Annotated in this window: 54 protein-coding genes, 4 tRNA genes and 3 pseudogenes (2 of these 61 running past the window's edge); 45 read left to right on the top strand and 16 right to left on the bottom strand. The window is 68.8% G+C overall.

The window, feature by feature from the left end:
• Positions 1 to 368 carry the beginning of a sensor histidine kinase gene (locus tag ACIOEW_RS12205; RefSeq protein ID WP_401963494.1) on the bottom strand. The gene continues 835 nt to the left of window position 1, outside the view, so only the first 368 of its 1,203 coding nucleotides appear in the window; its start codon is at positions 366 to 368; its stop codon lies beyond the left edge, outside the window.
• A 180-nt stretch (positions 369 to 548) separates the two neighbouring features.
• Here ACIOEW_RS12205 and ACIOEW_RS12200 point away from each other — a divergent pair, with 180 nt between their 5' ends.
• The 14 genes from ACIOEW_RS12200 (at position 549) to ACIOEW_RS12135 (ending at position 13,043) form a co-directional block, all read left to right on the top strand.
• On the top strand, positions 549 to 950 hold the full coding sequence (locus tag ACIOEW_RS12200) for an NADH-quinone oxidoreductase subunit A (protein WP_401963866.1): 402 nt from the start codon (positions 549 to 551) through the stop codon (positions 948 to 950).
• On the top strand, positions 941 to 1,675 hold the full coding sequence (locus ACIOEW_RS12195) for an NADH-quinone oxidoreductase subunit B (protein ID WP_401963492.1): 735 nt from the start codon (positions 941 to 943) through the stop codon (positions 1,673 to 1,675). The genes ACIOEW_RS12200 and ACIOEW_RS12195 overlap by 10 nt, the downstream gene beginning before the upstream one ends.
• The gene (locus ACIOEW_RS12190) at positions 1,672 to 2,805 is read left to right on the top strand and encodes an NADH-quinone oxidoreductase subunit C (protein WP_401963491.1); all 1,134 of its coding nucleotides are present in this window, start codon (positions 1,672 to 1,674) and stop codon (positions 2,803 to 2,805) included. Before ACIOEW_RS12195 ends, ACIOEW_RS12190 begins: the two co-directional genes overlap by 4 nt.
• The gene (locus ACIOEW_RS12185; protein ID WP_362549975.1) at positions 2,802 to 3,773 is read left to right on the top strand and encodes a complex I subunit 1 family protein; all 972 of its coding nucleotides are present in this window, start codon (positions 2,802 to 2,804) and stop codon (positions 3,771 to 3,773) included. The genes ACIOEW_RS12190 and ACIOEW_RS12185 overlap by 4 nt, the downstream gene beginning before the upstream one ends.
• A 77-nt stretch (positions 3,774 to 3,850) precedes the next feature.
• Positions 3,851 to 4,381, top strand: coding sequence for a 4Fe-4S binding protein (locus ACIOEW_RS12180; protein WP_401963864.1), 531 nt, complete (start codon positions 3,851 to 3,853; stop codon positions 4,379 to 4,381).
• The gene (locus ACIOEW_RS12175; RefSeq protein WP_401963862.1) at positions 4,381 to 5,046 is read left to right on the top strand and encodes an NADH-quinone oxidoreductase subunit J; all 666 of its coding nucleotides are present in this window, start codon (positions 4,381 to 4,383) and stop codon (positions 5,044 to 5,046) included. Before ACIOEW_RS12180 ends, ACIOEW_RS12175 begins: the two co-directional genes overlap by 1 nt.
• Positions 5,046 to 5,471: an NADH-quinone oxidoreductase subunit NuoK gene (nuoK, locus tag ACIOEW_RS12170; protein ID WP_362549972.1), complete on the top strand. Its 426-nt coding sequence runs from the start codon at positions 5,046 to 5,048 to the stop codon at positions 5,469 to 5,471. The genes ACIOEW_RS12175 and nuoK overlap by 1 nt, the downstream gene beginning before the upstream one ends.
• A complete protein-coding gene (locus ACIOEW_RS12165; protein WP_401963489.1) occupies positions 5,468 to 7,468 on the top strand; it encodes an NADH-quinone oxidoreductase subunit L in 2,001 nt (666 codons plus the stop codon). The genes nuoK and ACIOEW_RS12165 overlap by 4 nt, the downstream gene beginning before the upstream one ends.
• Before the next feature lie 27 nt (positions 7,469 to 7,495).
• Positions 7,496 to 9,046: a NuoM family protein gene (locus tag ACIOEW_RS12160; RefSeq protein WP_401963860.1), complete on the top strand. Its 1,551-nt coding sequence runs from the start codon at positions 7,496 to 7,498 to the stop codon at positions 9,044 to 9,046.
• A complete protein-coding gene (locus ACIOEW_RS12155) occupies positions 9,043 to 10,626 on the top strand; it encodes an NADH-quinone oxidoreductase subunit N (RefSeq protein WP_401963487.1) in 1,584 nt (527 codons plus the stop codon). The genes ACIOEW_RS12160 and ACIOEW_RS12155 overlap by 4 nt, the downstream gene beginning before the upstream one ends.
• A 114-nt stretch (positions 10,627 to 10,740) precedes the next feature.
• Entirely contained in the window at positions 10,741 to 11,205 is a 465-nt protein-coding gene (mscL, locus tag ACIOEW_RS12150) for a large conductance mechanosensitive channel protein MscL (RefSeq protein WP_362549963.1), read from the top strand.
• A gap of 195 nt (positions 11,206 to 11,400) precedes the next feature.
• The gene (htpX, locus tag ACIOEW_RS12145) at positions 11,401 to 12,264 is read left to right on the top strand and encodes a zinc metalloprotease HtpX (RefSeq protein WP_401963485.1); all 864 of its coding nucleotides are present in this window, start codon (positions 11,401 to 11,403) and stop codon (positions 12,262 to 12,264) included.
• Positions 12,261 to 12,653 (top strand): YccF domain-containing protein, encoded by a 393-nt coding sequence (locus ACIOEW_RS12140; protein WP_350999256.1) that lies wholly within the window; start codon positions 12,261 to 12,263, stop codon positions 12,651 to 12,653. The genes htpX and ACIOEW_RS12140 overlap by 4 nt, the downstream gene beginning before the upstream one ends.
• 111 nt (positions 12,654 to 12,764) lie before the next feature.
• On the top strand, positions 12,765 to 13,043 hold the full coding sequence (locus tag ACIOEW_RS12135; RefSeq protein ID WP_362549957.1) for a GlsB/YeaQ/YmgE family stress response membrane protein: 279 nt from the start codon (positions 12,765 to 12,767) through the stop codon (positions 13,041 to 13,043).
• On the opposite strand, the gene ACIOEW_RS12130 is transcribed toward ACIOEW_RS12135, so the two are convergent.
• The 3 genes from ACIOEW_RS12130 to ACIOEW_RS12120 form a co-directional block, all read right to left on the bottom strand.
• Complete coding sequence (locus ACIOEW_RS12130; RefSeq protein ID WP_401963483.1) at positions 13,004 to 13,717, bottom strand: alpha-ketoglutarate-dependent dioxygenase AlkB family protein; 714 nt, start codon at positions 13,715 to 13,717, stop codon at positions 13,004 to 13,006. The genes ACIOEW_RS12135 and ACIOEW_RS12130 overlap by 40 nt on opposite strands.
• On the bottom strand, positions 13,717 to 14,235 hold the full coding sequence (locus ACIOEW_RS12125; RefSeq protein ID WP_401963481.1) for a methylated-DNA--[protein]-cysteine S-methyltransferase: 519 nt from the start codon (positions 14,233 to 14,235) through the stop codon (positions 13,717 to 13,719). The genes ACIOEW_RS12130 and ACIOEW_RS12125 overlap by 1 nt, the downstream gene beginning before the upstream one ends.
• A 150-nt stretch (positions 14,236 to 14,385) precedes the next feature.
• Entirely contained in the window at positions 14,386 to 14,874 is a 489-nt protein-coding gene (locus ACIOEW_RS12120; protein ID WP_359078262.1) for a YajQ family cyclic di-GMP-binding protein, read from the bottom strand.
• A 213-nt stretch (positions 14,875 to 15,087) separates the two neighbouring features.
• On the opposite strand from ACIOEW_RS12120, the gene ACIOEW_RS12115 reads away from it, so the two are divergent.
• Both ACIOEW_RS12115 and ACIOEW_RS12110 read left to right on the top strand, forming a co-directional pair.
• A tRNA-Tyr gene (locus ACIOEW_RS12115) sits at positions 15,088 to 15,169 on the top strand.
• 65 nt (positions 15,170 to 15,234) lie between these two features.
• Positions 15,235 to 15,684 (top strand): DUF523 domain-containing protein, encoded by a 450-nt coding sequence (locus ACIOEW_RS12110; RefSeq protein WP_401963479.1) that lies wholly within the window; start codon positions 15,235 to 15,237, stop codon positions 15,682 to 15,684.
• Between the two features lie 79 nt (positions 15,685 to 15,763).
• Here the strand turns inward: ACIOEW_RS12110 and ACIOEW_RS12105 are convergent, their stop codons facing one another.
• Together ACIOEW_RS12105 and ACIOEW_RS12100 are read right to left on the bottom strand one after the other, a co-directional pair.
• On the bottom strand, positions 15,764 to 16,420 hold the full coding sequence (locus ACIOEW_RS12105) for an SDR family oxidoreductase (RefSeq protein ID WP_401963477.1): 657 nt from the start codon (positions 16,418 to 16,420) through the stop codon (positions 15,764 to 15,766).
• A gap of 34 nt (positions 16,421 to 16,454) precedes the next feature.
• Positions 16,455 to 17,732, bottom strand: coding sequence for an amidohydrolase family protein (locus tag ACIOEW_RS12100; RefSeq protein WP_401963475.1), 1,278 nt, complete (start codon positions 17,730 to 17,732; stop codon positions 16,455 to 16,457).
• Between the two features lie 279 nt (positions 17,733 to 18,011).
• Between ACIOEW_RS12100 and ACIOEW_RS12095 the strand changes: the two genes are divergently transcribed.
• From ACIOEW_RS12095 to ACIOEW_RS12060, 8 genes are all read left to right on the top strand, one after another.
• A tRNA-Thr gene (locus ACIOEW_RS12095) sits at positions 18,012 to 18,084 on the top strand.
• Between the two features lie 46 nt (positions 18,085 to 18,130).
• A tRNA-Met gene (locus tag ACIOEW_RS12090) sits at positions 18,131 to 18,203 on the top strand.
• Between the two features lie 89 nt (positions 18,204 to 18,292).
• Positions 18,293 to 18,457: a 50S ribosomal protein L33 gene (rpmG, locus tag ACIOEW_RS12085; protein ID WP_003956487.1), complete on the top strand. Its 165-nt coding sequence runs from the start codon at positions 18,293 to 18,295 to the stop codon at positions 18,455 to 18,457.
• Positions 18,458 to 18,559: 102 nt separating this feature from the next.
• Positions 18,560 to 19,012 (top strand): MaoC family dehydratase N-terminal domain-containing protein, encoded by a 453-nt coding sequence (locus tag ACIOEW_RS12080; RefSeq protein WP_350999276.1) that lies wholly within the window; start codon positions 18,560 to 18,562, stop codon positions 19,010 to 19,012.
• The gene (locus ACIOEW_RS12075; RefSeq protein ID WP_401963473.1) at positions 19,012 to 19,440 is read left to right on the top strand and encodes a MaoC family dehydratase; all 429 of its coding nucleotides are present in this window, start codon (positions 19,012 to 19,014) and stop codon (positions 19,438 to 19,440) included. The genes ACIOEW_RS12080 and ACIOEW_RS12075 overlap by 1 nt, the downstream gene beginning before the upstream one ends.
• A 143-nt stretch (positions 19,441 to 19,583) precedes the next feature.
• Positions 19,584 to 20,132, top strand: coding sequence for a helix-turn-helix domain-containing protein (locus ACIOEW_RS12070; RefSeq protein ID WP_362549934.1), 549 nt, complete (start codon positions 19,584 to 19,586; stop codon positions 20,130 to 20,132).
• A 147-nt stretch (positions 20,133 to 20,279) separates the two neighbouring features.
• On the top strand, positions 20,280 to 21,710 hold the full coding sequence (locus ACIOEW_RS12065; RefSeq protein ID WP_401963472.1) for an MFS transporter: 1,431 nt from the start codon (positions 20,280 to 20,282) through the stop codon (positions 21,708 to 21,710).
• 70 nt (positions 21,711 to 21,780) lie between these two features.
• Positions 21,781 to 22,836 (top strand): UDP-N-acetylmuramate dehydrogenase, encoded by a 1,056-nt coding sequence (locus ACIOEW_RS12060; protein ID WP_362549928.1) that lies wholly within the window; start codon positions 21,781 to 21,783, stop codon positions 22,834 to 22,836.
• Between the two features lie 13 nt (positions 22,837 to 22,849).
• Here the strand turns inward: ACIOEW_RS12060 and ACIOEW_RS12055 are convergent, their stop codons facing one another.
• Positions 22,850 to 23,485 (bottom strand): NAD(P)-dependent oxidoreductase, encoded by a 636-nt coding sequence (locus ACIOEW_RS12055; protein WP_401963470.1) that lies wholly within the window; start codon positions 23,483 to 23,485, stop codon positions 22,850 to 22,852.
• An 87-nt stretch (positions 23,486 to 23,572) separates the two neighbouring features.
• Between ACIOEW_RS12055 and ACIOEW_RS12050 the strand changes: the two genes are divergently transcribed.
• Complete coding sequence (locus ACIOEW_RS12050) at positions 23,573 to 24,178, top strand: TetR/AcrR family transcriptional regulator (RefSeq protein ID WP_401963468.1); 606 nt, start codon at positions 23,573 to 23,575, stop codon at positions 24,176 to 24,178.
• 30 nt (positions 24,179 to 24,208) lie between these two features.
• On the opposite strand, the gene ACIOEW_RS12045 is transcribed toward ACIOEW_RS12050, so the two are convergent.
• Both ACIOEW_RS12045 and ACIOEW_RS12040 read right to left on the bottom strand, forming a co-directional pair.
• Positions 24,209 to 25,231, bottom strand: a complete 1,023-nt coding sequence (locus ACIOEW_RS12045) for an adenosine deaminase (protein WP_401963466.1) — start codon at positions 25,229 to 25,231, stop codon at positions 24,209 to 24,211.
• A 132-nt stretch (positions 25,232 to 25,363) separates the two neighbouring features.
• Positions 25,364 to 26,590 carry a pyridoxal phosphate-dependent aminotransferase gene (locus tag ACIOEW_RS12040; RefSeq protein ID WP_362549916.1) on the bottom strand — a complete coding sequence of 409 codons (1,227 nt, stop codon included), beginning with the start codon at positions 26,588 to 26,590 and terminating at the stop codon, positions 25,364 to 25,366.
• A 235-nt stretch (positions 26,591 to 26,825) separates the two neighbouring features.
• Here ACIOEW_RS12040 and ACIOEW_RS12035 point away from each other — a divergent pair.
• The 14 genes from ACIOEW_RS12035 (at position 26,826) to tuf (ending at position 45,022) form a co-directional block, all read left to right on the top strand.
• Positions 26,826 to 26,898, top strand: a tRNA-Trp gene (locus ACIOEW_RS12035).
• A gap of 106 nt (positions 26,899 to 27,004) precedes the next feature.
• Entirely contained in the window at positions 27,005 to 27,292 is a 288-nt protein-coding gene (secE, locus tag ACIOEW_RS12030) for a preprotein translocase subunit SecE (RefSeq protein ID WP_073732696.1), read from the top strand.
• Between the two features lie 73 nt (positions 27,293 to 27,365).
• The gene (nusG, locus tag ACIOEW_RS12025) at positions 27,366 to 28,301 is read left to right on the top strand and encodes a transcription termination/antitermination protein NusG (RefSeq protein ID WP_401963464.1); all 936 of its coding nucleotides are present in this window, start codon (positions 27,366 to 27,368) and stop codon (positions 28,299 to 28,301) included.
• A gap of 176 nt (positions 28,302 to 28,477) precedes the next feature.
• The gene (rplK, locus tag ACIOEW_RS12020; RefSeq protein ID WP_024494105.1) at positions 28,478 to 28,912 is read left to right on the top strand and encodes a 50S ribosomal protein L11; all 435 of its coding nucleotides are present in this window, start codon (positions 28,478 to 28,480) and stop codon (positions 28,910 to 28,912) included.
• A gap of 79 nt (positions 28,913 to 28,991) precedes the next feature.
• Positions 28,992 to 29,714, top strand: a complete 723-nt coding sequence (gene rplA / locus ACIOEW_RS12015; protein WP_123461041.1) for a 50S ribosomal protein L1 — start codon at positions 28,992 to 28,994, stop codon at positions 29,712 to 29,714.
• Between the two features lie 160 nt (positions 29,715 to 29,874).
• Positions 29,875 to 30,795 carry a hypothetical protein gene (locus ACIOEW_RS12010; RefSeq protein ID WP_362549909.1) on the top strand — a complete coding sequence of 307 codons (921 nt, stop codon included), beginning with the start codon at positions 29,875 to 29,877 and terminating at the stop codon, positions 30,793 to 30,795.
• A gap of 287 nt (positions 30,796 to 31,082) precedes the next feature.
• Positions 31,083 to 31,613, top strand: a complete 531-nt coding sequence (gene rplJ / locus ACIOEW_RS12005) for a 50S ribosomal protein L10 (protein WP_350999312.1) — start codon at positions 31,083 to 31,085, stop codon at positions 31,611 to 31,613.
• A gap of 113 nt (positions 31,614 to 31,726) precedes the next feature.
• Complete coding sequence (rplL, locus tag ACIOEW_RS12000) at positions 31,727 to 32,110, top strand: 50S ribosomal protein L7/L12 (protein ID WP_350999315.1); 384 nt, start codon at positions 31,727 to 31,729, stop codon at positions 32,108 to 32,110.
• 595 nt (positions 32,111 to 32,705) lie between these two features.
• The gene (rpoB, locus tag ACIOEW_RS11995; protein WP_362549905.1) at positions 32,706 to 36,191 is read left to right on the top strand and encodes a DNA-directed RNA polymerase subunit beta; all 3,486 of its coding nucleotides are present in this window, start codon (positions 32,706 to 32,708) and stop codon (positions 36,189 to 36,191) included.
• A 129-nt stretch (positions 36,192 to 36,320) separates the two neighbouring features.
• Entirely contained in the window at positions 36,321 to 40,220 is a 3,900-nt protein-coding gene (locus ACIOEW_RS11990) for a DNA-directed RNA polymerase subunit beta' (RefSeq protein WP_362549902.1), read from the top strand.
• A gap of 436 nt (positions 40,221 to 40,656) precedes the next feature.
• The gene (gene rpsL, locus ACIOEW_RS11985) at positions 40,657 to 41,028 is read left to right on the top strand and encodes a 30S ribosomal protein S12 (RefSeq protein WP_003948652.1); all 372 of its coding nucleotides are present in this window, start codon (positions 40,657 to 40,659) and stop codon (positions 41,026 to 41,028) included.
• A 2-nt stretch (positions 41,029 to 41,030) separates the two neighbouring features.
• Positions 41,031 to 41,501 (top strand): 30S ribosomal protein S7, encoded by a 471-nt coding sequence (rpsG, locus tag ACIOEW_RS11980; protein WP_014154599.1) that lies wholly within the window; start codon positions 41,031 to 41,033, stop codon positions 41,499 to 41,501.
• A gap of 38 nt (positions 41,502 to 41,539) precedes the next feature.
• The gene (gene fusA, locus ACIOEW_RS11975; RefSeq protein WP_362549899.1) at positions 41,540 to 43,669 is read left to right on the top strand and encodes an elongation factor G; all 2,130 of its coding nucleotides are present in this window, start codon (positions 41,540 to 41,542) and stop codon (positions 43,667 to 43,669) included.
• A 159-nt stretch (positions 43,670 to 43,828) separates the two neighbouring features.
• Positions 43,829 to 45,022 (top strand): elongation factor Tu, encoded by a 1,194-nt coding sequence (tuf, locus tag ACIOEW_RS11970; RefSeq protein ID WP_362549896.1) that lies wholly within the window; start codon positions 43,829 to 43,831, stop codon positions 45,020 to 45,022.
• 95 nt (positions 45,023 to 45,117) lie between these two features.
• Here the strand turns inward: tuf and ACIOEW_RS11965 are convergent, their stop codons facing one another.
• The gene (locus tag ACIOEW_RS11965) at positions 45,118 to 45,585 is read right to left on the bottom strand and encodes a GNAT family N-acetyltransferase (protein ID WP_401963459.1); all 468 of its coding nucleotides are present in this window, start codon (positions 45,583 to 45,585) and stop codon (positions 45,118 to 45,120) included.
• A gap of 179 nt (positions 45,586 to 45,764) precedes the next feature.
• On the opposite strand from ACIOEW_RS11965, the gene ACIOEW_RS11960 reads away from it, so the two are divergent.
• Complete coding sequence (locus ACIOEW_RS11960; RefSeq protein WP_362549890.1) at positions 45,765 to 46,205, top strand: hypothetical protein; 441 nt, start codon at positions 45,765 to 45,767, stop codon at positions 46,203 to 46,205.
• Positions 46,206 to 46,402: 197 nt separating this feature from the next.
• Here ACIOEW_RS11960 and ACIOEW_RS11955 read toward each other — a convergent pair.
• The 4 genes and pseudogenes from ACIOEW_RS11955 to ACIOEW_RS11940 form a co-directional block, all read right to left on the bottom strand.
• Positions 46,403 to 46,762 (bottom strand): annotated as a pseudogene (locus ACIOEW_RS11955) (hypothetical protein); the annotation flags it as partial.
• A gap of 184 nt (positions 46,763 to 46,946) precedes the next feature.
• Complete coding sequence (locus ACIOEW_RS11950; RefSeq protein WP_401963457.1) at positions 46,947 to 47,834, bottom strand: hypothetical protein; 888 nt, start codon at positions 47,832 to 47,834, stop codon at positions 46,947 to 46,949.
• Between the two features lie 29 nt (positions 47,835 to 47,863).
• A complete protein-coding gene (locus ACIOEW_RS11945; protein WP_401963455.1) occupies positions 47,864 to 48,895 on the bottom strand; it encodes a helix-turn-helix domain-containing protein in 1,032 nt (343 codons plus the stop codon).
• A gap of 299 nt (positions 48,896 to 49,194) precedes the next feature.
• Positions 49,195 to 49,320: pseudogene (locus ACIOEW_RS11940) on the bottom strand (ATP-binding protein); the annotation flags it as partial.
• Positions 49,321 to 49,378: 58 nt separating this feature from the next.
• On the opposite strand from ACIOEW_RS11940, the pseudogene ACIOEW_RS11935 reads away from it, so the two are divergent.
• Positions 49,379 to 49,474: pseudogene (locus tag ACIOEW_RS11935) on the top strand (DUF397 domain-containing protein); the annotation flags it as partial.
• A 4-nt stretch (positions 49,475 to 49,478) separates the two neighbouring features.
• On the opposite strand, the gene ACIOEW_RS11930 reads toward ACIOEW_RS11935, so the two are convergent.
• The gene (locus ACIOEW_RS11930; protein WP_401963453.1) at positions 49,479 to 51,698 is read right to left on the bottom strand and encodes an RNA repair domain-containing protein; all 2,220 of its coding nucleotides are present in this window, start codon (positions 51,696 to 51,698) and stop codon (positions 49,479 to 49,481) included.
• Positions 51,698 to 53,368, bottom strand: coding sequence for an RNA ligase family protein (locus tag ACIOEW_RS11925; RefSeq protein ID WP_401963451.1), 1,671 nt, complete (start codon positions 53,366 to 53,368; stop codon positions 51,698 to 51,700). The genes ACIOEW_RS11930 and ACIOEW_RS11925 overlap by 1 nt, the downstream gene beginning before the upstream one ends.
• Positions 53,369 to 54,034: 666 nt before the next feature.
• Between ACIOEW_RS11925 and rpsJ the strand changes: the two genes are divergently transcribed.
• The 4 genes in view from rpsJ to rplW are tightly spaced (at most 14 nt apart) and all read left to right on the top strand, a layout consistent with a single transcriptional unit that may run on beyond the window.
• The gene (gene rpsJ / locus ACIOEW_RS11920; RefSeq protein ID WP_003948644.1) at positions 54,035 to 54,343 is read left to right on the top strand and encodes a 30S ribosomal protein S10; all 309 of its coding nucleotides are present in this window, start codon (positions 54,035 to 54,037) and stop codon (positions 54,341 to 54,343) included.
• 14 nt (positions 54,344 to 54,357) lie between these two features.
• Complete coding sequence (gene rplC, locus ACIOEW_RS11915) at positions 54,358 to 55,002, top strand: 50S ribosomal protein L3 (protein WP_136328436.1); 645 nt, start codon at positions 54,358 to 54,360, stop codon at positions 55,000 to 55,002.
• Positions 55,003 to 55,006: 4 nt separating this feature from the next.
• Complete coding sequence (gene rplD, locus ACIOEW_RS11910) at positions 55,007 to 55,657, top strand: 50S ribosomal protein L4 (RefSeq protein ID WP_362549875.1); 651 nt, start codon at positions 55,007 to 55,009, stop codon at positions 55,655 to 55,657.
• Positions 55,657 to 55,851: the 5' portion of a 50S ribosomal protein L23 gene (rplW, locus tag ACIOEW_RS11905; RefSeq protein ID WP_362549872.1), read on the top strand. The gene runs 144 nt beyond the window's last position; the window shows 195 of its 339 coding nt (coding positions 1–195); its start codon is at positions 55,657 to 55,659; the stop codon falls past the right edge of the window. Before rplD ends, rplW begins: the two co-directional genes overlap by 1 nt.

Raw genomic sequence — 55,851 nt, 5'->3', positions numbered from 1 at the left:
ACCGCACGCCAGCCGACCGGGTCCTTGAGGCTCGACCACAGCCACGTGAAGAACCCGTCCTCCCGGGTGACCCGGGATATCGGACTCGGCTCGTCGATCCGCAGCCCGAGCAGCCCCCGCGCCCGGCCCCGCTCGGCCCGCCCCAGCAGCCGGGCACCCTGGAGTCCCAGCGCCAGCAGCGGCAGACCGATCACCGTGACCGCCAGCCCCACACCGATGGCGACCATCAGCACGGTGTAGACGAATCCGGCGATTGCCATCGGGAGATTGGAGAGGAGATGGGCGATCTCCTTCCACGTCCACCGGTCGTAGGCGAAGCGGACAGGAGGCGGCCCGTCGTGGTCGGGTACCTGGGGGCTCATGGTCATACGTCCAGCCTGCCGGGCCCGGCCCCACGACGCCATGGGGCTCGTGGGTGGGGGCGAAGTAGGGATATCCCTACCAGTTGCCCGACGCAACTGCTTACCGTCCCTTTACAGGGCCTAGACTCCCGTGCGTACAGATCGTCGGACAGGTTTCGAGGGAGCGAGGGGGCGGACGTGACGGACGTGACGGACCTGCCGGGATCGACCGTTCTCGCGTCGGACTACTTCCGCGGCTACTCGGTGGTCGGACTGCTCGCGGTGATCGGCGTGCTGTTCGTCGCCGTCGCCTTCGGAGCCGGCCGGCTGCTGCGTCCCGTGGTGCCGACGCCGGAGAAGCTCCTCACCTACGAATGCGGCGTGGACCCCGTGGGAGAGGGCTGGGCACACACCCAGGTCCGCTACTACGTCTACGCCTTCCTGTACGTGATCTTCGCCGTCGACTCGATCTTCCTGTTCCCGTGGGCGACCGTCTTCGCCGCGCCCGGATACGGCGCGACGACGCTGGTGGAAATGTTCATCTTCCTCGGTTTCCTGGCCGTGGGACTGCTCTACGCATGGAAGAAGGGCGTCCTCGAATGGACGTGACGAGCCCGTCGTCCTCCGGCCACCCGCACCCCGGCCCGGAGGCGGACGCCGAACCCGTACCCACGTTCCTCCCGGAGCCGAAGCGCCTGGGCGTGCTGTCCCGGCTCGCGCCCGAGCCGATGAAGGTGGTCCTCAACTGGGGCCGCCGCTACAGCCTCTGGGTCTTCAACTTCGGACTCGCCTGCTGCGCCATCGAATTCATCGCCGCCTCCATGGCGCGCCACGACTTCATCCGGCTCGGCGTGATCCCCTTCGCCCCGGGCCCCCGCCAGGCCGACCTCATGATCGTCTCCGGCACGGTGACGGACAAGATGGCGCCCGCGGTGAAGCGGCTGTACGAGCAGATGCCCGAGCCGAAGTACGTCATCTCCTTCGGCGCCTGCTCCAACTGCGGTGGCCCGTACTGGGACTCGTACTCCGTGACGAAGGGCGTCGACCAGATCATCCCGGTCGACGTCTACGTGCCCGGCTGCCCGCCCCGGCCGGAGGCCCTGCTCCAGGGCATTCTCAAACTTCAGGAGAAGATCGCGCGCGAGTCGCTGGGCGAGCGCTACGCGACCGGCGGCGGCAGCCGCCCCTCCACCGCCGCACTGCGCAGCGGACTGGTCGCCGCACCGCCCGTGCCGGGTTCGTCGCCCGCACCGTCCGCACCGCCTACCCCGCCTGCCCCGCCCGCGCCGTCCGCCCCGGGTTCGTCGGGTTCGTCGGGGGAGGAGGGGAAGTGACCGCCGCCGAGAAGTACGACCAGCTGCCGGACGCCGTCACCGAGCTCTTCGGCGAGGACGCCACGGCGGAGCAGGCGTACGAACTGCTGACCGTCGACGTGCCCGCCGCCTCCTGGATCGCCGCCCTCGAAACGGCGCGCGGCGAGCTCGGCTGCACCTACTTCGACTGGCTGAGCGCCGTGGACGAACCGGGCACCGGCTTCCGGGTCTGCGCCCATGTCGCCGCGCTGCCGGCCGCGGGCGGCAGTGTCCGGCGGCTACTGGTCCGCACGACCGTGCCGCACGAGGCGGCCGTACTGCCCACCGCGATCGACGTGTACGCGGGCGCCGCCTGGCACGAGCGCGAGACCCACGAGATGTTCGGCATCGCTTTCGAGGGCCACCCGCACCTGGTCCCGCTGCTGCTGCCCGAGGGCTTCGAGGGCCACCCCCTGCGCAAGGACTTCGTCCTCGCGGCGCGCGTGGCGAAGGCCTGGCCGGGTGCCAAGGAGCCGGGCGAGTCGGAGCACGGCGGCCCGAAGCGCCGCACGATGCTGCCGCCCGGTGTGCCCGACCCGAACGAGTGGGGCCCCCTGAAGGGCCAGCTCCCGCCGGCCCCCGCCCGCCCGGCGCGCGCGGCCAGGCCCGCGGGCGACCGCCCGGCCCGCCGCACCCGCAGCGCGAGCGAAGGCTCGGCGGCCCAGCAGCCGCCGGCGGCACCGACCGAGGCCACGGACACCGAGCCGGCACCCCGGACGGCGCCCGCACGCCGCACCCGCACCGCGTCCCAGGGCTCGACCAGCCAGCAGACGCCGGTGCCCCCGACGCCCGCGGTGTCCCCAACGCCCCCCACGCCCTCGGGCGAGGAGCCGAAGGACTCCCAGGCGGCGGCCCCGTCCGCGCCGAGGACCCCGGAAGCGCCGTGGCACGACGCCCGCCCGGCATTCGACGACGCCCCGTCCGACGACGCCCCGACCGGCAACGCGCCTGACCCGGAACCCGCGCCGACGCCTGACCCGGAACCCGCGCCGACGCCTGACCCGGAACCCGCGCCGACGCCTGAGCCTCCCACCGAGCAGCCACCCAGGCCCCCCGAGCCACCCATGCCCCCCGAGCGCCCCGAGCCCCCGACCGGAGGCGATTCCGAGTGAACGACGTACTGGACGTCGCCCTTCGCCTCGTCATCGTCTTCGCCGTGTTCATGGTCGTCCCGCTCGTCGTGGGCCAGGCCGAGCACAAGGTGATGGCCCACATGCAGGGCCGCCTCGGCCCCATGTACGCAGGCGGCTTCCACGGCTGGGCCCAGCTCGTCGCGGACGGCGTGAAGTTCGCGCAGAAGGAAGACATCGTCCCGGCCGAGGCCGACCGCCGGGTCTTCCAGATCGCGCCCGCCGTCGCGCTGCTTCCGTACCTCCTCGTTCTCGTCGCGATCCCGATCGGGCCCGGTGAGGGGGCGGTCGGCCAGGTCGTCGACGCGGGCATCTTCTTCGTGCTCGCCGTGATGGGCGTCGGCGTGCTCGGCTCCCTCATGGCGGGCTGGGCATCCGCCAACAAGTTCTCGCTGCTCGGCGGCCTCCGTACCGCCGCGCAACTGCTCGCGTACGAGCTGCCCATGCTGCTCGCCGCCGCCTCCGTGGCGATGGCGGCCGGCACCGTCTCCCTCCCCGGCATCCTCAACGCCTTCGAGTGGTGGTGGCTGCCCTGGCAGATCGTCGGTGCCCTGGTCTTCTTCGTGGCCGGACTCGCCGAACTCCAGCGCCCGCCCTTCGACATGCCGGTCGCCGACTCGGAGATCATCTTCGGCGCGTACACCGAGTACACCGGACTCCGCTTCGCGCTCTTCCTGCTCGCCGAGTACGCGGGCATCGTCGTGCTGTGCGGACTCACCACCGTCCTCTTCCTGGGCGGCTGGCACGGACCGCTGGGCGCCGACGGACTCGGCTGGGTCTGGACGCTCCTGAAGACCGGCATCCTCGCCTTCGTCGTCATATGGCTGCGTGTCAGCTATCCGCGACTGCGCGAGGACCAGCTCCAGAAGCTCGCCTGGACCACACTCATCCCGCTCGCTCTCGCGCAGATCGCGCTCACCGGCATCGTGAAGGTGGCGATCAACCAGTGACCGCATCACCCCCGCCCTCCCGGCCCCGCATCCCCGGCGCAGGCCTGGCCAAGGGCCTCGCCGTCACCCTGCGGACGATGACGAAGAAGACCGTCACCGCCCAGTACCCGGACGTGCAGCCCGAACTCCCGCCCCGCTCCCGTGGCGTCATCGCGTTGTTCGAGGAGAACTGCACCGTCTGCATGCTCTGCGCACGCGAGTGCCCGGACTGGTGCATCTACATCGACTCCCACAAGGAGACCGTGCCCGCTGCGGTCCAGGGAGGCCGCGAGCGCAGCCGCAACGTGCTGGACCGCTTCGCGATCGACTTCTCCCTCTGTATGTACTGCGGTATCTGCATCGAGGTGTGCCCGTTCGACGCGCTGTTCTGGTCGCCGGAGTTCGAGTACGCGGAGACGGACATCCTCGAACTCACCCATGAGCGCGACAAACTGCGCGACTGGATGTGGACGGTTCCGGAGCCGCCGGCCCTCGACCCGGCTGCCGAGGAGCCGAAGGAGATCGCCGCCGCCCGCAAGGCGGCGGACAAGCTCCGTACCCAGCGCGAACAGGAAGCAGCGGCCGAGGCCGCCCCGCCCGCCCCGACGGACCAGGAAGGACAGGCGTGATCACCGCCGCCGGCACCGCACTCGGCGCCACCTCCGGCCCCGTCCTCGCCGCCGCGAGCCACCCCGGCTTCCTCTCCCCGACCGGGGTCGAGATCGCCTTCGTCCTCGTCGGCATCGCCACCCTCGGCGCAGCCCTCGTGACGGTCACGACCAGGCAGCTGGTGCATGCCGCCCTCTGGCTGATCGTGGCGCTCGGCGGTCTCGCCGTCGAGTACCTCCTGCTCACCGCGGAGTTCATCGCCTGGGTGCAGGTACTGATCTACGTCGGCTCCGTGGTCGTCCTCCTTCTGTTCGGCCTGATGCTCACCCGGGCCCCCATCGGCCGCTCCCCGGACGCCGATTCGGAGAACCGGTGGGCCGCCCTGGCGGTCGCCGCAGCCGCGGCCGGAACTCTCGTCTGGGTCGTCGTGGACGCCTTCCGGACCACCTGGATCGAGCTTGACGGGCCGGCCCAGGGCTCCACCGAGGCCACCGGCTCCTTCCTCTTCCGGCACTGGGTGCTCCCCTTCGAAGCCCTCTCCGTTCTCCTGCTCGCCGCACTCGTCGGCGCGATCGTCCTGTCCCGCAAGGGCCGGGAGCAGGCGAGCCCGGAGAACGCGGGCCGGAAGAAGGCGAGCCCGGAGAGCGCGGGCCGGAAGAACATGAGCCGAGAGGACAAGAGCTGATGCACCTCGCCTATCCCGCCGTGCTCGCCGCCCTCCTCTTCTGCACCGGGCTGTACGGAGTGCTCGCCCGCCGCAACGCGATCCTCGTCCTGATGTCCGTCGAGCTGATGCTCAACGCCGTCAACCTCAACCTCGTCGCCTTCGACGTCTGGCTCCGCGACGCCCTGCACTCCGGCCAGGCCCTCACCCTGTTCACCATCGCCATCGCGGCGGCGGAGATCGGCATCGGCCTGGCGATCGTCCTCGCCGTGTACCGCAACCGCGGCAGCTCCGACATCGACCGCCTCCGCGACACCGCCGAGACCGACGACGCCGAGACGGTCCCGGACGGCGACAGTGACGACCACACAGGCACCGGCAACGGCACCGAAGACCAGGCCACTGCTCCGGCAGGGAAGGCAAAGAAGGCAGAGGCCACCGCGTGACCACCACGACCCTCGCCGCCCTCGTCCCCCTTCTCCCGTTCCTGGGCGCGGCGGCCGGCCTCCTCCTCGGCCGCACCGCACCGGGCTTCGTCCGCCCGCTCGCCGTGCTGCCCTCCTTCGCCTCCCTCGTCGTCGCCGCAGTCGTCGCCGCACGCCAGGGCGGCGGGCCGGCCATCGACGCCTCGACCCAGCTCACCCCCACCGGATCGGTCCCGATCGACCTCGCGCTGCACCTCGACGGCTTCGCCGTCCTGGTCGCCGTCCTGGTCACCCTCGTCGCGAGCTGCGTGCAGATCTACTCGACCGCGTATCTGCGCGACGACCCCCGCTATCCCTCGTACGCGGCCCTCGTCTCCCTCTTCACCTCCGCGATGCTGCTCGTCGTCTACTCCGGCGACCTGATGGTGCTCCTGGTCGGCTGGGAGATCATGGGCATCTGCTCGTACTTCCTGGTCGGCCACTACTGGGAGACGCCCGAGGCACGCGCCGCCTCCCTCAAGGCCTTCCTGGTCACCAAGCTCGGCGACGTCCCCTTCCTCATCGGCCTGTTCGCCCTCGCCGCCGACACCGGCACCTTCCGCATCACCGGCATCCTGGGTGCCGTCGCCCACGGCGGACTCGATCACCCCACCCTGATCGCCCTGCTCCTCCTCGCCGGTGTCGCCGGCAAGTCCGCGCAGTTCCCGCTCCACACCTGGCTGCCCGACGCCATGGCCGGCCCCACCCCCGTCTCCGCGCTGATCCACGCGGCGACGATGGTCGCCGCCGGTATCTACTTCGTGGCCCGGCTCCTCCCCGTCTTCGCCGAGTCCGGTGCCGCCCTCGTCGTCCTCGCCGTGATGGCAGCCGTCACGATGATCGGCTCCGGACTCGCCGCCCTCGCCCAGGACGACATCAAACGCGTCCTCGCGTACTCGACCATCGGCCAGCTCGGCTACATGTCCGGAGCCCTGGCCGTCGGGGACCGCGGCGCCGCCGTCTTCCACCTCATCTCGCACGGTGCGTTCAAGGCGGTCCTCTTCCTCGCAGCGGGCGTCGTCATCCACGCCGCCGGCACCAACTCACTGGCCGCCATGTCCCGCATGGGCGGCCTGGCCAAGCGCATCCCCGACGCCTACTGGACGATGACGGTCGCCCTCCTCGCGCTGGCCGCCATCCCGCCGTTCGCCGGCTTCTTCTCCAAGGAAGCCGTCCTCGTCGCCGCCGAGCACACCGCACTCGGTGACCGGCACGTCGCCCCGGCCGCCGCCGGCTGGACCGTTCTCGTCGCCGGCCTCCTGGCCGCCGTGCTCACCGCCGCGTACGCCACCCGTCTGTGGCTCCTCGCCTTCCGCGGCCGCGGTGCCGAAGCCCCCGACCACGGCAGGCAGCCCGTCGCCATGACCTCGGTCCTGTGGGTACTGGCCGTCCCCACCATGGCCTTCGGCCTGACCGTCGGCGTGATCACCGACTGGTTCGACGGCCACAGCCTCACCCCGTCGCTGACCACCGCCGTACTGTCCACCGGCGTCGGACTCGTCGGCGGCCTCGTCACCTACGGAGCCTGGCGCCACACCACAGCACTTGCCGCCCGCACCCCCATGGGCTCGGTCGTCGCGCACCCCGACGCGGAACCCGCCCTCGTCGAGGTCGAAGCCATGGAGAGCCACACCGCCGCCTACGGAACCGCCGGTGACGCCCCCGACCCGGCCGACCCCGGCCGCCTGCTGCTCGGCCCGCTCCACCGCCACGCGGCCACCGGCTTCCATCTGGACGCCCTGTACGCGGCCCTGTTCGTCCGCCCCGTTCAGGCCGCGGCGAGCCTCGTCCGCTTCCTGGACCGCGAGGTCGTCGAGACCTACGTACGCGGCTCCGCCACCGGCGCACGCTGGCTCGGCACCGCCGTCCGCCGCGCGCAGACCGGCAACGTGCAGACCTACCTCAGCGCGCTGCTCGCCGGTTCGCTGGTCCTGGCGGTCGCCGCCGTCGTCTTCGCCAACGTCAACGCCGGGTCGTGAGCCGTGATCGATATCAGCGCATCCGTGATGCAGTTCCTTCTGGCGTTCATCGTCGTCGCCCCGCTCCTCGGAGCCGTCGCCGCTCTGCTCCCGGCCCCGCCCGGGCTGAAGGGCAGGAACCCGGACCAGGCCGTGCTCCGCCACGGCGTGACCGTCACCGGCGTGATCCTTATCGCGGCGATCGTGCTGGCCGCCGGCTTCGACCACGACCACCCGTCGAAGATGCAGGCCACCACCGACATCAGCTGGATCCCGGCGCTCGACGTCCGCATCCATCTGGGCATCGACGGCATCTCGCTCCCCCTCCTCGTACTGACCGCGCTGCTGACCTTCCTCTGCGCGCTCTACAGCTACTTCAAGCTGCCGGAAGGCCCCTCCCCGAAGGCCTTCGTCGCCCTCATCCTCGTCCTGGAGTCCGGCACCCTCGCTACCTTCGCCGTCCTCGATCTGCTGCTGTTCTTCCTGGCGTTCGAGATGGTGCTCATCCCGATGTACTTCCTCATCGCCCGCTGGGGCGGTGCGCAGAAGCAGGCAGCCGCCTGGAAGTTCATCCTCTACACACTGCTCGGCTCGGTCGTCATGCTGCTGGGCCTGCTCCTCATCGGACTGAAGAGCGGCACCTTCGACATGGTGGCACTCGCCACTGACAACGGCCGCGGCCTCACCTCGTCCGTGCAGGTCATCGCCGTTCTCGCGATCGGCATCGGGCTCGCGGTCAAGACGCCGATGTGGCCGCTGCACAGCTGGCTCCCCGACGCCCACACCGCCGCCCCGACCGTCGGGTCCGTCCTCCTCGCGGGCGTCATGCTGAAGATGGGCACGTACGGATTCGTCCGGATCCTGCTCCCGATCGCCCCCGACGGCATGCACACCTTCGCGCCCTACCTCGCGGCGTTCGCGGTCGTCGGCATCATCTACGGATCGCTCGCCTGCCTGGCCCTCGCCCGGCCCGGCGCCAAAGGCGACCTGAAGCGGCTGATCGCGTACTCCTCCGTCGGCCACATGGGCTTCGTCCTGCTCGGCATCGCGAGCATGACCCCCACCGGCGTCAACGGCGCGCTCTTCGCCAACATCGCCCACGGACTCATCACCGGCCTGCTGTTCTTCCTGGTCGGCGCGGTCAAGGACCGGTACGGCACCGCAGACCTCGACACCCTCGCCGGAGCCACCGGCGCCGCCCTCTACGGCCGCGCGCCCCGCCTCGGCGGCCTCCTCGCGTTCGCCGCGATCGCCTCTCTCGGCCTGCCCGGACTCGCCGGATTCTGGGGCGAGATGCTCGCCCTGTTCGGCGCCTTCGACCCCGCCGAAGGACTGAGCCGCCCGGCCTTCCTGACCTTCATGTCCATCGCCGCGTTCGGCACCCTGCTCACCGCCGCGTATCTGCTCGTGGTCGTCCGCCGCGTCTGCATGGGCGCCAAGCGTGAGGAACCGCACCCGATCGCCGACGTCCAGAGCTACGAATTCGCCGCCTGGACACCCCTGGCGGCCCTCACCGTCCTCGCCGGACTGTGGCCCGCCGTCCTCCTCGGCCTCACCGACCCGGCCGTGCAGAAGCTCCTCGCAGGAGGCAAGTCGTGACCACAGCGGCCGAGAGCACCACCGGCTTCGTCCAGTCGGCGGCCGAGAGCACCGGTCTCGTCCAGTCGGCGGCCGAGAGCAGCGTCACCAGCCTCGTCCAGTCCGTCGACTGGCTCGCGATCGCGCCCCCGGTCACCGTCGCGGTCGTCGCCCTCGTCGTACTGGTCGCCGACCTCTTCGTCCCCGCGGCGCGCAAGCCGCTCCTCGGCTACGGCGCCATCGCCGGACTCGTCGCCGCGCTCGCGCTCATCATTCCGCTGCACGAAGGCGACCGCTCCACCTTCTGCCTCACCACCGGCACCCGCGCCTGCAGCTACACCGCCGACCACTTCACCCTGGTGATCCAGGCCCTCGTACTCGGCGGCGCCCTGCTCACCGCGCTGCTCTCCATCGGCGACACCCGTAAGCTGCCGGCCGGCGAGTTCTGGTTCCTGCTGCTCTCCTCCGCCGCAGGCGCCGCTCTCCTGCCCGCCGCCCGCGACCTCGCCACGCTCGTCGTCGCCCTCGAAGTCGCCTCGCTGCCCGCCTTCGCCCTCGTCGGCATCAAGCGCGGCGACCGGCGCTCCTCCGAGGCCGCGCTGAAGTTCTTCCTCTCCTCCGTCGTCGCGACCGCCGTGATGCTCCTCGGCGTCAGCTTCGTGTACGCGGCGACCGGCACCCTCCACCTCACGGAGATCGCCACCCGCCTCGACGACGTCCCCGGACAGCTCTCCACCCTCGCCGAGGCGGGCGTCGCCCTCACCCTCGTCGGCTTCGCCTTCAAGACCGCCGCCGCGCCGTTCCACTTCTGGGTCCCCGACACCTACGTCGGCGCCCCTCTGCCGATCGCCGCCTACCTCTCGGTCGTCGGCAAGGCGGTCGGCTTCTCCGGCCTCATCCTCGTCACCGTGGTCGCCTTCCCCTTGTACGCGGACGTCTGGGGCCCCGCCCTCGCAGTCCTCGCCGCACTGACCATGACCGTCGGCAACGTCGCGGCGCTGCGCCAGAGCCCCACCCGAGCCCGCAGCGCCGTACGCCTGCTCGCCTGGTCGTCCGTCGCCCAGGCCGGCTACCTCCTGGTGCCGATCGCCGCGGCCGCGTACGCCGGAGACCGCCAGATCGGCTCCACCGTCGCGTACGCCCTGATGTACGCCGTCGTGAACCTAGGCGCGTTCGCGGTGGCCGCCCTCGTCGCCCGTACCCACCCCGGCAATCGCCTCGCCGACTACCGCGGTCTGTACGCCACCCGCCCGCTCGCCGCCCTCGCGATGGGCTTCTTCCTGCTCTGCCTGGCAGGACTCCCGCCGGGCATCATCGGACTCTTCGCCAAGGTCACGGTCTTCTCCGCAGCCGTCGACGCCGGACTCGGCTGGCTCGCCGTCGTCATGGCGGTGAACGTCGTGATCGCGCTCTACTACTACCTCCAGTGGACCGCGGCCCTGTTCCGCAGCCCCGCCGATGACGGTACGGAGCAGCCCCACACCCGCCACCGCACCCCGGCACCGCTCACCGTCGCGATCGTCCTCACCGCCGTCGCCGGCATCGCCCTGTCGGGCGCCCCGCAGACCGTCCTCCGGTTCGCCGGCGTCAACCTGTTCTGACGCCCTGTTCCGACGACTCCAAGATCGGTTTGCCCCCGGCGGTCCGCACAGGGCAAGGTCATGCCCGCGCGCGGCGCATACAACCTTCACATCACAACAGAGGAGTCAGAAGCAGTGCTGAACGGGTTCAAGGACTTCATCCTTCGCGGAAACGTGATCTCCATGGCGATCGGCCTCGCCGTCGGAGCGGCGTTCACCGCGGTCGTCACCGGGTTCAGCAACGCGTTCATCGTGCCGCTGATCGGCATCATCACCCGCGGCACCGGCGACTTCAGCAAGGCGCACTTCAAGTTCGACGGGGTGACCTTCCCCTACGGCCTCTTCGTCAGCGCCGCGATCGCCTTCCTGATCACCGCCGCGGTCCTCTACTTCTGTGTCGTCATGCCCATGGCCAAGGTCCAGGACCGCTTCACCGCCAAGAAGGACCAGGAGGAGGTCGACATCAAGGCCGCCCTCCGCGACTGCCCCCGCTGCTACTCGGCGATCCCGGCCGTCGCCTCCCGCTGCGGCCACTGCACCAGCGAGGTCGAGCCCGACCCCGAGGCCCTGGCGCTCGCGAAACTGCCCGTCCAGCGCTGACCCGACGGCACGTCTCCACCCGTACGGCCTACGGCCCGCTCCGGTGCCAACACCCGGAACGGGCCGGGCCCTGCGGCAGCGAGCACAAGGGAACTAGCTCTCCTCGCCTGGCGTTGACCAGTACGGGAGGCTCCACTGGGGAGTGGAGCACCACCAAGCAAGGGTTCCCCTGCTGCACCACTTGGAGGGCGTACCGTGCACCGCCGGCACAACGGGCTGAGAACCGCCGTACTCCTCGGTGGTCTCTCCGCACTCATCATCGTCATCGGCAGCTTCTTCGGACGCACGGGCCTGATCGTCGCGCTCCTCGTAGCCCTCGGCACCAACGCCTACGCCTACTGGAACAGCGACAAGCTGGCGCTGCGGGCCATGCGCGCCCGCCCGGTGAGCGAGTTCGAGGCGCCCCAGCTCTACCGCATGGTCCGTGAGCTCTCCACCGCGGCCCGCCAGCCCATGCCACGGCTCTACATCTCCCCGACCCAGGCACCCAACGCCTTCGCGACCGGCCGCAACCCGCGCAACGCCGCGGTCTGCTGCACCGAGGGCATCCTCCAGATCCTGGACGAACGGGAACTGCGCGGCGTCCTCGGCCATGAGCTCAGCCATGTCTACAACCGCGACATCCTGATCTCGTCCGTCGCCGGAGCACTCGCCTCCGTCGTCATGTTCCTGGTCAACTTCGCCTGGCTGATCCCGATCGGCCGATCCAACGACGACGAGGGCCCCGGCATCCTCGGCATGCTCCTGATCATGATCCTGGGCCCGCTCGCTGCATCCGTGATCCAATTGGCCGTGAGCCGCTCCCGTGAGTACGAGGCGGACGCCTCGGGTGCCCAGCTGACCGGCGACCCGCTGGCCCTGGCCAGCGCCCTGCGCAAGCTGGACGACGGCACCAAACGGCTCCCGCTGCCCCCCGAGCCCCGGATCGAGACCGCGAGCCACATGATGATCGCGAATCCGTTCCGCCCCGGACAGGGCATGTCCAAGATGTTCTCGACCCACCCGCCCATGGCCGAGCGCATCGCCCGACTCGAGCAGATGGCAGGTCATCGACCGTGAAGACGATTCTGAACGTCATTTGGCTGGTCCTGTGCGGCTTCTGGATGTTCCTCGGCTACCTGCTCGCGGGACTCCTGCTGTGCATCACGATCATCGGTATCCCGTTCGGCCTGGCGGCCTTCCGCATCGGGCTCTACGCCCTGTGGCCCTTCGGCCACCGCGTCGTCGACCGCCGGGACGCGGGCGCACCCTCGTGCGTCGGCAACGTGCTCTGGCTGGTCCTCGCCGGCTGGTGGCTGGCGCTCGGTCACATCACCACCGGCATCGCCCTGTGCATCACGATCATCGGCATCCCCCTGGGCATCGCCAACTTCAAGCTGATCCCGGTCTCACTGATGCCTTTCGGCAAGGAGATCGTCAGCACCGACGACGAGTTCGCCGGCTGGTAGCCACCCGTACGGCGGGCGGAGCACAGACAGTTCACAGCCCGGGCTCCGCAACCGCCCGACCGGCACGAACGTCTTGGATTCCAAGACCGAGTGACGGGTAGGTTCGCACGCATGACCATTGTTATCGGCTGGATCATTCTTGGACTTGTCGCAGGCGTCATCGCCAAGATCCTGCTGCCGGGCCGCGACCCCGGCGGCCTCGTGGGGACCACCCTCATCGGAATCGTCGGCGCCTTCCTGGGCGGCTGGATAGCGACACGCTTCCTGGACCGCACGATCGACAACGAGGACTTCTTCGACCCGGCGACCTGGGTCTCCGCCATCGGCGGTTCCCTCGTCCTGCTGATCGGCTACCGGCTGTTGTTCGGGAACTCCCGCGAACGCCGCTGACGTCCATCGTCCTCCGGGACGCCGAGTCCCGTCTCGCGCAGCGTCAGATTGAGCCGGCCACCGCGCATCCCCGTCCCGGGACCCGCCGTTCCGGGACGGATTCTCGGCACTCCGTGGAACGCGTGACGAGACGGCCCGCCGAAGACGAACAGGTCCCCGGAGGCCAACTCCACGTCCGTCCAGGGCTGCCCCCGGCTCTCCGTGTTGCCGAAGCGGAAGACACAGGTGTCGCCGATGTTGAGCGACACGACGGGGGCACCGGACCGCTCGTCCTTGTCCTGATGCATGCCCATCCGGGCTGCGTCGTCATAGAAGTTGATCAGCGCCGCGTCGGGTGCGTACGTCCGTACCGGGAAATCCGGCCCGTACGCCTCCGCCACCGCGGCCCGCCCCAACTCCGCGAGCCAGTCGGGAAACGCGGCGACCGGCGCGCCGTTCACGTCGTCCGCCGTACGGGTGTACCGGTACGGCTGCCAGTGCCACCCCAGGCACACGGTCCGCACGGACATCACCCCGCCGCCCGGCAACGCGGTGTGCCGCAGTGGAACGGGCCCGCGCGCCCACTCACGGCACGCCGCCACCAACTCCCGCTGCTGTGCGACCGACAACCACTCGGGTACGTGAACGGCACCCGGTGCGACCACGGTCCGCGGCCTCGGGAAGAGCCCGGTCATCAGCCTGCCGCCAGGGCACCCTCAAGCCCCAGAAGCTGCTCCTTGCGCTCCAGGCCGCCGGCGTAACCCCGCAGCGCCCCGTCCGCGCCGATCACCCGGTGGCACGGCCGCACGACGAGCAGCGGATTGCGCCCGATCGCCGTACCCACGGCCCGGACCCCCGCCCCCGAGGAACCGACCCGCTCGGCGATCTGTCCGTACGACACCGTCTCCCCGTACGGAACACCGTCCAGGGCGGCCCACACCCGGCGCTGGAAGTCCGTGCCGCGGCCGTCGGCGTACAGGAGGTCGAAGCGGGTCCGCCGCCCCTCGAAGTACTCCCTCAGCTGCGTGACGACCCCGCCGAACGCCGCGGGCTCATGGACCCAGCCGTCCTGAACGACTGCCGCGCCCTTCTGGCCCGGCAGGGAGAGCGAGACGAGAGCGATCCCCGCTGCGGAACCGACGGGCCCCGCGGTCCTCTCGCCGACCAGCAACAGCTCGCCCAGCGGGCTGTCGACCGTCGCGTACATGGTCATGACTCGTCCCTCTCCTCGTCCGTCGGCCCGCCGCATCACCGGCTGCCACGGACCAGTCTGCGTCGCCCGAAACGCCACGACCGGCGGTATTCGGACATGCAGTCCGGGTGCGGAGCGGCGTATTCCGCCCCGCACCCGGACCGCCGCGTCCTACCGGTAGTTCGCGAACTGGACGTCGAAGTCGAAGTCCTGGCCCTTCACCAGCGCCTGCACGGCCTGCAGGTCGTCCCGGCTCTTCGAGCTGACCCGCAGCTCGTCGCCCTGGACCTGAGCCTTGACGCCCTTGGGGCCCTCGTCGCGAATGACCTTCGCGACCTTCTTGGCGTTCTCCTGGGAGATGCCTTCCTCGATCGTGCAGAACAGCTTGTACTCCTTGCCGGACAGCTGCGGCTCGCCCGCGTCCAGCGACTTCAGCGAGATGCCGCGCTTGATCAGCTTGGACTGGAAGATGTCGAGGATCGCCTTGACCCGCTCCTCGCCGCTCGCCTCCATCAGGATCTTCTCGCCGGACCAGGAGATCGACGCTCCGGTGCCCTTGAAGTCGTAACGCTGGGAGATCTCCTTGGCGGCCTGGTTGAGGGCGTTGTCGACCTCCTGCCGCTCGACCTTCGAGACGATGTCGAAACTGGAGTCGGCCATGACGTGTGGCTCCTTGTATCGGGTGCTGGAAAGGAAGTGCTTACAGGAGCGGTCGCAGAGCCCGCAGGCACCACGCCGCCGACCAAGCCTAGCCACCCACGCCCGTCGAGGCCGCTGGTCAATCCAGTGGCGTAGCACCCCCGGGCATCAGGTATCGTTTACGTCGTTGCCACCGAGCGCCGCCGCAAGGCGGGTCTCACGGCAGCATCCCTTGGCGGTGTGCCCGAGTGGCCAAAGGGAGCAGACTGTAAATCTGCCGGCTCAGCCTACCCAGGTTCGAACCCTGGCGCCGCCACATAGCAAGGCCCCCGTTCTTCGGACGGGGGCCTTCTCTGTTGTGCCGCGACGAGGGGCGTGAACATGGAATCCGTACTGGTCAGCGCGTGTCTGCGGGGGATTCCCTGCCGGTTCGACGGACGGGGCAGGGCCTCCGCGGAGATGGCCGCCGCCCTCGGCGGGCGACGGCCGGTCGCCTTCTGCCCCGAGGTCGCCGCGGGACTGCCCACGCCCCGCCGTCCCGCCGAGATCATCGGCGGCGACGGCCACGACGTGCTGGACGGCCGGGCGCGCGTCGTGGACGACACCGGACACGATGTCACCGAGGCGTTCGTGGACGGCGCCGGACGGGCGCTGGAGGCCGCGCGCGGGGCAGGCTGCACCGAGGCGCTGCTGATGGACCGCAGCCCTTCGTGCGGGCGTGGGGCGGTCTATGACGGTACGTTCGCCGGCGAGCTGCGCGAGGGCGACGGGGTCACCGCTGCTCTGCTGGAGCGGCATGGCATTACCGTCCGTCCCGCGACGGGGGACTGAAGGGGGACTGACCGGGACGGCCGGTGACGGGGAACGGGAACTGCCCCCGCGACGGCCCTCACCGGCACATTGCCCGGCGTCAGTTTCCCGCGATGTCCTTCACCGCGACCGACACCGGCACATTGCCCGAGATCATCTCCAGCGTCAGCCCTGCCGTGGCCGGGGTGTCCAGCAGCTCCAGGAGTGCCGCCGCCACGTCGTCGCGCGGTACCGGGCCGCGCCCGGTCGACGCGGCGAGCAGGACCTGCCCGGTGCCTGCGTCGTTGGTCAGCATCCCGGGGCGCAGGATCGTCCAGTCGAGGGCCGGGCGGGAGCGCACGTACGCGTCCGCCGCCCCCTTGGCCCGCAGATAGACGTCGAACACCTCGTCGCCCGGGTGGTCCGGATCGGCGCCCATGGATGAGACCACGAGGTAGCGCCGCACCCCCGCCTGCTGCGCCGCGTCCGCGAAGAGCACCGCGGCCCCACGGTCCACGGTGTCCTTGCGGCTCGTGCCGCTGTCGGGGCCCGCACCGGCCGCGAAGACCACCGCGTCGGCGCCGCGCAGCACTTCGGCGGTCTGCTCCACGGAGGCCGATTCGAGGTCCAGGACCAAGGGTTCGGCGCCTGCCGCCCGGAGGTCCTCGCTCTGCTGCGGGTTGCGGATGACGCCTACCGCCTCATCCCCGCGCGCAGCGAGCAGCCGCTCCAGCCGCAGCGCGATCTGACCATGTCCACCTGCGATGACAATGCGCATGGAGTCGACGGTACGCCGGTGAGCGCCGCCGCGCTCAAGGCCCGCCGCAGGTCCCGGAATCCGGCCTGCCCTGGCGCGGCAGCCCGAACGAGCCGTCCGTCTCCGAGTCGCAGTACTCGCGCACCGCACTGGTCCGGGCGACCACCCTGCCGCGGTGCACCACGATCCGGCTGTACGCCAGTGAGAGCACCCCGGTCAGCTGTTCCCCGCGTACGGCGAGCAGCTCGGCGGGGAAGCCGGCCTCGACCCTCACCTCGGGCAGTCCCATGGCGCGTCTGGCCTCCGCGGAGACCGCCGCGTAGGCCTGCTCGGCCCGCAGCCCGCTCTGCGAGGCCAGCAGGAAGGCGGCCTCCAGCGGGTCGCCGCGTCCCACCGGGTTGGCGAGGTCGCGCAGCGCTCCGCTGCCCGCTGCGACCCGCACCCCGGCCGCGCGCAGCAGCCGTACGGGAGCCGTGCCCCGGTGCTCGGCCCCGGAGCAGCCGCCCTGGGGGAGGCAGATCACCGTCACACCGGCTGTGGCGAGCTGGTCGGCGGCGCGGGCGGCGGCTTCCGCGGGAAGCCGGGAGAGGCCGGCACAGGGCCCGAGGGAGACCCCTTGCCGCATTCCGCCGGCCATCGCCGCGAACCGGGCCAGCCGGGCCGGATCGTCACTGTCCGTGTGCAGGTCGACGGGGCAGCCGTGCTCGGCGGCGACCTCCAGGACGGCCTCCGCGTACCCCGTCGGGTCCGGATCCAGGTCGGGGCAGCCGCCGACGGCTCCGGCCCCCATTTTGAGCGCGTCGCGGAGCATCGCCAGATTGCCGGCGCCCGCGACGCCGGTGAGCAGCCGGGGGACGGCGACGGCGGTCAGATCGGCGAGCCCGCGCAGCGAGCGGCGGGCCTGCAGAACGGCTTGGAGGGCGCCGAGGCCCTGTATGTCGCCGATCCGTACGTGCGAGCGCAGGGCGGTCGCGCCGTGGCCGAGCTGCAGCAACGCGGCCTCGGTGGCGCGCCGCTGGATGTCGTCGGGGTGCTGCGAGGGGGGGCCGGGGGCGTCTGGTCCGGCGCCGTCGGCGGTGAGCGCGGTGTCGCTGTGGGCGTGCGGTTCGGCGGGGGCGGGGAGCAGCAGGTGGCCGCGCAGGTCCACGCGTGCGCCGGGGGCGACGAGGCTGCCGGCGGTGCCGACGGCCTCGATGCGGCTGCCGTCGAGCCGTACGTCCACGATGCGGCCGTCGGTGAGGCGGGCGCCGCAGAGCGTCAGCGCGGAGCCCTCCTGGCCGCGGGTGGCATCGGCCGCGTGGTCGTCCGGCTGCCGCGGCTGACTGTCGGGCATCGCGGCTCCTGGAAGGGGGACAAGATCACACAGAGTGAGTCGAGCCTAGGGGGGTGCTCGGTCAGGTTCGAGGAGGAGCGAAATAGTCGTACCGGCGCGGTCCCATGGCGCGCGGGGGCTCAGCCTCACGCATGGAGCCAGTGGTGGACGAGTGGCTGATCAAGGGGCTCGGGGCGGTGCCGGTCAGGGTCCCGGAGCGGTGCTGATCAAGGGCTCGGGATGGGGCTTCGAAACGGATTTGGGCGATCGGCAACCAACCGTGTAATGTCTTCATCGCTCGCCCCAATAGCTCAGTCGGTAGAGCGTCTCCATGGTAAGGAGAAGGTCTGCGGTTCGATTCCGCATTGGGGCTCTGGTGAAGGGGAAACCCCGCTTCGGCGGGGGGACTCAGTCATCAAAGCGGTGTAGCTCAGTCGGTAGAGCAAGCGGCTCATAATCGCTGTGTCACCGGTTCAAGTCCGGTCACCGCTACTAACAGTAGCCGATTGTGGGGTCGGTCCTCCGATCGGCTACTCTTTTTTTGCGTTCATCCGTCCACCGTCCGTCCAAGGAGCACTCACGTGGCTGCCACCGACGTCCGCCCGAAGATCACGCTGGCCTGCGTGGAGTGCAAGGAGCGGAACTACATCACCAAGAAGAACCGGCGTAACAACCCGGACCGTCTTGAGATGAAGAAGCATTGCCCGCGCTGCAACTCGCACACTGCGCACCGCGAAACGCGCTGAATCAGGCTCGTACACGAGGCCGTCCCCATTGGGGGCGGCCTCGTGTCGTTGTACGGGGCCGCTCTCCGGCCCCTTCGTCTTTCATCAGGAGGTTGCGAGCTCATGGCGCTCGACCAGTCCTTCGTGGGACGGACGTATCCGCCCACCCCGCCGTACGAGGTCGGCCGGGAGAAGATTCGTGAGTTCGCCGAGGCGGTGGGCGACGCCAATCCCGCGTACGTCGACCCCGAGGCGGCCAGGGCGCTCGGTCACAGCGATGTGATCGCACCGCCGACGTTCGTGTTCTCGATCACCTTCAAGGCCGCCGGTCAGGTCGTGCAGGACCCTCAGCTGGGCCTGGACTACAGCCGGGTGGTGCACGGTGACCAGAAGTTCGTCTACGTGCGTCCGGTGCGGGCGGGGGACCGGCTGACGGTCACCTCGACCATCGAGGCGGTCAAGTCCATGGCGGGCAACGACATTCTGGACATTCGTGGCGAGGTCCACGACGAGTCCGGTGAGCACGTCGTGACGGCGTGGACGAAGCTGGTGGCGCGCGCCGCCGAGGAGGCGTGATGACGGCGAAGGTGAGTTACGACTCGGTCGAGGTCGGTACGGAGCTGCCGCCGCGGTCCTTCCCGGTCACCCGGGCGGCGCTGGTGCAGTACGCGGGTGCCTCGGGCGACTTCAACCCGATCCACTGGAACGAGAAGTTCGCCCGCGAGGTCGGGCTGGAGGATGTGATCGCCCACGGCATGTTCACCATGGCCGAGGCGATCCGCGTGGTCACGGACTGGGCCGGCGATCCGGGTTCGGTCGTCGAGTACGGGGTGCGGTTCACCAAGCCGGTCGTCGTGCCCAACGATGACAAGGGCGCGCTGATCGAGGTCAGCGGCAAGGTGGCCGCACTGCTGGACGACGGGCGGGTCCGGGTGGACCTGACGGCGATGAGCGACGGCAAGAAGGTGCTGGGCATGTCCCGCGCCGTGGTGCAGCTCGGCTGACGCCGCGAAGAGCTGAATGACGTGAAGAGCTGAATGACGTAAGGGGCACGGTCCATGGGGCCGTGCCCCTTACGTATGGGCGGCCGCGGCGTCCCGGTTGACTAAGTTAGTGATTGACTACTAACTTAGCTCGCATGGCAAGGATGAGTGCAGACGAGCGGCGCGAGAGCGTCATCCGTGCGGCGATCACCGAATTCGCCCGCGGCGGGTACAACGCCACGTCCACCGAGTCGATCGCCAGGCGGGTGGGCGTCTCGCAGCCGTATCTCTTCCGCCTCTTCTCCAACAAGCAGGCCATGTTCCTGGCCGCCGCCGAGCGGTGCCTGATGGACACCCGCAAGGTCTTCGCGGACGCCGCCGAGGGGCTCGAAGGTAACGAGGCGCTGCATGCCATGGCCGCGGCCTATCAGCGCCTGATCGTCCACGACCCCGACCGGCTGCTGATGCAGATGCAGATGTACGCGGCCGTCGCGGCGGCGGAGGCGGCCGGGGACCATGAGTTCGGCGAGTCGCTGCGGGCCGGATGGTTGCAGATGTTCGACGACATCGCCCTCACACTCGGGGCCGATCCCGACGAGGCGACCACGTTTCTCGCCTACGGCATGCTCGTCAACACCCTGACTTCGCTCGGCTATCCGGCGGATCACCGGATCTGGTCCAGGTTCTACGACTCGGCCAGGCCGCCTGCCTGAACGGGCTGCCTGCCTGAACAGGTCGCCCGTCTGAACGGGCCGCCAGTCTGAACAGGCTGCCCGTCTGAACAGTGCCACCCGGGTTCGCTCGGCCCGGTTTTCTGTCCATGAAAGTTAGTCATCAATAACTAACCCTCAGGGGGAGCAGTGGACCAGCACACGAGAGGCCGCTCGGGAGCGGTCTGGGCCCTTGTCATCACCAGCGTGGCCGGCTTCATGGCCGCCCTCGACAACCTCGTCGTCACCACCGCCCTGCCGTCCATCCGTGAGAGCCTCGGCGGCGAACCGGAGGAGCTCGTGTGGACGGTGAACGCGTACACCCTCACCTTCGCCGTGCTGCTGATGTTCGGTGCCTCCCTCGGTGACCGGTTCGGCCGCCGGCGCCTCTTCACCATCGGACTCGCCGTCTTCACCGGCGCCTCCGCCGCAGCCGCCCTCTCGCCCGGAATCAACGAGCTCATCGCCTTCCGCGCGGTCCAGGGCGTGGGCGCCGCGATCATGATGCCGCTGACCCTCACCCTGCTCACGGCCGCCGTGCCGGCTGCCCGCCGCGGCGCCGCGCTGGGCATCTTCGGCGCCGTCACCGGACTCGCGGTGGCCAGCGGCCCGCTGATCGGCGGCAGCCTCACCGAACACCTCTCCTGGCAGTGGATCTTCTGGCTGAACGTTCCGATCGGCCTGCTCCTCCTGCCGCTCGCCCGGCTGCGCCTGGCCGAGTCCCACGCCCCGGACTCCCGGCTCGACGTCCCCGGCACCCTCCTGGTCAGCGGCGGGCTCTTCGGGATCGTCTACGGCCTGGTGAACGCCAATGCCGACGGCTGGACCAGCCCCACCGTCCTGACCGCCCTGATCGCCGGTACCGCACTTCTCGGCGGGTTCATCCACCACGGCTTCCACGCGAAGAACCCGATGCTGCCCATGCGTCTCTTCAAGGACCGGGCGTTCTTCGGGATCAACATGGCCAGCCTGCTGATGTTCCTCGGCATGTTCGGTTCGATCTTCCTGCTCAGCCAGTACTTCCAGGGAGTCCTGGGCTATTCGCCCACCGAGGCCGGTCTGCGGATGCTGCCCTGGACCGGGATGCCGATGCTGGTGGCGCCCATCGCCGGGATACTCGCCGACCGCCTCGGCGGCCGTCCGGTGGTCGTGACCGGGCTCGCCCTCCAGGCCGTCGGACTCGCCCTGTTCGCCATGGCCCTCGCCCCCGACGCCTCCTACGTCTCGCAGCTGCCCGCACTGATCGTCAGCGGCGTCGGAATGGCCCTGTACTTCGCACCCGCGGCCAGCCTGGTGATGTCCAGCGTCCGCCCCGGCGAACAGGGCATCGCCTCCGGCGCCAACAACGCGCTGCGCGAGGTCGGTGGTGCCCTCGGGGTCGCCGTGCTCGCCACGGTCTTCTCCTCGCAGGGGGGCTACGGCTCCGCGCGGTCCTTCACCGACGGGACCGTCCCCGCGGTCTGGATCGGCGCCGGAGTGGTGGCGCTCGCCGCGCTGGCCGCCCTGCTGATCCCGCGCCGCCGACACGCCTCGGTGCAGGCGCCCGACCAGCCCGAGGCCCGGGTCCCCGTACCCGCCTGAGACGTTGTCACGCCCATACGGTCCGCGGCCCCGCCCCGACGGCGGGGGAGCGGACCGTACTCTTGTCCCCGTGCAGGAACTCCACGACGCGCCCCTTGCCCCCCTGACCACCTTCCGGCTCGGCGGCCCCGCCACCCGCCTCCTCACCGCGACGACCGACGCCGAAGTGGTCGAGGCCGTGCGCGAGGCCGACGACAGCGGCACCCCGCTCCTGGTCATCGGCGGCGGCAGCAATCTGGTCATCGGCGACAAGGGCTTCGAAGGCACCGCCCTGCGCATCGCGACCAAGGGCTTCGTCCTGGACGGGGCGACGCTCGAACTGGCCGCGGGAGAGATCTGGACGGACTCTGTCACCCGCAGTGTTGAGGCCGGACTGGCCGGCCTCGAATGCCTGGCCGGCATCCCCGGCTCGGCGGGGGCGACGCCGATCCAGAACGTCGGGGCGTACGGGCAGGAGGTGTCGTCCACCATCACGGAGGTCGTCGCCTACGACCGGCACACCCGGGAAACCGTCACGATCCCGAACTCCGAGTGCGCCTTCGCGTACCGGCACAGTCGTTTCAAGGCCGAACCCGACCGGTTCGTGGTGCTGCGTGTCCGCTTCGGGCTGGAAGAGGCGGGTGGCCTGTCCGCGCCCCTCAAGTACCCCGAAACGGCTCGCGCCATGGGCGTCGAGGAAGGGGAGCGCGTTCCCGCCGCGGCCGCCCGCGAAACCGTGCTCAGGCTCCGCGCAGGCAAGGGCATGGTGCTCGACCCCGAGGACCACGACACCTGGTCGGCCGGCTCCTTCTTCACCAACCCGATCCTGGACCCGGCACAGTTCGAGGCGTTCCTCGCCCGCGTGGCGCAGCGCCTCGGACCGGACGTGACGCCCCCCGCCTTCCCCGCGGGCGAGGGACGCACCAAGACCTCGGCGGCCTGGCTCATCGACCGTGCCGGTTTCACCAAGGGATACGGCTCCGGCCCGGCCCGTATCTCCACCAAGCACACCCTCGCCCTCACCAACCGGGGCACGGCGAGCACCGAGGACCTGCTGGCCCTGGCACGCGAGGTCGTCGCCGGGGTCCACGAGACCTTCGGCGTCACGCTCGTCAACGAACCGGTGACCGTCGGCGTGACCCTTTGACGGAGCCCGTCCCTCAGTACGCCACGCCCACCCCCTGCTTCACCGTCGCGGGGTCGCCGATCAGCGCCAGCATCGCGTGGGCCACGTCGGCCCGGGAGATGGACCTGCCGCTGCGCGGGTTGCTGCCGACGACCGTCCGGTAGATACCCGTCAGCGGCCCGTTCGTGAGCTTCGGCGGACGCACCGACGTCCAGTCCGTGGCGGAGGCCGCCAGCGCGGCCTCCATGGCGGTGAGGTCCGCGTAGACCTCCTTGAGGATCTTGCCGATCGCCGCGAGCATCATGCGGTCGAGCAGCGGGTCGTTCGCGGGCTTCGGGGCGACCGGGGCCGCGCTCACCACCAGCAGCCGCCGTGTCCCCTCCGCCTCCATGGCCGTCAGGACGCTGCGGGTCAGCCGCTCGGCGATCCCGTCGGCCCTGCGGCCCCGTGCGCCCAGGCCGGAGAGCACCGCGTCGCGCCCCGCGACCGCCTCGCGCAGCACCTCCGGGTCGTCCACGCGGGCTGCCGTGTGGACCGTGACATCGGAGAGCGGCACCGGCAGCCGCGCAGGATCACGGACGACCGCCGTCACCTCGTGCCCCGCCGCCACCGCCTGGCGGACGATCTCCTGCCCGATACCGCCTGTCGCGCCGAACACTGTGAGCTTCATTGCGCACCCTCCTCGGGTGGGTAAGTATTCACTCACCTCTAGAGTGAGCGGATACTCACCCACTCGTCAAGCTTCATCGGAGTGCACATGGAGCAGAAGCCGGCCCGCGCCCGCATCATCGACGCCGCCCACCAGCTGATGCTCACCATCGGACTGGCCCGGGCCACCACCAAGGAGATCGCCAGGGCCGCCGGCTGCTCGGAGGCCGCGCTCTACAAGCACTTCCCGAGCAAGGAGGAGCTCTTCGTGGTGGTGCTGAAGGAGCGGCTGCCCAGGGTCGGCGGAATCCTGAAGCAGCTGATCTCCGACCCGGGGGAGGGGGAACGGACGGTCGAGCGGAACCTCACCGAGATCGCCCGCGAGGCCGCCCTCTTCTACGAGCAGAGCTTCCCGATCGCCGCGTCCCTGTACGCCGAGCCGAGGCTCAAGGAGCGTCACAACGCGGCGATGCGCGAACTGGGAACCGGCCCCCATATGCCCATCCGCGGTGTCGACGCGTATCTGCGCGCCGAACAGTCCGCAGGCCGGGTACGAGCCGACGCCGACACGTACGCCGCCGCCTCTCTGCTGCTGGGGGCCTGCGCCCAGCGGGCCTTCGCCTACGACGCCACGGAAACCGGCGGGCCTCCCCAGTCGCTCGACGACTTCGCCGCCTCGATCGCCCGGATGCTGCTGAGCGGCCTCGCGGGGTGAGAGCTGTCCCGTAGGCCGCGCCGGGGCGGATCAGCTGGCCGGCTTGGCCAGCCAGTCGTCGACGCCCGTCAGGAGCTCCGCCCGCACCGCGTCGGGCGCCGCCGAACCCCGTACCGACTGACGCGCCAGTTCCGCCAGCTCCTCGTCGGTGAACGCGTGATGGCGCCGTACGAGGTCGTACTGCGCGGCCAGCCGGGAGCCGAAGAGCAGCGGGTCGTCCGCGCCGAGCGCCATCGGCACGCCGGCGTCGAACAGAGTGCGCAGGGGTACGTCGGACGGCTTCTCGTAGACGCCGAGTGCCACGTTCGACGCCGGGCACACCTCGCATGTCACGCCGCGCTCCGCCAGCCTGCGCAGCAGTCGCGGGTCCTCGGCGGCCCGCACCCCGTGCCCGACCCGGGATGCGTCGAGGTCGTCCAGGCAGTCGCGGACGCTGGAGGGGCCCGACAGCTCACCGCCGTGCGGCGCCGCCAGCAGCCCGCCCTCCCTGGCGATGGCGAAGGCCCGGTCGAAGTCACGGGCCATGCCGCGCCGCTCGTCGTTGGAGAGGCCGAACCCGACGACACCCCGGTCCGCGTACCGCACCGCGAGCCGTGCCAGGGTCCTGGCGTCCAGCGGATGCTTCATCCGGTTGGCCGCGATCACCACCCGGATCGGCAGCCCGGTCTCGCGCGACGCGCTGTCCACCGCGTCCAGGATGATCTCGATCGCCGGAATGAGCCCGCCGAGCAGGGGTGCGTACGAGGTGGGGTCGACCTGGATCTCCAGCCAGCCGGAGCCGTCCGCCACGTCCTCCTGGGCGGCCTCGCGCACCAGCCGCTGAATGTCCTCGGGCGACCGCAGGCAGGACCGGGCGATGTCGTAGAGCCGCTGGAAACGGAACCAGCCGCGTTCGTCCGTCGCCCGCAGGCTGGGGGGCTCGCCGCCGGTCAGGGCCTCGGGCAGCCGTACGCCGTACTTGTCGGCGAGTTCGAGCAGTGTCGTGGGCCGCATCGACCCGGTGAAATGCAAGTGCAGGTGGGCCTTGGGCAACAGCCGTACATCACGCTCCATTCCAAGATCCTGCCGCACGGACGGGGTGTCGCGGTAGCCGGTTTCCCCATCGAGTTGCTGCTCGAACGGATAAGCGAACAAGAAAGCGACCCCCGGCCGGAGCCGGGGGTCGCCACTGAAATACGGGAGGTACTAGGCCTTGGCCTCGCCCAGCAGCTTCTGGAGCCGCGTGACACCCTCGACGAGGTCGTCGTCACCCAGCGCGTACGAAAGCCGCAGGTAACCCGGCGTACCGAAGGCCTCGCCAGGAACGACCGCGACCTCGGCCTCGTCCAGGATCAGCGCCGCCAGCTCGACCGAGGTGGCCGGGCGCTTGCCGCGGATCTCCTTGCCGAGGAGCGCCTTCACCGAGGGGTACGCGTAGAACGCGCCCTCGGGCACCGGGCACAGCACGCCGTCGATCTCGTTGAGCATCCGCACGATGGTCTGCCGGCGCCGGTCGAAGGCGGTGCGCATCTCGGCGACCGCGTCCAGGTTCCCGGAGACGGCTGCCAGTGCGGCGATCTGGGCGACGTTGGAGACGTTGGAGGTGGCGTGCGACTGCAGGTTGGTCGCGGCCTTCACCACGTCCTTGGGACCCACGATCCACCCCACGCGCCAGCCGGTCATCGCGTACGTCTTGGCGACACCGTTGACCACGATGCACTTGTCGCGCAGCTCGGGCACGATCGCAGGCAGCGAGGTGAACTTCGCGTCGCCGTAGACCAGGTGCTCGTAGATCTCGTCGGTCAGCACCCACAGGCCGTGCTCGACGGCCCACTTGCCGATCGCCTCGGCGTCAGCCTCGCTGTAGACCGCACCGGTCGGGTTCGAGGGGGAGACGAACAGGACGACCTTCGTACGCTCCGTGCGCGCCGCCTCCAGCTGCTCGACGGAGACCCGGTAACCGGTGGTCTCGTCGGCGACGACCTCCACCGGGACACCGCCGGCGAGGCGGATCGACTCGGGGTAGGTGGTCCAGTACGGCGCCGGGACGATGACCTCGTCGCCCGGGTCGAGGATCGCGGCGAAGGCCTCGTAGATGGCCTGCTTGCCGCCGTTGGTCACCAGGATCTGGGAGACGTCGACCTGGTAGCCGGAGTCGCGCAGCGTCTTCTCTGCAATGGCGGCCTTGAGCTCGGGGAGCCCGCCTGCCGGGGTGTAGCGGTGGTACTTCGGGTTGCGGCAGGCCTCGACCGCGGCCTCGACGATGTAGCCGGGGGTCGGGAAGTCGGGCTCGCCCGCACCGAAGCCGATCACCGGACGGCCGGCGGCCTTGAGGGCCTTGGCCTTGGCGTCGACGGCGAGGGTGGCGGACTCTGAGATGGCACCGATGCGGGCGGAGACCCGGCGCTCGGAGGGAGAAGTAGCAGCGCTCATGCCCCCATGCTCCCAGACCGTATTCCCCGTCGGCACAGGGGTTTCAGGGACCGGACAGCAGTCGGACACCATGCGGACAGACAACCGGGCAGCATCGGACAGGAACGGTCGGGAGCTATCTGTTCGACGCCGGGCCGCTGAGCACGTACACTCACCTGTCGTTGGCCTTCACCAGCCGCACCGTTCCTGCACCCGGAGCATCCGGGGACATGCGGTAGGTTGGTGGAAACCACAAAGGGTCGTAGCTCAATTGGTAGAGCACTGGTCTCCAAAACCAGCGGTTGGGGGTTCAAGTCCCTCCGGCCCTGCTACACACTCCTTCGCCGGGATGTGTGCGCATGTACGTACTTCAATGCACTGCCGTGCGGCTTCACCGGGCGCGGCACGGCCATGACCCGGAATCAGGTGAGAAGCGTGACGGACGCCGTGGGCTCCATCGACATGCCTGATGCCGAGGATGAAGTCCCCGAGTCGAAGAAGAAGACCCGGAAGGGCGGCAAGCGCGGCAAGAAGGGCCCTCTGGGCCGTCTCGCGCTCTTCTACCGCCAGATCGTCGCCGAGCTTCGCAAGGTTGTCTGGCCGACTCGCAACCAGCTGACGACATACACCTCAGTGGTGATTGTGTTCGTAGTCGTCATGATTGGTCTTGTTACCGTGATTGACTTCGGTTTCCAGCGGGTCATCAAGTACGTCTTCGGCTGATCCCGCGGAGGGCGCCTCATGGGCGCCCCTTTCGCATGTTCCACCCATTTGTATCCAGGAAGAAGCAGCCACCGTGTCTGACCCGAACCTGAACGACGCCGTCGAGCCGACGGCGGGCGCCTTCGAGTCCGCCGAGGACGAGCTCGACATCGTCGAGGCGGCGGACGCTGTGGAGCCGGACCAGGCTGAAGCTGCCGACACCGCCGCGGGCGAGCCCGCCGAGCAGGCCGCAGTGCACACCGAGTCCGCCGACGAGGCCGCCGAGGCCGAGTCCGGTGACGACGAGGACGAGAGCGACGAGGACGAGGCCTCCGACAAGGAAGCCGCGGACGAGGACGCCGACGAAGCCACGGACGAGTCCGACGAGGAAGAGGCCGAGCCGGCCGAGCCCGTCGACGCCGTCACCGCCCTGCGCGAGGAGCTCCGCACCCTCCCGGGCGAGTGGTACGTCATTCACACGTACGCCGGTTACGAGAAGCGTGTGAAGGCCAACCTGGAGCAGCGCGCCGTCTCGCTGAACGTGGAGGAGTTCGTCTATCAGGCCGAGGTGCCTGAGGAGGAAATCGTCCAGATCAAGAACGGCGAGCGCAAGAACGTCCGTCAGAACAAGCTCCCGGGATACGTCCTGGTGCGCATGGACCTGACGAACGAGTCCTGGGGCGTCGTCCGCAACACTCCTGGCGTCACCGGCTTCGTGGGCAACGCCTACGACCCGTACCCGCTGACCCTGGACGAGATCGTCAAGATGCTCGCCCCCGAGGCCGAGGAGAAGGCGGCCCGCGAGGCAGCCGAGGCCGAGGGCAAGCCGGCTCCGTCCCGCAAGGTCGAGGTCCAGGTGCTGGACTTCGAGGTGGGCGACTCGGTCACGGTCACCGACGGCCCGTTCGCGACCCTGCAGGCGACGATCAACGAGATCAACGCCGACTCGAAGAAGGTCAAGGGTCTCGTCGAGATCTTCGGCCGCGAGACCCCGGTCGAGCTCAGCTTCGACCAGATCCAGAAGAACTAGCGCTTCCCGCCAGCTTCTGGACACATGCCTACCGAGCAGGTCAGACCGGCCGTCACAGCCTGTCTGACCTGCTCGGTTTTTGGTCGCGCAGCTATACCCGTTATCGTTGTGCGGTATGCCTGCATCCGGATGACCGGATGACGGCGAAAACTCTCACTAGGACCCGGAGAGAGCACATGCCTCCCAAGAAGAAGAAGGTCACGGGGCTTATCAAGCTCCAGATCAACGCCGGTGCGGCCAACCCGGCACCGCCGGTCGGCCCCGCACTGGGCCAGCACGGCGTCAACATCATGGAGTTCTGCAAGGCCTACAACGCCGCGACCGAGTCGCAGCGTGGCATGGTCGTGCCGGTGGAGATCACGGTCTACGACGACCGCTCCTTCACCTTCATCACCAAGACTCCGCCGGCCGCCAAGCTGATCCTCAAGGCCGCGGGTGTGGACAAGGGCTCCGGCGAGCCGCACAAGACCAAGGTTGCCAAGCTGACGGCTGCCCAGGTCCGCGAGATCGCCACGACGAAGCTCCCCGACCTGAACGCCAATGACCTCGACGCCGCGTCGAAGATCATCGCCGGCACCGCCCGTTCCATGGGCATCACGGTCGAAGGCTGATTCAGCCCCACCCCCTCAGTGGTAGGACCAAGCGCTGGTCCGCACCACGACTCCACACTCTGAAACCACAGGAGTAGAAGTGAAGCGCAGCAAGAACCTCCGCGCTGCGGACGCCAAGATCGACCGGGCGCGCAACTACGCCCCGCTCGAGGCCGTCCGTATCGCCAAGGACACCGCCTCCACGAAGTTCGACAGCACCGTCGAGGTCGCGTTTGCCCTGGGTGTTGACCCTCGCAAGGCCGACCAGATGGTCCGTGGCACCGTGAACCTCCCGCACGGCACCGGCAAGACCGCCCGGGTCCTGGTCTTCGCGACCGGTGACCGTGCTGCGGCCGCGGAAGCCGCGGGCGCCGACATCGTCGGCGCCGACGAGCTCATCGACGAGGTGGCGAAGGGCCGTCTGGACTTCGACGCCGTCGTCGCGACCCCGGACCTCATGGGCAAGGTCGGCCGCCTCGGCCGCGTGCTCGGCCCGCGTGGTCTGATGCCGAACCCGAAGACCGGCACCGTCACCCCCGATGTCGTGAAGGCTGTCAACGACATCAAGGGCGGCAAGATCGAGTTCCGCGTCGACAAGCACTCGAACCTGCACTTCATCATCGGCAAGACCTCGTTCGACGAGACCAAGCTGGTGGAGAACTACGCAGCGGCGCTGGACGAGATCCTCCGTCTGAAGCCGTCCGCCGCCAAGGGCCGCTACATCAAGAAGGCCACCCTGGCCACCACGATGGGCCCCGGCATCCCGCTGGACTCCAACCGCACCCGTAACCTCCTCGTCGAGGAGGACCCGGCCTCCGTCTGAGCCTCCGCGCTCGTTCGACCGCCGTGTCACGTGTGACATTGACGGGCCCCGCAACCTTTCGAGGTGCGGGGCCCGTCCTCGTATGTACGTACCAGTGGCTTGTCGGTGCCGTGCGCTAGCGTGCGGGTCACAGAGAGCCGAACGAGGGGTGGAAGCGGACATGAGGACCAGTACCGTACGGCGTGTGGGCCTGGCTGTGGCTGTGGCAGCGGCGTTGACGTCGGTCGCGGCCTGCGGCGGATCGGACGACGGCGGCACGACCGAGGGCAAGGAAGCGAGCAAGGGCGGCGGCGTCGTGAAGGTCGACGCGATCGCCGCCCTGCTCGATGTGCAGAAGAAGACCGGTGCGGCGAACTCGGCGAAGGTCGAGGGCACCACGGTCATGGGCAGTGCCATGTCCATGAAGCAGTCCGGTGCGCTCGACTGGAGCGACGGCGTCACCGGCACCATGGAGATCACCTACACCGGCGGCGCCATGGCCGACACCATGAAGAAGGCCGGCGGCACCGGCACGATGCAGGCTCGCTACTTCAAGGACGGCTACGCGGCGGACATGGGCGCTGCCCTGGCCCAGCAGACCGGCGGCAAGCGCTGGATCAGCTACTCCTACGACGACCTCGCCGAGCTCGGGGGCGCCTCCGGGGCGGCGATGAAGGACCAGATGCAGAACACCACTCCCGACCAGGGAGTGAAGTCGCTGCTGGCCTCGGGCGATGTGAAGGAGATCGGCAAGGAGCAGGTCCGCGGTGTCGCCACCACGCACTACTCCGGCACGGTCGATGTCGCCGAGCTGACCGCCAAGACCTCGAAGCTGGACGCCGAGCAGCTGACCGCTCTCAAGAAGCAGCTCAACGACGCCGGGATCACCACGGAGAAGGTCGACATCTGGGTCGATGGGAACGACCTCCTGGTGAAGAAGACCGAGCGCGGGCAGATGAAGACCGGCGAACTCAACTCGACGGTGTTCTACAGCGACTACGGGACCAAGGTCTCGGTCGAGCAGCCGCCGGCCGGCGAGACCATCGGGTTCAAGGAGCTGCTCCAGCAGCAGCAGGGCGCGACCGCCGGGAGTGCCTCCTAGAAGGGCCCTCCAAACCTCTCGGACCACCCGAACCGGGACGGATTTGCTCGGCGCGACCTCGGTCGCGTACTCTTCTGCAGAAGCCAAAGACCGCTGGTCGTTGCTCTGAACCCGCAAGGGGGACGGCAACCGAAGGATCCGTTGAGTACGGACGACCTGCGCAGGTGACTGTGGAAAAGCTCCCGGACTTCGTTCGGTCGAGCTTCGCCCTGGCGCCTGCGCCGGGGCGTTTCGTCTTTCCGGGGCCTTTTGAGCGGTCCTCATCACCCGGAAGGAGGCCGACGCTCATGGCAAGGCCCGACAAGGCTGCAGCGGTAGCCGAGCTCGCGGACCAGTTCCGCAGCTCGAACGCCGCCGTGCTGACCGAGTACCGGGGTCTCACCGTGGCACAGCTCAAGCAGCTGCGCCGTTCGCTCGGTGAGAACGCCCAGTACGCCGTGGTGAAGAACACGCTGACCAAGATTGCGGCCAACGAGGCCGGGATCGACACGCTGGACGACCTGTTCGCAGGTCCGACGGCGGTTGCCTTCGTCACCGGTGACCCGGTGGAGTCGGCGAAGGGTCTTCGTGACTTCGCCAAGGACAACCCCAACCTCATCATCAAGGGCGGTGTCCTTGACGGTAAGGCGCTGTCCGCCGATGAGATCAAGAAGCTCGCGGACCTCGAGTCCCGCGAGGTTCTGCTCGCCAAGCTGGCCGGCGCCATGAAGGGCAAGCAGACTCAGGCTGCACAGCTCTTCCAGGCTCTGCCGTCGAAGTTCGTCCGCACCGCGGAGGCGCTTCGTGCCAAGAAGGCCGAGCAGGGCGGTGCCGAGTAATTCGGCTCGCGCAATGATCGCCGCCCGCTAGGGCGACGGTCGCAGCGGGCCGAACGTACGCCCGCCTTCATATACACCCGGCACCAGCCGAATTAGTGGAAGGATCGCCCATCATGGCGAAGCTCAGCCAGGAAGACCTGCTCGCCCAGTTCGAGGAGCTCACCCTCATCGAGCTCTCCGAGTTCGTTAAGGCGTTCGAGGAGAAGTTCGACGTCACCGCCGCCGCGGCCGTCGCCGTTGCCGGTCCCGCCGCCGGTGGCCCCGCCGCCGAGGCCGAGGCCGAGCAGGACGAGTTCGACGTCATCCTCACCGCCGCCGGTGACAAGAAGATCCAGGTCATCAAGGTCGTGCGTGAGCTGACCTCCCTCGGCCTGAAGGAGGCCAAGGACCTCGTCGACGGCGCCCCGAAGCCCGTCGTCGAGAAGGTCGCCAAGGAGGCCGCCGAGAAGGCTGCCGAGTCCCTCAAGGCCGCCGGCGCCTCCGTCGAGGTCAAGTGACCCTGCGAGTCTTCTGACTCGTCTGGACCCCCGTGCCGCGAGGCACGGACGTCACATCGCGAAAGGCGATCACCCGTACGGGTGATCGCCTTTCGGCGTACCCGCGGTGGGTGCCTTGCTCTTCCCGTGTTGACGAGTATGGTGATCTTCGCCGTGCGCCTCTCGTGGCGGGCACGGGCGGCGCGGAGGGGCGGCGGGCGCGGGTCTCGGGACCTGTCCCGGCTGGGGGGCCTTGACGAACCGCACGCGGCGCGCAATTCTCAAGGCGCGTCGTCACATCGATCCGAATCCGAGGCATGGATCGATGGCGAAGAGGGCAGTAAAGAAGAGCGCACCCCGCGCAGGGCTAGACATAGGTGTTGAGAACAGCTGTTGAGAGCAACGTGGGTCTCTGAGAACCCCGACTGGACATCAGTGTGCCGCTTGGCTACACTGACCCTTTGCGCTGCCTGTTAGCTGCCTCCTGCCCGTCACCAGGGGCATACCCATCTTGTGCACCGTGGACCGAACCTCCCTCACCTGGGATACCTGTCCACCTGTCCAGTTTGGGACCGGTACGCGCGTAGTGAGTCCGAGCCCTCGGAAGGACCCCCTCTTGGCCGCCTCGCGCAACGCCTCGACCGCGAATACGAACAACGGTGCCAGCACCGCCCCGCTGCGCATCTCTTTTGCAAAGATCAAGGAGCCCCTCGAGGTTCCGAACCTCCTCGCGCTGCAGACCGAGAGCTTTGACTGGCTCCTCGGTAATGCCGCCTGGAAGGCTCGCGTCGAGGCTGCTCTGGACAGTGGACAAGACGTCCCCACCAAGTCCGGCCTGGAGGAGATCTTCGAGGAGATCTCACCGATCGAGGACTTCTCCGGGTCGATGTCGCTTACGTTCCGCGACCACCGCTTCGAGCCCCCGAAGAACTCGATCGACGAGTGCAAGGAGCGCGACTTCACGTTCGCCGCCCCGCTCTTCGTCACGGCCGAGTTCACCAACAACGAGACCGGCGAGATCAAGTCCCAGACGGTCTTCATGGGCGATTTCCCGCTCATGACCAACAAGGGCACCTTCGTCATCAACGGCACCGAGCGTGTCGTTGTGTCGCAGCTGGTCCGCTCGCCGGGTGTCTACTTCGACTCGTCGATCGACAAGACGTCCGACAAGGACATCTTCTCCGCCAAGATCATCCCTTCCCGGGGTGCCTGGCTGGAGATGGAGATCGACAAGCGCGACATGGTCGGTGTCCGCATCGACCGCAAGCGCAAGCAGTCCGTCACCGTCCTCCTGAAGGCTCTCGGCTGGACCACCGAGCAGATCCTCGAGGAGTTCGGCGAGTACGAGTCCATGCGCGCCACCCTGGAGAAGGACCACACCCAGGGCCAGGACGACGCGCTGCTCGACATCTACCGCAAGCTGCGTCCGGGCGAGCCGCCGACGCGCGAGGCTGCTCAGACGCTGCTCGAGAACCTCTACTTCAACCCGAAGCGCTACGACCTCGCGAAGGTCGGCCGCTACAAGGTGAACAAGAAGCTCGGCGCGGATGAGCCGCTCGACGCCGGTGTCCTCACCAGCGACGACATCATCGCGACCATCAAGTACCTGGTGAAGCTGCACGCCGGTGAGACCGAGACGACCGGCGAGTCCGGCCGGGAGATCGTCGTCGAGACCGACGACATCGACCACTTCGGCAACCGTCGTCTGCGTAACGTCGGCGAGCTCATCCAGAACCAGGTCCGCACGGGTCTGGCTCGTATGGAGCGCGTCGTGCGTGAGCGCATGACGACTCAGGACGTCGAGGCGATCACGCCGCAGACCCTGATCAACATCCGGCCGGTCGTCGCCTCCATCAAGGAGTTCTTCGGCACCAGCCAGCTGTCGCAGTTCATGGACCAGAACAACCCGCTGTCGGGTCTCACCCACAAGCGCCGCCTGTCGGCTCTTGGCCCGGGTGGTCTGTCCCGTGAGCGGGCCGGCTTCGAGGTCCGTGACGTGCACCCGTCCCACTACGGACGCATGTGCCCGATCGAGACCCCTGAAGGCCCGAACATCGGTCTGATCGGTTCGCTCGCCTCGTACGGCCGCGTCAACGCGTTCGGCTTCATCGAGACGCCGTACCGCAAGGTCGTCGACGGCCAGGTCACCGACGAGGTCGACTACGTCACGGCCGACGAGGAAGACCGTTACGTCATCGCCCAGGCGAACGCGACGCTCTCCGACGACCTGCGCTTCACCGAGCCCCGCGTCCTGGTCCGCCGTCGTGGCGGAGAGGTCGACTACGTGCCCGGCACCGAAGTCGACTACATGGACGTCTCGCCGCGCCAGATGGTGTCCGTCGCCACCGCGATGATCCCCTTCCTGGAGCACGACGACGCCAACCGTGCCCTCATGGGCGCGAACATGATGCGTCAGGCGGTGCCGCTCATCAAGTCGGAGGCGCCGCTCGTCGGCACCGGCATGGAGTACCGCTGCGCCACCGACGCCGGTGACGTGCTGAAGGCCGAGAAGGACGGTGTGGTCCAGGAGGTCTCCGCGGACTACATCACCGTGACGAACGATGACGGCACGTACACCACGTACCGCATCGCGAAGTTCATGCGCTCCAACCAGGGCACCTCGGTCAACCAGAAGGTCGTCGTCTCCGAAGGCGACCGGATCGTCGCCGACCAGGTACTCGCCGACGGACCGGCCACCGAGAACGGTGAGATGGCCCTCGGCAAGAACCTGCTCGTGGCGTTCATGCCGTGGGAAGGTCACAACTACGAGGACGCGATCATCCTGTCGCAGCGCCTCGTGCAGGACGACGTCCTCTCCTCGATTCACATCGAGGAGCACGAGGTCGACGCCCGTGACACCAAGCTCGGTCCGGAGGAGATCACCCGGGACATCCCGAACGTCTCCGAAGAGGTCCTCGCGGACCTCGACGAGCGCGGCATCATCCGGATCGGTGCCGAGGTCACGGCCGGTGACATCCTCGTCGGCAAGGTCACGCCCAAGGGCGAGACCGAGCTGACCCCCGAGGAGCGCCTGCTCCGCGCGATCTTCGGTGAGAAGGCGCGCGAGGTGCGCGACACCTCGCTGAAGGTGCCGCACGGCGAGATCGGCAAGATCATCGGCGTCCGCGTCTTCGACCGCGAAGAGGGCGACGAGCTGCCGCCGGGCGTGAACCAGCTGGTCCGCGTCTACGTCGCGCAGAAGCGCAAGATCACCGATGGTGACAAGCTCGCCGGCCGTCACGGCAACAAGGGCGTCATCTCGAAGATCCTCCCGATCGAGGACATGCCGTTCCTGGAGGACGGCACCCCGGTCGACATCATCCTCAACCCGCTGGGTGTCCCGTCCCGAATGAACCCGGGACAGGTCCTGGAGATCCACCTCGGCTGGCTCGCCAGCCGCGGCTGGGACGTCTCCGGCCTCGGTGACGAGTGGGCCAAGCGCCTGCAGCTCATCGGCGCCGACCAGGTCGCCCCCGGCACCAACGTCGCCACGCCCGTCTTCGACGGTGCGCGCGAGGACGAGATCACCGGCCTCTTCCAGGCCACGATCCCGAACCGCGACGGCGACCGGCTGGTCCAGCCCTCGGGCAAGGCCAACCTGTTCGACGGCCGCTCCGGCGAGCCGTTCCCCGAGCCGGTCTCGGTCGGCTTCATGTACATCCTCAAGCTCCACCACCTCGTCGACGACAAGCTGCACGCTCGTTCGACGGGTCCGTACTCCATGATCACCCAGCAGCCGCTGGGTGGTAAGGCTCAGTTCGGTGGACAGCGCTTCGGTGAAATGGAGGTGTGGGCCCTTGAAGCTTATGGTGCCGCTTACGCCCTCCAGGAGCTGCTGACGATCAAGTCCGACGACGTGACCGGCCGCGTGAAGGTCTACGAGGCCATCGTCAAGGGCGAGAACATCCCCGAGCCCGGCATTCCCGAGTCCTTCAAGGTGCTCATCAAGGAAATGCAGTCGCTCTGCCTCAACGTGGAGGTGCTGTCCTCGGACGGCATGTCCATCGAGATGCGCGACACGGACGAGGACGTCTTCCGCGCGGCGGAGGAGCTCGGAATCGACCTGTCCCGGCGCGAGCCGAGCAGCGTCGAAGAGGTCTGACGGGTTGGCCGGCCGGATCCCTGTGATCCGGCCGGCTCTCCCCGGACCCGTTCAGACCATTGCTGAAGTGCCCCGATTTCTCGCGTGACGCGAGGGGGCTCGAACCCCCGAAAGAGGGATTGACGACAAGTGCTCGACGTCAACTTCTTCGACGAGCTGCGGATCGGCCTTGCCACCGCGGACGACATCCGGACCTGGTCCCACGGCGAAGTGAAGAAGCCGGAGACCATCAACTACCGCACGCTCAAGCCCGAGAAGGACGGACTCTTCTGCGAGAAGATCTTCGGTCCGACCCGGGACTGGGAGTGCTACTGCGGCAAGTACAAGCGTGTCCGCTTCAAGGGCATCATCTGTGAGCGCTGTGGCGTCGAGGTCACTCGCGCCAAGGTGCGCCGTGAGCGCATGGGCCACATCGAGCTTGCCGCTCCCGTCACCCACATCTGGTACTTCAAGGGCGTCCCGTCGCGCCTGGGCTACCTGCTGGACCTCGCGCCGAAGGACCTCGAGAAGGTCATCTACTTCGCCGCGTACATGATCACGTTCGTCGACGAGGAGCGCCGCACCCGCGACCTCCCGTCGCTGGAGGCTCACGTCTCCGTCGAGCGCCAGCAGGTCGAGAACCGTCGCGACTCGGACCTCGAGAACCGTGCCAAGAAGCTCGAGACCGACCTCGGCGAGCTCGAGGCCGAGGGCGCCAAGGCCGACGTGCGCCGCAAGGTGCGCGAAGGTGCCGAGCGTGAGATGAAGCAGCTGCGCGACCGTGCGCAGCGCGAGATCGACCGCCTCGACGAGGTGTGGAGCCGCTTCAAGAACCTCAAGGTCCAGGACCTCGAGGGCGACGAGCTGCTCTACCGCGAGCTGCGTGACCGCTTCGGCACGTACTTCGACGGCTGCATGGGCGCTGCCGCCCTGCAGAAGCGCCTGGAGTCGTTCGACCTCGACGAGGAGGCCGAGCGCCTCCGCGAGATCATCCGTACCGGCAAGGGCCAGAAGAAGACCCGTGCGCTCAAGCGCCTCAAGGTCGTCTCCGCGTTCCTGCAGACCAGCAACAAGCCCAAGGGCATGGTGCTCGACTGCGTGCCGGTCATCCCGCCGGACCTGCGTCCGATGGTGCAGCTGGACGGTGGCCGCTTCGCGACCTCCGACCTGAACGACCTGTACCGCCGTGTGATCAACCGCAACAACCGCCTCAAGCGTCTCCTTGACCTCGGTGCCCCCGAGATCATCGTGAACAACGAGAAGCGGATGCTGCAGGAGGCCGTCGACGCGCTGTTCGACAACGGCCGCCGCGGTCGCCCGGTCACCGGTCCCGGTAACCGCCCGCTCAAGTCCCTCAGCGACATGCTGAAGGGCAAGCAGGGTCGATTCCGTCAGAACCTTCTCGGTAAGCGTGTGGACTACTCCGCGCGTTCCGTGATCGTCGTCGGCCCGCAGCTGAAGCTGCACCAGTGCGGTCTGCCGAAGGCCATGGCGCTGGAGCTCTTCAAGCCGTTCGTGATGAAGCGCCTGGTGGACCTGAACCACGCGCAGAACATCAAGTCGGCCAAGCGCATGGTCGAGCGCGGCCGCACCGTGGTGTACGACGTCCTCGAAGAGGTCATCGCCGAGCACCCGGTGCTGCTGAACCGTGCACCGACCCTGCACCGCCTCGGCATCCAGGCCTTCGAGCCCCAGCTGGTCGAGGGCAAGGCCATCCAGATCCACCCGCTCGTCTGCACCGCGTTCAACGCGGACTTCGACGGTGACCAGATGGCCGTGCACCTGCCGCTCTCCGCGGAGGCGCAGGCCGAGGCCCGCATCCTGATGCTGTCCTCGAACAACATCCTGAAGCCGGCCGACGGTCGTCCCGTCACCATGCCTACGCAGGACATGGTGCTGGGTCTGTTCTTCCTGACCACCGACGGCGAGCTCCGTGACACCAAGGGCGAGGGCCGCGCGTTCGGCTCCACGGCCGAGGCGATCATGGCGTTCGACGCCGGCGAGCTGGCGCTCCAGTCGTCCGTCGACATCCGCTTCCCGGTGGGCACCATCCCGCCGCGTGGCTGGGTGCCGCCGGTCGCCGAGGAGGGCGAGCCCGAGTACCAGCCGGGTGACACCTTCCGGCTGCGGACGAGCCTGGGCCGCGCGCTCTTCAACGAGCTGCTGCCCGAGGACTACCCGTTCGTCGACTACTCGGTCGGCAAGAAGCAGCTCTCCGAGATCGTCAACGACCTCGCCGAGCGCTACCCCAAGGTCATCGTGGCGGCGACGCTCGACAACCTGAAGGCGGCGGGCTTCCACTGGGCGACCCGTTCCGGCGTCACCGTGGCCGTCTCCGACATCGTCGTGCCCGAGGCCAAGAAGGCCATCGTCAAGGGCTACGAGGACCAGGACGAGAAGGTCCAGAAGCAGTACGAGCGCGGTCTGATCACCAAGGACGAGCGCACGCAGGAGCTCATCGCGATCTGGACCAAGGCGACCCACGAGGTTGCCGAGGCGATGAACGCGAACTTCCCCAAGACGAACCCCATCTTCATGATGGTTGACTCGGGTGCCCGAGGAAACATGATGCAGATGCGTCAGATCGCCGGTATGCGTGGTCTGGTGTCCAACGCCAAGAACGAGACGATTCCTCGTCCCATCAAGGCGTCCTTCCGTGAGGGCCTCACCGTTCTGGAGTACTTCATCTCCACGCACGGTGCCCGTAAGGGTCTGGCGGACACCGCCCTGCGTACCGCCGACTCGGGTTACCTGACCCGTCGTCTGGTGGATGTCTCGCAGGACGTGATCATTCGCGAGGAGGACTGCGGCACCGACCGTGGCCTCAAGCTGAAGATCGCGGTCAAGGGTGCCGACGGCGTGCTCCGCAAGACGGACGACGTCGAGACCTCGGTGTACGCCCGCATGCTCGCCGAGGACGTCGTCATCGACGGCAAGGTCATCGCGCCTGCCAACGTCGACCTCGGTGACGTCCTGATCGACGCCCTGGTGGGCGCCGGCGTCGAGGAGGTCAAGACCCGCTCGGTCCTGACCTGTGAGTCCGCGGTCGGCACCTGTGCCTTCTGCTACGGACGCTCGCTCGCCACCGGCAAGCTGGTCGACATCGGTGAGGCGGTCGGCATCATCGCCGCCCAGTCCATCGGTGAGCCCGGTACCCAGCTGACGATGCGTACCTTCCACACCGGTGGTGTGGCCGGTGACGACATCACCCAGGGTCTGCCCCGAGTCGTCGAGCTCTTCGAAGCCCGTACGCCGAAGGGTGTCGCCCCGATCTCGGAGTCCGCAGGCCGGGTCCGGATCGAGGAGACCGAGAAGACCAAGAAGCTCGTGGTCACGCCGGACGACGGCAGCGAGGAGATCCCCTTCCCGATCTCCAAGCGCGCCCGTCTGCTGGTGGGCGAGGGCGACCGCGTCGAGGTGGGCCAGAAGCTCACCGTGGGTGCCACCAACCCGCACGACGTGCTGCGGATCCTCGGTCAGCGTGCGGTCCAGGTCCACCTGGTCGGCGAAGTCCAGAAGGTCTACAACTCGCAGGGTGTGTCGATCCACGACAAGCACATCGAGATCATCATCCGGCAGATGCTCCGCCGTGTGACGATCATCGAGTCCGGCGACGCGGAACTGCTGCCGGGCGAGCTCGTCGAGCGTTCGAAGTTCGAGACCGAGAACCGTCGTGTGGTCCAGGAGAGCGGTCACCCCGCCTCCGGCCGGCCGCAGCTGATGGGTATCACCAAGGCCTCGCTGGCGACGGAGTCGTGGCTGTCCGCGGCTTCCTTCCAGGAGACGACCAGGGTTCTGACGGACGCGGCGATCAACGCCAAGTCCGACTCCCTGATCGGCCTCAAGGAGAACGTCATCATCGGTAAGCTCATCCCGGCCGGTACGGGTCTGTCCCGCTACCGCAACATCCGGGTCGAGCCGACCGAAGAGGCCAAGGCCGCGATGTACTCGGCCGTCGGCTACGACGACATCGACTACTCGCCGTTCGGCACGGGCTCCGGCCAGGCCGTTCCGCTGGAGGACTACGACTACGGTCCGTACAACCAGTAAGCGAGTCGCTTGATTCGACCGGAGGGCGGTCATCCCGTATGCACGGGGTGGCCGCCCTCCGGCGTGCGATGCGTCACTCCGTCGGAGTGGGGCGTACGGTGGGTGGAGCCCTTGAAGGGCGCTGAGAGGCCCGTGAGGGGCCCTGCGGCATCCCGCATGGGTCAGGCAGCAAGCCGGGCACCGTCCCGGCGTGTCCTGGCGGACAGCATTTGTTTTGACCGGAGTCCATGAGGTAGGTACGCTCAGACCTTGTGCCTGGGGTGTGCCTGGGTTCGTGTGCGTGTCCTCAACCGCACGGCGAGCCCGTCTTTGGCCATCGCAATCTGTGCTTCCACTGCTCCAGGGGAGTGGCCCGCAGTATTCGACACACCCGACCGCGTGGGTCGGGGATGTTCCAGGTTAGTTTCACCGACGGCACACAGAAACCGGAGAAGTAGTGCCTACGATTCAGCAGCTGGTCCGGAAGGGCCGGCAGGACAAGGTCGAGAAGAACAAGACGCCCGCGCTCGAGGGTTCGCCCCAGCGTCGCGGCGTCTGCACGCGTGTCTTCACGACCACCCCGAAGAAGCCGAACTCCGCGCTCCGGAAGGTCGCGCGTGTGCGTCTGACCTCCGGCATCGAGGTCACGGCCTACATTCCGGGCGAGGGACACAACCTGCAGGAGCACTCGATCGTGCTCGTGCGTGGTGGCCGTGTGAAGGACCTGCCGGGTGTTCGTTACAAGATCATCCGCGGCTCGCTCGACACCCAGGGTGTCAAGAACCGCAAGCAGGCCCGCAGCCGCTACGGCGCCAAGAAGGAGAAGTAAGAATGCCTCGTAAGGGCCCCGCCCCGAAGCGCCCGGTCATCATTGACCCGGTCTACAGCTCTCCTCTTGTCACCTCGCTGATCAACAAGATCCTGCTCGACGGCAAGCGTTCCACCGCCGAGCGGATCGTGTACGGCGCCATGGAAGGCCTCCGCGAGAAGACCGGCGCTGACCCGGTCATCACGCTGAAGCGCGCGCTTGAGAACGTCAAGCCCTCGCTCGAGGTCAAGTCCCGCCGTGTCGGTGGCGCCACCTACCAGGTGCCGATCGAGGTCAAGCCCGGTCGTGCCGCCACCCTCTCGCTGCGCTGGATCGTGGGTTACTCCCGCGCCCGTCGCGAGAAGACCATGACCGAGCGCCTCATGAACGAGCTGCTCGACGCCTCCAACGGTCTTGGCGCTGCCGTCAAGAAGCGCGAGGACACCCACAAGATGGCCGAGTCGAACAAGGCCTTCGCGCACTACCGCTGGTAGTCGCTTACCCCATCGAGACCGAGAGAAGATTGAGCCTTATGGCCACCACTTCGCTTGACCTGGCCAAGGTCCGCAACATTGGGATCATGGCCCACATCGACGCGGGCAAGACGACCACCACTGAGCGGATCCTGTTCTACACCGGCGTCTCGTACAAGATCGGTGAAGTCCACGACGGCGCTGCCACGATGGACTGGATGGAGCAGGAGCAGGAGCGCGGCATCACGATCACGTCCGCCGCGACGACCTGTCACTGGCCGCTCAACGATGTTGACCACACCATCAACATCATCGACACCCCGGGTCACGTCGACTTCACCGTCGAGGTGGAGCGTTCGCTCCGCGTCCTCGACGGTGCCGTCACCGTGTTCGACGGTGTGGCCGGCGTCGAGCCGCAGTCCGAGACCGTGTGGCGTCAGGCGGACCGCTACGGCGTGCCGCGTATCTGCTTCGTCAACAAGCTCGACCGCACCGGTGCCGACTTCTTCCGTTGTGTCGACATGATCGTCCAGCGCCTTGGCGCCGTCCCGATCGTCATGCAGCTCCCCATCGGCGCCGAGGCCGACTTCACGGGTGTCGTCGACCTCGTGACGATGAAGGCCTTCGTGTACCCCGAAGAGGCCGCCAAGGGCGAGATGTACAACGTCATCGAGATCCCGGACAACCTCCAGGAGGCCGCCGAAGAATGGCGCGGCAAGCTCCTTGAGGCCGTCTCGGAGAACGACGACGCGATGATGGAGCTGTACCTGGAGGGCGTCGAGCCCACCCAGGACCAGCTGTACGAGGCGATCCGTCGGATCACCCTCGCATCGAAGGGCACCGCCGACTCGGTCACCGTCACCCCGGTGTTCTGTGGCACCGCGTTCAAGAACAAGGGCGTTCAGCCCCTGCTCGACGCGGTCGTCCGCTACCTGCCTTCCCCCCTGGACGTCGAGGCCATCGAAGGCCACGACGTCAAGGACCCGGAGAAGGTCATCGAGCGGAAGCCCTCGGACGACGAGCCGTTCTCCGGCCTGGCGTTCAAGATCGCGAGCGACCCGCACCTCGGCAAGCTCACCTTCGTCCGGATCTACTCCGGTCGCCTCGAGGCCGGCACCGCGGTGCTGAACTCGGTCAAGGGCAAGAAGGAGCGCATCGGGAAGATCTACCGTATGCACGCGAACAAGCGTGAGGAGATCCCCTCGGTGGGCGCGGGCGACATCGTCGCCGTCATGGGCCTGAAGCAGACCACCACCGGTGAGACGCTGTGTGACGACAAGAACCCGGTCATCCTGGAGTCCATGGACTTCCCGGCGCCGGTCATTCAGGTCGCCATCGAGCCCAAGTCCAAGGGTGACCAGGAGAAGCTGGGTGTAGCCATCCAGCGCCTCTCCGAGGAGGACCCGTCCTTCCAGGTGCACTCCGACGAGGAGACCGGCCAGACCATCATCGGTGGTATGGGCGAGCTTCACCTCGAGGTGCTCGTCGACCGCATGAAGCGCGAGTTCCGCGTCGAGGCGAACGTCGGCAAGCCCCAGGTGGCGTACCGCGAGACGATCCGCAAGACCGTCGATCGCATCGACTATGTGCACAAGAAGCAGACTGGTGGAACCGGCCAGTTCGCCAAGGTGCAGATCTCGATGGAGCCCATCGAGGGTGGCGACGCGTCTTACGAGTTCGTCAACAAGGTCACCGGTGGCCGCATCCCCCGTGAGTACATTCCCTCGGTGGACGCGGGCGCGCAGGAAGCCATGAAGTTCGGCATCCTGGCCGGGTACGAGATGGTCGGTGTTCGCATCACCCTTCTCGACGGCGGTTACCACGAGGTCGACTCCTCGGAGCTCGCCTTCAAGATCGCCGGTTCGCAGGCGTTCAAGGAGGGTGCCCGCAGGGCGTCCCCCGTGCTCCTTGAGCCGATGATGGCCGTCGAGGTCACCACGCCCGAGGACTACATGGGTGATGTCATCGGCGACCTCAACTCCCGCCGTGGCCAGATCCAGGCCATGGAGGAGCGCAGCGGCGCTCGCGTCGTGAAGGGCCTCGTGCCCCTCTCGGAGATGTTCGGCTACGTCGGAGACCTCCGCAGCAAGACCTCGGGTCGCGCAAGCTACTCGATGCAGTTCGACTCCTACGCCGAGGTTCCGCGGAACGTCGCCGAGGAGATCATCGCGAAGGCCAAGGGCGAGTAACTCCCCGAGTTGACGCTTTAGGCTTATCACCGGAGCCTGGTGGGGCATTTGACGCGGCGCGCATGCAATGCGTCGAATGCCCCCGGCCCCGGCATCCCAGCAAAGATCACCTGGCGCCGATGAAGCAAGGCGTACAGAACCACTCCGCAGGAGGACCCAGTGGCGAAGGCAAAGTTCGAGCGGACTAAGCCGCACGTCAACATCGGCACCATCGGTCACATTGACCACGGTAAGACGACCCTTACGGCCGCCATTACCAAGGTGCTGCACGACGCGTTCCCGGACCTGAACGAGGCCTCGGCCTTCGACCAGATCGACAAGGCTCCCGAAGAGCGCCAGCGCGGTATCACCATCTCGATCGCGCACGTCGAGTACCAGACGGAGTCGCGTCACTACGCGCACGTCGACTGCCCCGGGCACGCCGACTACATCAAGAACATGATCACGGGTGCGGCGCAGATGGACGGCGCCATCCTCGTTGTCGCCGCGACCGACGGCCCGATGCCGCAGACCAAGGAGCACGTGCTCCTGGCCCGCCAGGTCGGCGTTCCGTACATCGTCGTCGCCCTGAACAAGGCCGACATGGTGGACGACGAGGAGATCCTGGAGCTCGTCGAGCTCGAGGTTCGTGAGCTCCTCTCCGAGTACGAGTTCCCGGGCGACGACCTTCCGGTCGTCAAGGTCTCGGCGCTCAAGGCTCTTGAGGGTGACAAGGAGTGGGGCCAGACCGTCCTCGACCTGATGAAGGCCGTCGACGAGTCGATCCCGCAGCCCGAGCGTGACGTCGAGAAGCCGTTCCTGATGCCGATCGAGGACGTCTTCACGATCACCGGTCGTGGCACCGTCGTCACCGGTCGTATCGAGCGTGGTGTCCTCAAGGTCAACGAGACCGTCGACATCGTCGGTATCAAGACCGAGAAGACCACCACCACGGTCACCGGCATCGAGATGTTCCGCAAGCTGCTCGACGAGGGCCAGGCCGGTGAGAACGTCGGTCTGCTTCTTCGTGGCATCAAGCGCGAGGACGTCGAGCGCGGCCAGGTCATCATCAAGCCGGGTTCGGTCACGCCGCACACCGAGTTCGAGGCGCAGTCCTACATCCTGTCGAAGGACGAGGGTGGCCGTCACACCCCCTTCTTCAACAACTACCGCCCGCAGTTCTACTTCCGTACCACGGACGTAACGGGCGTTGTGACCCTTCCCGAGGGCACCGAGATGGTCATGCCGGGTGACAACACCCTCATGAACGTCGCGCTGATCCAGCCGGTCGCCATGGAAGAGGGCCTGAAGTTCGCCATCCGTGAGGGTGGCCGGACCGTGGGCGCCGGCCAGGTCACCAAGATCCTCAAGTAATTACTTGAGCGTCTGACCTGGTAGCTCCGCACAAGAGCACCGAGAAGGGCCCCGTCCCGCCGCGCAAGCGGTGGGACGGGGCCCTTCTTCTTGTCTCAGGCGGTGAGGGCGGGCGGCCGGCGCACCATGAAGACGTCGACCGGGTCCTCGTGCTCCAGCGTGAACCCGTACCGCTCGTACAGCCGCCGGGCCGCGCTGCCCTGGAGCACGTTGAGGCGGACCGGCACCCCTTCGGCGTCCGTACGGGCCAGCAGGGTGCTCAGGACGGCCGAGCCGATGCCCTGCCCCTGGAGCTGTGCGTCGAGGAGGAAGTTCTCCAGGCAGTGCCCGTCCTCGTGGGGGCGGAGGGTGACGCTGCCCGCGAAGTTGCCGTCGACGGTGATCACCGAGGTGTACTGGGGCAGGTAGGAGTCGCGCAGCCGGCGGCGCACCCGGTGCTCGTCGAAGCGGCCGAGGCGGACCAGATCCGGGCGCATGACGACGGCCCGCAGCTCGACCATGGCTTCTAGGTCCTCGGGGGTGGCGGGGCGCAGGGCCCAGCCCTGAGCGGTACGTACAGGCATGGCGGGAGTCTGTCAGAGCCAGGATCCGGTTCAGGTCCGGCGAGGCCTGAGCGCACGGGTCGTGGGCCGGGTGCATCGACCAACGGTCCAGTGCGGAGCCTGAGTTGGCGCGTGATGTGGCATGTCGATAGGGTATTGCGTGTACATGGCACTTTGCCATGCAGTCATGAGGGGGATTCATGCGAAGCACGGTACGAAACAGGGTTGCAGCGCTGTTCACGGCGACGGCGATCCTGGCTGGAAGTGCGATCACGCTCGGCGCGGGTTCCGCGAGTGCAGCGCCGACCGTCACCCTCAAGGTCAACGGGAACTGGGAAGACGGCAAGAGCCGCGACATCGAGGCTTACGTAGGCGGCAAGTACGCCGGCGAGGGGCAGTGGCAGGCCAACGGGGACACCCTCTGGGCCACCGACCAACTGGCGGACGGTTACGGAATCTACGCCGAGCTCCAGATGGACTGGGTCGAGCCGCTCCGTAGGGTGACGACCCAGGGGCACGCCTCGCCCTACACCGTGCAGCAGACCGGAAACCTTCCAGAGGGCGCCTTCTTCCAATTGAAGGTATGCGTCAAGAACAGCTCATACAGCAAGTGCTCGGGGCTGTACTCGGTCCAGGCCTGACGATGGCCAATGGTCCTGCGGTCCGACTGAGAGCAGTCTGATCCGTGAGGTGAACACACCACCTGTCGCGGTCGGACCGTCTCCGTGACGGCACCCAGTGAGCGTGAGCTCGGTCCCCATCGCCTTCGGGCGGTGGGGACCGTTTCGTCATGCCGGCCAGCGATGCAACAGGCCGTGATGGACGCCGGAAGGTTTCAGGCCATGTTGGGGCCCTCGCGCCCGTCGAGGCCGCAGCAGGCGCCGCTGCCGTTCTCGGGAGTCAGCCGGGTACCGCGGATATCTCCGGGTGCGATCACGATCGCCCGGGGAGCGCCGTCGGACAGGGAGAAGAGTGGTGCGTAGACGCCGCGGGCCGCGGCCTCCACCGGGTCGACCTCGTCCCACAGTCGCCAAGGCTGTCCTGAGGGCTCCGGGTCGACGGCGAACGTTCCCGCTTCCATGAGTACGGGCATCTGGGCGCCGTTGCCGTAGATCTGATGGGTGTGCACCGGAAGAGAGACGTGCGACAGCGGACCGGTCAGCTCGGCGCCGCACCTCGAACAGACGAAAGCGAACAATGGCCCTCCGCGTGCGGGAACAGCCGCATCGTCGCACCTCGGGGGCAGCCGGCCAACATGTTTTCTGCGGCATGAAGGACGACGACCGAGGTGGGGCGTGGCCCGGGCATGCGGGAGGCCCGAGACGTCTGCCATGAGCCTGTCGACAGGTCCAACGCCCCAGTCGGCCATTCCGGCTGACGGGCTACTGCTCTCCGAAGACTTCTTCGGTGGTGGTGGCGGTGGCGGCGCGCTGGAGCCAGTGGCGCAGGAGCTGGGGGTCCTGGCAGGTGCTGATCTGCTCGCGGGTCTCGTCGGTGAGGGCGATACCGCGTACGTCGAGCAGCAGGAGAAGGCTGTCGGCGTGGCCTTCGGCCCTGCCCTGGGCCCGGCCTTCGTCGCGGATTTCCTCGGACATGAAGGACTTGTAGAAAGAGGTGTCCACGGCCACCAGGTTCCTCCACTGTTGTGCGGCCGGACGGTTGCCCAGGCCCTGTGCGGTGAGTTCCACGATCGGGTCGGTGATGTTCTCCGGTGTGTCCCGAAGCGCGGCGGACAGCGTTTTCAGTATGGCACCGACGTCTGGATTGTCGGCGTGTGTGATGGCGGCGAGGGTGGCGAGTGCGAGGTCTTTGCGGGCTTCGGCGACGTTGGTGATGACGGGCATGTTGTGCGGACCGGCGACAAGTGGGCTGAGGGTGAGCGTCTGCCACTGGCCGAGGCCGATGGTGATGGGCCGGGCGGCCCATTGGGCGGTGGCGAGGTCCTGGCAGATGACCAGGAGGAGGACGGGCAGGGCGCTGTACTTGTTGTGGAGATAGCTGACGTAGTAGGGCCAGCTGGTGGTCTTGCGTGGGTCCTTCTTGCCCTGGGCCTCAATGGCGAGCAGGAAGGGTCCGTCGTTCTCGGTTTCGATGCGCAGGAGGGTGTCGACGCGGCGTTCGACGGGGCTGTTCTCGGTGAGGTCGGTGGGTAGGGCCGTGGCCGATGTGGGCGGTGGGATGTTGACGCCGAGGATCTCGGAGACGCGGGAGAAGAGGCCCGGGTAATCCTGGAAGATGCGGTGCATCGCCTCGTGCGGTGGGCTGACCATGCGGTTCCGTTTCGGGACGAGGGTGGCAGTCAGGCGGCTGTGTGCGCGCCGGTGTGTTCGGTGCGGCAGTCGCGGCAGTGTCCTGGGTCGGTGGCGCGGAAGGCGCGGTCGCAGGTGTCGCAGTTCTGGAGCGGGATGACGACGATCTTGCGGCGGGGTGGCGGGGCGAGGTCCTGCATGCCGGGGAGCGGGGGCGGCAGGAGGGTGGTGATGCGGTGGCGGAGGAAGCGCGCCGGGTGTTTGACGGGCGTGGGGAGGTCTCCGGTGAGGGCGTGGCGGATCGTGTCGGGGTGGGTGTCGCGTTCGAGCCAGGCAGCGACACCGGCGGCGAGGGCGGCGATGTCGTCCTCGGCGAGGCTGAGTTGGGGTGCGTGGCGGCGGAGATCGGCGAGGAGGGCCGTAGCCGACTGAGTCAGTTCCGCAGAGGGCACCCGGGGCTGGGGGAGCGGCGGGGCCGGTGTCCTGGGGGCGGTAGGTGCCGGTACGCGCACGGGGCCGGGGGCGACGCCCACGGGTGTGGGGGCCGGGGCGGGCGCCGGTGGCGGCGGGGAGTCGGGAGTGATGCGGGCGGATTGTGGGGCTGGTTCGGGGGTGCTGGGTGCCCGGATCGCTTCCACGTGTTCGGTGGGCCGCGTCCGCGGTCGTGGCTGTCGCTGCAGTGCCTGGGTGAGCGGCGGTGCTTCCGCTCCAGGCCGGTTGTACGAGATGGTGCGGGTGATGACGCGACCGTCGGGGAGGCGTGCGCGGCTGCGCTGGAGGTAACCGGTGGCTTCCAGTTCGCGCAGGGCGTCGGCGATGCGGGCTTCGCTTTCCGGGAAGCGGGCGGTGAGGACCTTGATGCCGACTTTCGCCCCGGCGGGCAGCGACTGGATGTGGACGGCGAGCCCGATCGCGATGAGGGAGAGGCCGTGGTTCTGGGCGAGGTGGTTGCCGATCACCGTGAAGCCGGAGATGTGGCGGACGTTGACGTGGATGACGCCGGATGTCGGCGTGACGTCGGGCCGGGTGCCGGGGAAGCCGGGCTGGGCGCACGGGGGCGCGATAACCTGCTGCGTATCCATCGGGAAGGGGTCTCGTCTTCCTCGTGGTCAGGCCTCGGTCGGGATTACAGTCCCGGCCGGGGCCGTCTCGTGTCTGTGGTTGTCGCGGCGAGCATATGCCGACCAACCCGCCTCAAATCCAGCCCAGTTGCCATTTGTCACCCGCGCGAGTGACGCAGGTCAGGACAGGGGTCGGGTTGGGTTTGGTCGGGTTATTTCCCTGAGTTCTTTGAGGCCTTTAGACGTCGCGGGCAGCCGCGTCGTGATTCACCGGGTCGTGGACCAGGAGGTCGTGGGTGTCCACGACCCGGTGGATTCGGTCACCGTACGAGGTCGAGTTCCGCCCACACCGTTTTGCGTGGGACCGGGCCCGGGACGATGCCCCAGCGGTCGGCGAGTACCTCGACGATGAGCAGGCCGCGCCCGCTCTCCGCAAGCGGGTCGGGGGTCGCCGTGGCGGGCTGCGAGCTGCGCTATGCCCCAGGCGCGACAGCCCCCGACTAGGTACACGTCCGCGACTCGAAGAACCTGCCCGGCCCGCAGCTCACCTTCGGTGAGGCCGCATGGGCGGGCTTCGTCCCGTACGCGGCCCGGCGCTGACTCCCTATATACGTACCGGGGCCAGCGACGCGTCCCGGATGCCCCGCAGCACCTCCGCCCCGATCTCCGCCAGCCGGTGCGCGGCGGGCGGCGTCGCGCCGAGCCCGATCGCGTACCCCGTGCGGCCGCCGACGGTGAGCGGGCGCGGCCAGATGCGGCAGTCGGGGGCGCCCGCGTCGGCGAGGGCGGTGGTCAGGGCGAGGAGCCTGCCGCGCAGTCGGTCCTGGTCAGGGCCGGGGCGAACGGACGCGAGGGCCCAGGCGATGTGCTGCTCGTGCAGCTGTGGCGGTGCGGACAACAAGGAGCGCGGGTCGTCCCCGGCCCCGGCGGACTCCAGGATTTCCCACGCGCGGTAGAGCTCGGCGGCGAGCAGGTCGCGGCCGGCGACCGAGACCTGCGTGGTGCAGGAGCGCACCGGCGCGGTCGGGGTCAGCACCGTGACGGGGGACGCGGTTGCCGCAGCCCCGCCCACCGCCACCCCCCAGTCCCACGCCGCCCAGGTCGCGAAGAAGTGCCGGAGCAGTGCGAGCGGCGGCAGGTCGCCCGCCTCGTGTGCGGTACGGGCGGCGAGGACCGCCCAGGCGAGGCCCGGCAGGCCGCCGCACGGCGCGGCGTCGAGACCCCTCGCCCCGGCCCACGCCTTGACGTCCCGGGCGAGGGCGGCGAAGGCGTCCCGGTGCGGCTCCGCCGCCGCGAGCACCGCTTCGGCGTCGCTCACCGCGCTGAGGGCGATCGCCGCCGCCTCGCCCAGTTCGGTGCGGCGGGCGACCGCCTCGGCGGGGGAGAGGGGGGCGGTCGCCACGGTGACGAGGTCGACGCGGAGGCCGTCGACGTGCCAGCGCAGGCCGGGCACCCGGGCACCCGCCACCGCGCGCAGGTCCCGAACCTCCGGGAACGCGGCGGCCAGCCGGTGTCGTACGGCTGCCGGATCGGGGGCGCCGGGCAGCGCCGCGACCAGGTCGAGGTCCGCGCCGGGTGCCGCGCAGCCCATGCGCCGGGAGCCGACGACGTGGACCCGGGCGCCGGGGAAAGCCGCGGCGACCCGTTCCGCGAGGTAGTGGGTGTCGGTCGCGGGGAGGGCCGCGGCGACCCGTTCCGCGATTCCCTCGGTCGCCGCCGGTACGGGGGGCGGGCCCAGCTCCACCCGTACCCCGTAGTGATCGGAGACGTACAGCCCCTCCGGGCCGGGCGTCTCGCCGGTCAGGGCCGCCGACCGGGCACGCAGCCGTTCCGTGCGCAGCAGGACCCTGTCCAGTCGGGAGACGCGGCCGGAGAGGGAGGAGACGGCGGCGAGAGGGTTCACTGACGGGTCGAAGGTGGGAGTGGCATCGGCGGGGCCGTGCACCTCGGTCCAGGCGTCCGTCATCGCCAGGCGGGTCTGCGGGTGGTCGCCGCCGTCGTTGAAGTCGCCGACGAGCAGTAGCTCACCCTCGATGCCTGCCAACCCCGTTGCCAGGTCAGTCAGTTCGGCGTTGCGGCGGGTGGCGCCCTCGGGGGAGTGGTCGCTGCTGAGGTGGGTCACGGCCACCGTGACCGGACCCTCGGCCGTCTCGACGACGGCCGCGGCCACCGCCTTGTGCGGGCCGAGCGCGTGCAGGCCCGCCTCGCTCACCGGCAGCCGGCTGAGCAGCAGGAGTCCGCAGTCCGGTACATCGCGGCCGGCCGGGTCGGTGGCGAGGACGTACCCCTCGCGCACCCAGTCGCAGTCCAGCAGCAGGGCGAGCAGCGCGGGTTCCGCCTCCTGGAGCGCGATGACGTCCGCGTCCGCCGCGCGCAGGGCGTCGAGCAGCAGCGGGCGGCGCCGGGCGGTGTCGATGCGGTCGCTGTCGTACCGGTCCCAGAGGGTGTTCCAGGTGAGCACCGTCAGCGGTCCGGACGGGCCATGGGGCCGGGCGGGCGACGGCTCCCAGGTGCCAGTAGAAAGGGAGAAGGCGTGCGGGACGCGGGAGGTGAAGTAAGGGGACGGCAGGCGGCGCGGGCTCCGCACCCGGCCCGCGTCCGTCGCGTCGATCCGGTCGGTGCCCGTGGACCGGTCCCACACCACCTCGCCGTCCGCCTCGAAGAACAGCACCCGGTGCCAGGGGACGTCCCCGCCAGGGGTGAACCGTTCCAGCGGCACCCGCTTGGGGTCCCGGCCTCGCTGGGCGACGCCCAGGACGAAGCGCGCAGGGTCGAACCGGGCGTCCCAGCGGACCCGGTGGTAGATCTCCTCGCTCGTACGCATCAGGTCTTGTCCTCCACGGTTCCGCTCGTCCCGATGTACCAGGTGCGGTGGGCCCGGCCGGGATACGGGGGTACGAAGCGGCGCAGCTGGGAGGCCAGGACCTCCGGGGGCACCGGGTGGCTGCGCCGGGCGTTGCGCGCGGTCAGCTCGTCCTCACCGATCCACGCCACGGCATGGGTGACCAGGGCGTTCCTGCGCTCGGCGACGCCTCGCACCAGGGAGCGCTGGTGCGGGTTGAGCGAGGTGGCGTCCCAGACCACGGTGGCGCCGGGGACGAGGGCGGCGTCCAGGCGCCGCAGCCCCTCGTGCAGGACGTCCGCGTTGGCGCTCTGGTCGGCGCGCGGTCCGCGGGCCTCGCGCAGGTCGTCGAGCGAGAGGTACGTGGCGATGCCCGGCAGACCGCGGCCGAAGGTGCTCTTCCCGCTGCCGGAGGGGCCGACCAGGTGGATCAGGGAGGGGAAGTCCCCGGACCGCCACCGCCAGGTCGCGGCGACGGCCTCCTCCGCGGTGGCGATGCGGCCCAGCGCGTACGCCTCGCGGGCCTGCGCCAGGCAGCGCGCGGCGGTGTCCGGGGCCAGGCCGGAGAAGGCCTCGGGCAGTCCGGACGGCTCCGCCACGTCCGCCGCGTGCAGCGCCGACCAGTCCACCTGCTCACGGGCCTCGGGCCCGTCCGCCAGCACCGAGGCCAGCGCGTGCAGGACGGTCAGGTCGGCGGCGAGCGACATCCGCGCCAGGCCGCCGTGGCGATCGTCGTCCGGGTAGGGGCGGTGCAGCGCGGGGTACAGGCCGACGAGGTCCGCGGTCCGGCGGGCGAGCGGCATCCCGAGCGGTCCGGTGAGCACCGGTGCGAGTGCGGCCCGTGGGGTGCGGTGCAGCAGAGCGGCGAGCACGCCGGCCAGCCGGTCGTCGCCGTTGCGGCCCACGGCGTCCAAGGCGTCGCCCGTCGCGAGAGCGGCGGCCGCGTCGCCCGGACCGGTGCCCGCGGCGACGGCGAGGGCCGCGGGGTCCACCGGGGCGCCCGAACGCACGGCCCACAAGGCGGCGGCCGGACCCAGCTCGTTCTCCACCACCTCCGCGTGCATCCAGTGGGTGTCCGTCGTGACGTGGCCCGGCCGTACCCACTTCGCCACCCGCCGCCCGAACGCCGCGGCCGGAAAGCCCTCAGCGGGGCGGACGACGTACCCCTCCTGGCGTTCCGTATCCGGCCTCAGCGCGCGCAGCGCCTTCTCGGCCCGGGCGTCGAACACGCCGCGCCACAGCACCGCCGGCGTCGGAATCCCCAGGTCCCGCAGGAAGTCCACGGTCCGGTCCCATTCCAGGCAGACCTCGCCGTCCCACACGGAGAAGCCGTAGAAGTGGCCGGCCAGGTCCTCGTACGGGATCGAGTGGCGGGCGAACATGTTCTCGCCGCAGATCCGCCACCCCGCCGGGATGCGGGGGCCGATGCGGGCCTGGAGCGCCTTGACCCAGCCGCGGGAGGGGTGGTGCGCCGAGTCGAGGGAGCGGGCGTGCAGCCCGTCCGCGTACAGCGTGGTGTTCTCGCCGTCCAGCTTCTCGGTGACGACGACCTGCGAGCCGGTCAGTGCGGCGAGGTCGCCGATCCGTACGTCGTCCGAGGTGGCCCCGGGTGACCAGGGCAGATGCGGGGTCCGCGGATAGTGCGTACGCATGTTCTGTGCCCCCGTGATTGAGGCCGCCCGGCACATGGGGGCGGCGTCGCGGGGGCCGGTCACGCACATCTGCGGCGTTGTCGTCGATCAGCAACGCTCCGCGTTGCCTCGATCCTCCGCCCTGCAGCCGCACGCACGCAGCCCCGCTCCTTCTCCCACCCCCGTGTGGCGGTCGGCCTGAGCCGTCCCGGCCGGTCACTGTAGGGCCCGGGGCGTGCGGGCCTCGACCGAATATCGCGGCGGAGGCGGGGGTGAGTGCGTTACGGAGCGTGCCTGCGTTTGACCATCCATCCGCGGGGGGTAAGATCCTCCGCCCGATTGGCCAGGCTCGTGCCCCGTATGGCACACTGACCAGGTTGCTCGGTTGAGTGTCAATGCTGCGCGCCTCCCGCCGGGAGGACCGGAAGCGAGTCCCACAGTACTCGTCGGCCCTGTAAGGGCCGGACGTACGGGAATCTTTCGGGAAGCGCATGTGTGGCACCGGCCAGGCGCCCGGTGGGGTTCCACCCCCGGCAGCGCGGTCTCAGGCCCGCACCCCCTTGGTTGGGAAATCCTTCGGGATTTTTTCGTAGAGGGGATGCGACACGCCCGACCGCGTGGGTCGGAGGCGGAGTTACCAGAACCTCGGGTTCCAGAGCGTTACGAGAGACAGGACTACTAGTAGCCATGGCGGGACAGAAGATCCGCATCCGGCTCAAGGCCTACGACCACGAGGTCATCGATTCCTCGGCGAAGAAGATCGTCGAGACGGTGACCCGCACTGGTGCGTCGGTCGCGGGCCCGGTGCCGCTGCCCACTGAGAAGAACGTGTACTGCGTCATCAAGTCGCCGCACAAGTACAAGGACTCTCGCGAGCACTTCGAGATGCGCACGCACAAGCGCCTCATCGACATTCTCGACCCCACGCCGAAGACGGTTGACTCGCTGATGCGCCTCGACCTTCCGGCTGGCGTCGACATCGAGATCAAGCTCTGAGGGGACGGGCCGAGATGAGCAAGAACATCAAGGGCGTCCTGGGCGAGAAGCTCGGCATGACCCAGGTCTGGGACGAGAACAACCGGGTTGTCCCGGTGACCGTCGTCAAGGCCGGGCCGTGCGTCGTGACGCAGGTTCGTACGAACGACAGCGACGGCTACGAGTCGGTCCAGATCGCCTTCGGCGAGATCGACCCGCGCAAGGTGAACAAGCCCCTCAAGGGCCACTTCGCCAAGGCCGACGTGACCCCCCGCCGCCACCTGGTGGAGCTCCGCACCCCTGACGCCAGCGAGTACACGCTGGGCCAGGAGATCACCGCCCAGGTGTTCGAGTCCGGCGTCAAGGTTGACGTCACGGGCAAGAGCAAGGGCAAGGGCTTCGCCGGTGTCATGAAGCGTCACAACTTCAAGGGGCTCGGCGCCGGTCACGGCGTCCAGCGCAAGCACCGTTCCCCCGGTTCGATCGGTGGCTGCGCCACCCCTGGGCGTGTCTTCAAGGGCATGCGCATGGCCGGCCGGATGGGCAACGAGCGCGTCACCACCCAGAACCTGACCATCCACGCGGTTGACGCGGAGAAGGGTCTGCTGCTCATCAAGGGCGCAGTCCCCGGTCCGAACGGCGGCCTCGTCCTGGTCCGTACCGCGGCCAAGGGGGCTTGAGGTAATGAGCACCATTGACATCCTTTCGCCGGCAGGCGACAAGGCCGGTACCGTCGAGCTCCCCGCGGAGATCTTCGACGCGAAGACCAGCGTTCCGCTGATCCACCAGGTCGTTGTCGCACAGCTGGCAGCTGCCCGTCAGGGCACGCACTCGACCAAGCGCCGCGGTGAAGTCCGTGGTGGTGGCCGCAAGCCGTACCGCCAGAAGGGCACCGGCCGCGCCCGCCAGGGTTCGACCCGCGCGCCGCAGTTTGTCGGCGGTGGCGTCGTGCACGGCCCCAAGCCGCGCGACTACTCGCAGCGCACCCCGAAGAAGATGAAGGCCGCCGCCCTGCGCGGTGCCCTCTCGGACCGGGCGCGTCACTCCCGCATCCACGTCGTCACCGGCGTGATCGAGAGTGGGATCTCCACCAAGGCCGTCAAGACGCTGCTCGGCAAGATCTCGGAGCGCAACAACGTGCTCCTGGTCGTCGACCGCAGCGACGAGGCCGCGTGGCTCTCCGCGCGCAACCTGCCCCAGGTGCACATCCTGGACCCGGGCCAGCTGAACACGTACGACGTGATCGTCTCTGACGACGTGGTCTTCACCCAGGCCGCTTTCGAGTCCTTCGTGTCTGGCCCCCAGACCGCTGAGACCGAAGGGAGCGACGCCTGATGAGTGAGGCGACCGTTACCAGCACGACCATCACGAGCAAGACCTACTCCGACCCGCGTGACGTTCTCGTCAAGCCGGTTGTTTCGGAGAAGAGCTACGCGCTGCTCGACGAGAACAAGTACACGTTCATCGTCGCGCCCGGCTCCAACAAGACCCAGATCAAGCAGGCCGTGGAAGCGGTCTTCTCGGTCAAG

The organism is Streptomyces sp. NPDC087901, assembly GCF_044742205.1.
In the GTDB taxonomy this organism is placed as follows: Bacteria; Actinomycetota; Actinomycetes; order Streptomycetales; family Streptomycetaceae; genus Streptomyces.
The sequence above is the reverse complement of the archived record's forward strand: the minus strand, read 5'-3'. Positions and strand labels throughout refer to the sequence as shown.

Coding starts and splice junctions, on each gene's coding strand:
- ACIOEW_RS12195 (WP_401963492.1), top strand. CDS start 941: ATGGACGTGACGAGCCCGTCGTCCTCCGGCCACCCGCACCCCGGCCCG.
- ACIOEW_RS12180 (WP_401963864.1), top strand. CDS start 3,851: ATGACGAAGAAGACCGTCACCGCCCAGTACCCGGACGTGCAGCCCGAA.
- nuoK (WP_362549972.1), top strand. CDS start 5,046: ATGCACCTCGCCTATCCCGCCGTGCTCGCCGCCCTCCTCTTCTGCACC.
- ACIOEW_RS12160 (WP_401963860.1), top strand. CDS start 7,496: ATGCAGTTCCTTCTGGCGTTCATCGTCGTCGCCCCGCTCCTCGGAGCC.
- ACIOEW_RS12135 (WP_362549957.1), top strand. CDS start 12,765: ATGACCATTGTTATCGGCTGGATCATTCTTGGACTTGTCGCAGGCGTC.
- ACIOEW_RS12130 (WP_401963483.1), bottom strand. CDS start 13,717: ATGACCGGGCTCTTCCCGAGGCCGCGGACCGTGGTCGCACCGGGTGCC.
- ACIOEW_RS12125 (WP_401963481.1), bottom strand. CDS start 14,235: ATGACCATGTACGCGACGGTCGACAGCCCGCTGGGCGAGCTGTTGCTG.
- ACIOEW_RS12120 (WP_359078262.1), bottom strand. CDS start 14,874: ATGGCCGACTCCAGTTTCGACATCGTCTCGAAGGTCGAGCGGCAGGAG.
- ACIOEW_RS12110 (WP_401963479.1), top strand. CDS start 15,235: ATGGAATCCGTACTGGTCAGCGCGTGTCTGCGGGGGATTCCCTGCCGG.
- ACIOEW_RS12105 (WP_401963477.1), bottom strand. CDS start 16,420: ATGCGCATTGTCATCGCAGGTGGACATGGTCAGATCGCGCTGCGGCTG.
- ACIOEW_RS12100 (WP_401963475.1), bottom strand. CDS start 17,732: ATGCCCGACAGTCAGCCGCGGCAGCCGGACGACCACGCGGCCGATGCC.
- ACIOEW_RS12080 (WP_350999276.1), top strand. CDS start 18,560: ATGGCGCTCGACCAGTCCTTCGTGGGACGGACGTATCCGCCCACCCCG.
- ACIOEW_RS12075 (WP_401963473.1), top strand. CDS start 19,012: ATGACGGCGAAGGTGAGTTACGACTCGGTCGAGGTCGGTACGGAGCTG.
- ACIOEW_RS12070 (WP_362549934.1), top strand. CDS start 19,584: ATGAGTGCAGACGAGCGGCGCGAGAGCGTCATCCGTGCGGCGATCACC.
- ACIOEW_RS12055 (WP_401963470.1), bottom strand. CDS start 23,485: ATGAAGCTCACAGTGTTCGGCGCGACAGGCGGTATCGGGCAGGAGATC.
- ACIOEW_RS12050 (WP_401963468.1), top strand. CDS start 23,573: ATGGAGCAGAAGCCGGCCCGCGCCCGCATCATCGACGCCGCCCACCAG.
- ACIOEW_RS12045 (WP_401963466.1), bottom strand. CDS start 25,231: ATGGAGCGTGATGTACGGCTGTTGCCCAAGGCCCACCTGCACTTGCAT.
- ACIOEW_RS12040 (WP_362549916.1), bottom strand. CDS start 26,590: ATGAGCGCTGCTACTTCTCCCTCCGAGCGCCGGGTCTCCGCCCGCATC.
- rplK (WP_024494105.1), top strand. CDS start 28,478: ATGCCTCCCAAGAAGAAGAAGGTCACGGGGCTTATCAAGCTCCAGATC.
- ACIOEW_RS12010 (WP_362549909.1), top strand. CDS start 29,875: ATGAGGACCAGTACCGTACGGCGTGTGGGCCTGGCTGTGGCTGTGGCA.
- rplJ (WP_350999312.1), top strand. CDS start 31,083: ATGGCAAGGCCCGACAAGGCTGCAGCGGTAGCCGAGCTCGCGGACCAG.
- rplL (WP_350999315.1), top strand. CDS start 31,727: ATGGCGAAGCTCAGCCAGGAAGACCTGCTCGCCCAGTTCGAGGAGCTC.
- rpsG (WP_014154599.1), top strand. CDS start 41,031: ATGCCTCGTAAGGGCCCCGCCCCGAAGCGCCCGGTCATCATTGACCCG.
- fusA (WP_362549899.1), top strand. CDS start 41,540: ATGGCCACCACTTCGCTTGACCTGGCCAAGGTCCGCAACATTGGGATC.
- ACIOEW_RS11965 (WP_401963459.1), bottom strand. CDS start 45,585: ATGCCTGTACGTACCGCTCAGGGCTGGGCCCTGCGCCCCGCCACCCCC.
- ACIOEW_RS11960 (WP_362549890.1), top strand. CDS start 45,765: ATGCGAAGCACGGTACGAAACAGGGTTGCAGCGCTGTTCACGGCGACG.
- ACIOEW_RS11950 (WP_401963457.1), bottom strand. CDS start 47,834: ATGGTCAGCCCACCGCACGAGGCGATGCACCGCATCTTCCAGGATTAC.
- ACIOEW_RS11945 (WP_401963455.1), bottom strand. CDS start 48,895: ATGGATACGCAGCAGGTTATCGCGCCCCCGTGCGCCCAGCCCGGCTTC.
- ACIOEW_RS11930 (WP_401963453.1), bottom strand. CDS start 51,698: ATGCGTACGAGCGAGGAGATCTACCACCGGGTCCGCTGGGACGCCCGG.
- ACIOEW_RS11925 (WP_401963451.1), bottom strand. CDS start 53,368: ATGCGTACGCACTATCCGCGGACCCCGCATCTGCCCTGGTCACCCGGG.
- rpsJ (WP_003948644.1), top strand. CDS start 54,035: ATGGCGGGACAGAAGATCCGCATCCGGCTCAAGGCCTACGACCACGAG.
- rplC (WP_136328436.1), top strand. CDS start 54,358: ATGAGCAAGAACATCAAGGGCGTCCTGGGCGAGAAGCTCGGCATGACC.
- rplD (WP_362549875.1), top strand. CDS start 55,007: ATGAGCACCATTGACATCCTTTCGCCGGCAGGCGACAAGGCCGGTACC.